The sequence below is a fragment of the Vibrio sp. 99-8-1 genome, assembly GCF_013114595.1.
In the GTDB taxonomy this organism is placed as follows: Bacteria; Pseudomonadota; Gammaproteobacteria; order Enterobacterales; family Vibrionaceae; genus Vibrio.
This window is the reverse complement of record NZ_VTXE01000040.1, coordinates 1-43374: the sequence shown is the minus strand read 5'-3', so window position 1 is coordinate 43374 and position 43374 is coordinate 1. Positions and strand designations below refer to the sequence as shown.

The window sequence follows — 43374 nt, the reverse complement described above, 5'->3', positions numbered from 1 at the left end:
TTAAGTCTACGTTCGCTGAATGTAGCATGCGACACTAGCTCAGTTGGTAGAGCGCAACCTTGCCAAGGTTGAGGTCACGAGTTCGAACCTCGTGTGTCGCTCCAAATTAATGAAGCCCGATCAGAAATGGTCGGGCTTTTTTACATTTGCTCCATCAAGCTTCATTTCTCTCGCTGAGAAAGTGTAGGAATCATATCTAGAACTCATCCAGTTGGTAGAGCGCAACCTTGCCAAGGTTGAGGTCACGCCTTATGTTCAAGAGAAGGGAACCTCGTGTGTCGCTCCAAATTTCTTTAAGTAGAAAGCCCGATCAGAAATGGTCGGGCTTTTTTGCATTTAAAAAAGGTGATTATGAGTGATGCGGTAGAAATGAACTCGATTACGCAAATCGCTCAAGACATCCCTGTTCGCTTGAAAATGGGCGTCCTGCCCATTTACATTTGCTCCATCAAGCTTCATTTCTCTTGTTGAAGAAGTGTAGGAATCATATCTAGAACTCATCCAGTTGATAGAGTGCAACCTTGCCAAGGTTGAGGTCACGCCTTATGTTCAAGAGAAGGGAACCTCGTGTGTCGCTCCGCTCTTTTCGAAGGGACTGCAAAGAAGCCCGATCAGAAATGGTCGGGCTTTTTTACCTTTTTCAAATGGTGATTATGAGTGATGCGGTAAAAATGAACTCGATTACGCAAACCGCTCAAGACATCCCTGTTCGCTTAAAAATGGGCGTCCTGCCCATTTACATTTGCTCCATCAAGCTTCATTTCTCTCGTTGAGAAAGTGTAGGAATCATATCTAGAACTCATCCAGTTGGTAGAGCGCAACCTTGCCCGGCTTTTCATCAACCTATAGGTAAAAGACTCTTTCTATTATCGAGTTTCTGTTATCTCTAAATACTGTGGAGCCAGAGTGTAATTTAGTGACTGCTAAAGCACTACCTCTCCCTATGAGTACTCAAAGGAAAAGAATTTTGCAGATGTAAAAAATGGGTAATTCTGCCAACTTTTTAAGCTTTAGTGCTCTTGTAATTGCGATTTTTTGTAAAAAACTCTAGAATTGGCCTATTCCGACTATATGAAGGCTGATTAATGTTATTACGTTACGGGTGTTCAAACTACCGTTCTATCAGTGAGTATCAAGAACTTGTATTTACCGCATCAGAAAATAAGCAAGAACAGAGCGAAGGGCTTATCACTACCGATGTAATACGGGAAAAAGTGTTGCCTGTTGCTCAAATCTACGGTGCCAATGCATCGGGTAAAACCAATCTGCTGTTGGCGCTACAGTTTTTAACCCATCAAATTATGTTCGGTGCTTCATCCGGAAAAATAGCTGTACCGACTTTCAAACTAGATCAAAAGTACCAAAGTGTAATATCAACATTTGATATCGATTTTATTTGTAACGGGAAACATTATTACTATGGCTTTGATGTTTTAGACGGAGAAGTTGTAGAAGAGTGGCTGCATCAGACGACATATGGTAAGCGCAAATCGACAATTACCTTATTTCACCGTAAGAACGGCGATGAGTATAGTTTTAGTAAAAATCTGAAAGGGCAAAATAAAACTGTTGCTGGTATTACAATGGGTGACAACCTGTTTTTGAGTGTTGGTGGTCAAAAGAAACACCCATTACTCGCGAAAATTTATCGCTACTTTGTTATGAACTACAATTATCGTTCATATGTGGATCGTTCAGAAAACTCATTGGGAGAAAGCATTATAGAAAATAATTTACAGGAAATTATTTCTGCTTTTCTCTCTCGTGTCGATATTGGTGCAACGGAAATTAAGGTAGAGAAAATTGAACATGATGAGCGTAGAAGAGAGATTGATAAAAGTCTTAAGAAAATGCTCAATGAATCAATGATAAAACTGTTTTCCGAGAAGTTACCATTTCCTGATGATCTTGATGTTCCCCGTTTTTCTTATGAAATTAAAGTACAAAGAACAACCATTGAAGGTACCGAAGAAGAATTCCTATTCTCAGAAGAGAGTCAGGGTACGCAAGCATTGATCTCGTTTCTTGTTCCAGCATTATATGTATTAAAAAATGGTGGCGTGCTTTATGTTGATGAAATCGAATCCAGCCTGCATACGGTTTTAACATTAAGACTTATAGAGTTGTTTGCGGAGCCTGCGTTAAACCAGAATGGTGCTCAGCTGATATTCTCTACCCACGATACTCAGTTGATGACATATAAGGGTGTGCGCCGGGAAAGTATCTGGTTAACCGAAAAAGCCAAAGACGGCAGTACCAAAGTGACGTCACTGATGGATTTTGCGGTCGATAAGCGATCCAACTGGCAGAAAGGCTATATAGAAGGGCGTTTTGGAGCGATTCCATTCCTTGGTTATTTGGACAAAATCAATTTTTCCGGAGAAGCTAATGCCACCGAGAAAGGGTAAAAGAGTTTCCTTAGCACGTAAAGGCAAGGTTCAAAACAAAGTTAAAATCAAATTAGTTGCGGTTTGTGAAGGCCAGAATACTGAACCCGACTTTATTGATGATTTTAGATTAGCAAAAGGCAATGGCTTGGTTGACGTAAGGGCTATTAGAGCAGCCGGCGTACCATTAACCATTGTCGATAAAGCGATAGCAGAGAAAAAAGCACTGGCAAAGGTAGCTCGCCGCAGCGCTGATCCTATCGATAGAAATTTTGAAGTATGGGCAGTGTTTGACCGAGATGAGCACCCGCATATTCCGGCTGCATTTGATAAAGCCTATGCCAACGGTATAAAGATTGCCTATTCAAACCCATGCTTTGAGCTCTGGCCTATGCTGCATATTCGTAACCAAGGTGCTGAAATACATCGCCACGATCTGCAAAGGGCGCTGGCAATTGAGTTACCTTGTTATGATGCTGACGGGGCAAAAGTGGTTAAGTTGGCTGATTTACCAAACAATTATGACGAGGCGAAACGCAGAGCAGAAGCGCTCGGCAGAAGGCACGAAGAAGTCGGTGCTCCAAAAGCTAATCCTTACACTGATGTTTACAACCTTTTCGATGCCATTATTGAGAACGGAAAGAAATAACTTCCAACCCCTTGTCAGTCAGGGATTTTTTAATTCTCCCTTAAAATTCAGTAACACTTTCATCTTCGCATTTAATTGACTCCTTAAAACGGCAAAGCTAACTTGAACGGATAACAGCAAAATCTGTTATCTGGTTTAGCATCTGGTCAAATATCCTGAGAGCCTAATAAGACGCGCTTGCGTCTTTTTTGTGGGCGATGTTCCTGCACATCTAGAAAAAATGTATTCTATGGTGGCTCGGACAGCGGCGATTTCGGTCGCACCAGGACTTGGGACTGGTAATGCTAACGCTGTTCGGGCTATCACCATGGGCGTAGCATTCTCGGAGTGGTAGCAGTCAATTTGTTTTCCCAAGGAGACATCACTATGTCCGTACAAATCTATTCAGAAAAAGATCCCTATACTTTGATTGTTGAAGCCCGTCAGATGTGCGGCGGAATCGCAGCACTGGCTAGCGAAGCCGAAGGCTGTTTAGAAAATCTTACCGGCGATCAGCTCTACTATCTGCTTTCCTCGCTAAACGACAAACTCGATGATGCACTGGAAGAGATTGAGCTGTCACAGCCTAAGTTGTTGCAAGCGTATAGTCACCGCACAATTGCTTGAGCGATGGTTAATTGGTAAAGGATAATCTTTCGCTCTTACATCGAAAATAATTCAGCCCGGTTAATAATAACCGGGCTGATTTGTTATGTACGTAGTACAAGTTGTTTTTAAATCGCTTGTAGTAAAAAAGGCCTGCACAGCATTTAAGGTAACTGTTGCAATGTTAAATATGGGATTGAGTCATACTGAATCTAATTCATGGTATGTCTAGCATGTTGTCGCTCAGCTTGGATTCTTGGAGCCAAGGCTGACTCGTTTTTGCCCCTTTATAAGCTAGACGACATTTTAGTGGTGATAAAGTCCACAAGTAACTTTGATAGGTGCGAGTGAAAATTTATTGCACGATAATGAATGAATATTGTCAGTGGCGATAAATCATAATTTAAAGAGACTTGTTGCAACTCACCCTGTTTTATTTCGTCTGAGCAGAAGCTAGTGGGCAGAGCTACAAACCCAAGACCACGTTGGGCAAAAGCTTTTGCTATAAATCCACCATCTACTTTAATTCTTGATTTTGGGGATAGTGTTATAAATTCATTTGATTCTGGAATAGTGAAAACCCAAGGTTCTCCTCCAAAAGATTTATAGCTTGATATACACGGCATTGACTCCAATTCAGTTAGATTTTGTGGTAAGCCATAGCGATTAATACACTCCTTAGAAGCCAAGATAGTAGTCTCCCATTGGCAAAGTGGCTTCGACACCCAATCCCGATCATCGAGAGTTCCTCGCTCAAAACTGATAATAATATCGGGGTCGTTTGAGATAGCATTTTTAATCGAGGTACTATGGTCACAGTACAATGTGATGTCTGTATACTTGGTTGAAAAGTCGGCTAAACCTTCCCCAATAATAGGTATGTCTGGAGAGCTAAGGTGGATGCTTCCTTTCAGCGAGGTCTGTGTCTCACTGAGTCGTTGCAGTGACAGATTGAGGTTGCACAATGGTTCCCGAATTTCTTGAAAAAGACGATCACCTAATAATGTTGGGGTCACTTTACGAGTTGTTCGATAGAATAGCTTTTCACCCAATACCGATTCGAGTTGTTGGATATGTCGACTGACGTTAGAGCTTGGAATTGCTAAGTGTTCTGAGGCTTTAGCAAAACTATGTTTTTCATAAACAGCACAGAATGAGTGTAGCCAAACGTTATCAATTCTATCTAACATGATTATCCCAATAGTTAGGTTATAGAATCCAATATTATCTCATTTATTTGTTCCAAACCATGTCTTAAGCTTGTGCCATTGCAACTATAGAGAGCGTATACATGAACGATAAAAACCGATTAACTGTCCATCGTGACAGCTATCAATTACAAGTTGAGCAGCATGGTATAGGCCCACACTTGTTAATTATTGGTAGTGTGAACTATTACAAGAAAGTAATCCCTAAATCTCTGCACGATTACTTTACTTGTGTGTATGTGGATCATCGAGGGTTCTCCAAATGTGATGATTCGAATCCCGTTGATTCAGTCAGCTTAGATACTATCACTTGTGATATCCAAGCAATATGCGACAGTATTAAGCTAACTAAAACTAGTATATTGGGGCATTCAGGCCATGCTTATATGGCAATGCACTTTGCGAGTAATACGCAAGTAGATATCGAAAAATTGATTTTAGTTGGTGCCGCACCAAGTCTGTCAGGAGATATGCAAGAAAAGCAGTTTGCTTATTGGTCAGAAAACGCTTCTGAAGAGCGGAAAAAATTGCTAGATACAGGTATGGCTAGACTAGAAAATGATATTTCCAAGCAGCCAGAACGTAAGTTTGCGCATGTCTGTCGAAGATTAGGCCCAATGAGATGGAAAGATGCATCATTTGATGAGTTATCTTTGTGGGATGACGTTGAAATGAATACACCGATATTAGATACCCTTTGGGGAGAAATATTCAGAGATATCGAACTTATGCAGTTTTCATCTAACTTGGATATCACTGTCATGAATGGAGAGCTAGATTTTAGCATTGCTCCGATTGAGGCGTGGGAGAGTGTTGAAAACGCATTTAAATCATTACAGTTAATTCAGTTAAAAGGTGTGTCGCATACGCCAATGCTAGAAGATCCAGAAGAATTTGTTGGTACGCTCCTGAGTATATTTAAGCGTTAATGTTCAAATAATACGGATTTATCCAAAATCTCCACAGTTGGCATTTCGTAACTCAGAACTGTCCAAAGACGAATTAGAAGGTAAGTTGTTCTATTGAAAATAGACTTGAAACAACTGGCACTTTGTAATTCAGAAATGCAATAAATAGGTTTTAGTTGTTACTAGGTGGAAGGTACTTTAAATAAACAAGCCAGCATTGCTGGCTTGTTTTTTAGTCGAGCTAATCTGATTCTGGATTAACCATTCTTAGGTGGCGTAAATGCAGTAAGCTCAAGCGCAGGGCCAGTGTATTTCTCGATTTTCACTAGTGCAGAGTTTGCAGCGCAACCATTTGCCAGTCGAGAAGAAGGGATATCTACGGTTAATACATTTGCCCCTCCATTTTTACATAAACCTGTTTCCTTATCTAAGTCAGGCCAGCCTCCTTCATGGATACAGACCGCGCCTTTTTTAATGCCATCGGTGACCAGTGCTCCAACGAGTACTTGCCCTCTGTCATTGTAGGCACGAACAAGATCACCGGTTTTAATTCCCCGAGACTTAGCATCTTCACTGTTAATGGTGATAGGTTCACGGTTTGCAATCGCATAGTCGTCACGAAGTTTTGCATAGTTGAACTGGCTATGTAGGCGATGAGCTGCGTGAGCGGTCATTAATTGAAGCTCATCTTTATTCGCATTGTTATAAAACTCTGTAGGCGCTAACCAAGTAGGGTGGGCAGGGCAATCTTCTAATCCGTACCCCTCTAAAGTTTTAGAGAAGATCTCGATTTTTCCGCTAGGTGTGCCTAGAGGGTTTAGAACAGGGTCTTTACGAAAATCGCCATGACGAACAAATTGCGCGGCTTTCTTATTGTATTTCATCTCAATAAACTGGTTTTCGTCCCAGAATTTGCCAAACTTCGGCATACGAATACGTGCGGATTTACCCGCTTTTTGTGCGGCATCATAAAAACCTTTCAACCACGCCATTTCATCTTTACCTTCGGTATAAACTTCGCGACCGCCCGCTTTAATCAGTTCAGCCATATCGGCGAACACATCAAAGTCGTTTCTCGCTTCACCCTCAGGCTCAACCACTTTCTTCATTGGTACTAAGTGTTGGTTACTGTAATCGCCGGTCATGGTCATATCATTTCGTTCAAATGATGTGGTGATAGGCAAAACAATATCGGCATGTTTAGCGGCAGCAGTCCAGTATATTTCTGAAATAACAACCATCTCTGGTTTTTGCCACGCCCTGATCAAACGGTTGGTGTCTTGGTGGTGCGTAAAGTTGCCACCCCCTGCCCACCAGATCATTTTAATATCAGGGAAGGTAAGCTCATGGCCATTGTGCATGTATTTTTTGCCCGGGTTTTCTAGTGCTTCGACAATACGTGCAACAGGGAAACTATTTTTGGCTCCCGATATCGCCCAATCATTGCCAGCAGAAGATCCGCCGCCAATGGCCGCAGAAATCGCAGGAAGTACGCCGGCATCGCGTGTTGGGTTGCCGCCATTGGAGTAGTGGTAAGAGAAACCAAAGCCACCGCCGGGAAGCCCTATTTGACCTAGCATTGCCGCTAATGTTGCGAGCATCCAGTGACGCTGTTCTCCATATTGCTGACGTTGAATACCCCAGCCAGCCATTAACATAGTGCGATTGGCGCTAAACATATCTGCCAACGTTTCCATCTGTTTAGCAGAAACGCCAGTAATCTCTTCTGCCCAAGCGGGTGTTTTTTCAACACCATCACTTTTTCCGAGCAAGTAAGCTTCAAACTTGTCGTATCCAGTGGTGTATTTATTTAAGAACGCTTTGTCGTGTTTACCTTTTTTAATGAGAGAATGAGCAATGCCCATCATCATTGCGACATCCGTGAGCGGACGAGGTGCAATCCATTCGACTGAGTCACCAAGAAACTCAATCGTCTCTGAACGCATTGGGTCAATAGCAATAACCGTTTTACCTGACTTTTTAAGCTGATGGAAAAACTCTAATCCACTGCAGTCGGTCGAGCTCCATGCAATTTTTAATGTGTTGAGCGGGTTCGCACCCCATAATACAACCACGTCTGAGTGTTCAAGCACGACAGGGTGGGTTGTTTGCTGTTCATAAACTTCGATGGATCCCATGACATGAGGAAGAATAACTTGAGCTGCGCCCGTGGAGTAATCGCCTAAATGGCCTGAATAGCCGCCGGCCATACTCATATAGCGTTGCAAAAGAGTCTGAGCTTTATGCAGAACACCACTTGATCGCCAACCATAAGAACCGGCAAATACAGAATCAGGACTGTTTTCTTCACGTATCCGCATATGCTGTTCATGTATCAGCTTGTATGCCTCGTCCCATGAAATGCGAACAAACTCATCATCACCACGAACGCCTTCAGGTTTACTTGGGCTCTGCAAAAAGCCTTTACGTACCATGGGATATTTAATACGAGCTTTGGTATAAACTTGGTCTGGTCCGGTGGTTTGTAAGCTATTGGGAACGGTCTGAGCTAAAGCGTTTGTGGTTGATATCAGCTTGCCATCCTTAGTGGTACACAGTATCGGTCCCATTCGTCCAGCGGTTAATATACCATTGCCACGTTTATTGGCCGCTAGCGCATTCATTGGTGTAATAGATGTGATGGCAAGTACTCCGCCTGCCATACTGGTTCCTTTCAGGAAACTTCTTCGGCTAATCTTGTTCATTTCTACATCCTTATGTTTAGTGATCACTTGCATCTTTAGCGTGGTGCTGAAAATAGTTCGTTAATAGTTGTAAATCCTCATCGGTAATATCGGTTCTTTCTCCCATTCCTTTTGCAACAGGCGCCCATGCATTCACGGTAAAGTGGTTTGCTGGGATGATCGCGTGGCAGGTTGAACAGTAGACGTTGTCAAGTTCTTGTGCGTATTGCCATATGGGTTGCTGGCTGTCGAGTACTGGGGCGTCGATCTCTGCCGTTAGCTCTGCGCTTCGCCACTCATTTCCGTACTCATCGGCAACATAATTATCTGTTTTTAGCGCCGCGATACCTTGTTCGGTTAACGTTGCAACAATGGCACGTTGTCCTCTTGCCAAATAGAGAACTTGTTCTGCCCCTTTCATTTGGTAGGCCTGAATGTTGACGACTCTTTTATTGCCGTCAGTACTTAAAACCTTCAGTTCTGTTGTGGGATTAATGGTGCCCAGTTCCCCCATGGAAATGGACTGTATCGGGTAGACCGTTTCTGCATCTTTAGGCGTACTCTCTGTTGCTGAGACTAAAAGTTCAAAGGCTTCGCTATCCATTTCTGGCTCTGGGGCAAAGTGCGCGACACCTTTGTGGCAATCGATACACGTCTGTCCGTTGTCCACGCCGTATTGGTGCATTTTTACCGCTTCTTTTGTTTGTTCGTAGTTATCCATCGCGTCATAGGTATGGCATGAGCGGCAAGTAGCGGAATCATTTTCTCTAAATTGCTGCCAAACCAGTTCCGCCATCGCCACCCGATGTTCTTCATACTTCTCTTCGGTGTCGATTTTTCCAGTAACGTACTGGTGATAAATATCTTTGGATGCGCGAATTTTAGTGACAAGGTAGTCGATGGGGTCGGATGGAATATGGCAATCTGCGCACTCCGCCCGAATGCCCTTGGCGTTAGAGTAGTGCACCGAACCTTGGTACTCTTCATATGGAATTGCCATGGTATGGCAGGAGAGACAAAACTCTGTACTTGATGTGTAGTGAAAGAGGCTTGCTGCACCTCCTAAGGTTAGCCATCCAGTTAATATACCCAGAATTGCCACTGACATTACGACATATTTTTTTAATGACATATTTCACCGCTTGTATATTTATTGTACACGGATACTCAATGCTACTACTTTATGGGTAGGAAAATGTGATTGACGTCTATAGACTAATTTTTAACCAAATTGAGTTATTGATTCTTGTTATAAGTCACAATTAACCGTGGATATAAACAAGGCGTTACATATAATAATGATAACTAACCCATTGATTAGTCACTATTAAGTTGTGCGGTGTGAAAACTAAAAAGAGCCAGACAAGCGGGCTCTTTTTATCGTTAACAATGACGGTGTGTTATGTATTGCAGCTAGATCTTATCGACTAATTCAGGTAATACCTCAAATAGATCACCTACTAAGCCGTAGTCCGCAACGTCAAAAATTGGCGCTTCAGGATCTTTATTAATTGCGACGATGACTTTTGACTCCTTCATACCCGCTAAATGTTGTATTGCTCCGGAGATCCCAACGGCAATATAAAGTTTAGGCGCAACAATTTTTCCTGTCTGACCTACTTGCAGGTCATTGGGTACAAATCCGGCGTCTACCGCCGCACGCGAGGCGCCAACGGCTGCACCAAGTTTGTCGGCAACTTGCTCTACCAAGGTGAAACTCTCTTTACTGCCGACACCCCGACCTCCTGAAATGACGATTTCTGCGGCTGATAACTCAGGTCGCTCCGACTTGGTTTGGCTAATGGAAACAAAATTAACGTTAGCGGCAGAAATATCAGCCTCCAGATGAGTAATGTCGACTTGGCTTTGACATTCAACAGCATCAAACGCGGATGAGCGAACAGTAATCACACGAAGTTGATCTGAGGTGGATACCCTCGCTAATGCGTTACCCGCGTAGATGGGGCGAACAAAGGTGTTTTGATCAATTACTTGTATAATTTCAGATAGTTGCCCAACGTCACACTTGGCGGCTACTCGCGGTGCTATATCCTTTCCTTTTGCTGAAGCATTACACCAAATACCTTGGTAATCTGTTGCCATGTCGGCGATAACCGGCGCGATAGTTTCGGCAAAATGATGTTGAAAACATTCATTATCAACACAGATAACTTTGCTAATATGGTCTACCTGACTTGCTTGCTGCGCGACCGCTTCACACTGATAACCAATCACCAATAATGTATTATTGTCACTGGTCTGTTTTGCTGCGTTGACCACTTTCAATGTGTCAGCATGTAGAGTGTGATTATCATGCTCTGCCAAAATTAAGTTGTTCATGCAATCACCTTCGCCTCGTTTTTTAGTTTATCGAGCAGCTCTGTTACGGAGTCCACTTTTATACCTGCTTGTCGTTGCGCTGGTGGCGCGACATTTTCAATGGTATGACGGAATGAGATTGCAACTTCTAATTCATCCGGTTCCATTGTGACTAAAGGCTTGCGCTTCGCTTTCATTATATTGGGCAAGGAAGCAAAGCGAGGTTCGTTAAGACGCAAATCGGTACTTACTACCGCGGGCAGTGGCATGGTGACGGTCATCAAACCACCATCAACCTCTCTGGTCACTTCCATCTGTTGATCTGCGATCTCGACATTGGAAGCAAAGGTGCCTTGTGGCCAATCGAGAAGTGACGCTAACATTTGTGCCACTTGATTGTTATCGCTATCAATGGACTGTTTTCCGGTAATGATCAACTGAGGCTGCTCTCGCTCCGCGACCGCACTAAGGAGTTTGGCGACGGTGAGAGGTTCTAACTTATCGTCAGTATTAATATGAATGGCTCTATCAGCGCCCAATGCTAGGGCAGTACGTAACTGCTCTTGGCTCTGAACGCCTCCTGCCGTTACAACAATAACCTCTTGGGCAATACCTGCTTCTTTAAGTCGAACCGCTTCTTCAACCGCTATCTCACAAAATGGGTTAATGGTCATCTTCACATTGTTGGTTTCTACATCACTACCATCAGCTTTTACTCGAACTTTTATATAGGGGTCGATTACCCGTTTGATTGGTACCAGTATTTTCACAATCAGTTCCTTCTCTGCGAACACATATAACGTAAGTTTTTTGTCACCAGATACAACGTTGTTGCAAACAAACAAATAATAACAAGATAAAATGATGTTAATTTACCTTTACGTTTACGTCAACTGCATTATAATGTTTATTTAACATTTGGGTAACATGTAAAAGGAAGCGAGGCCATGGAAAGGGATTGCATGGAATTTGATGTGTTGATTGTAGGGGGGGGACCAGCAGGTTTGTCGTCTGCTTGTCGCATTAAGCAGTTAGCAGATGAAAACAATCAGGAGATATCGGTCTGCGTAGTGGAGAAGGGGTCAGAAATCGGCGCCCATATTCTTTCGGGGGCGGTATTTGAACCTCGCAGTCTGGATGAGCTGTTCCCGAACTGGCAACAAGATGGTGCGCCAATAAGCTGCAAAGTAACACAAGACCAAACCTGCTTCTTTACCAATGAGAATAACGGCCATTTTTTACCAAAGTGGGCGGTGCCAAAAACGTTACATAATGAAGGTAACTATATCATTAGTTTAGGAAATTTATGTCGTTGGTTAGCGGAGCAGGCAGAGTCCTTGGGGGTTGAAGTGTATCCAGGTTTCAGTGCATCCGAAGCGATTATCGATGATAACAATAGAGTCTGTGGCGTGCTTACTGGCGACATGGGGTTGGATAAGCAAGGTCAACCTAAGCCGACCTATCAACCGGGGATCGAGTTGAGAGCCAAATATACGCTGTTTTCAGAAGGCGCAAGAGGACACATAGGAAAAAGTCTGCTGGATAGGTTCTCGTTAGCTACGTCATCGACACCACAGCATTACGCCATTGGTTTCAAAGAGTTGTGGGAAATACCGCCGGAGCAGCACCAGCAAGGGTTAGCGTTACACGGTTTAGGATGGCCATTAAAAGGAGAAGCAAACGGAGGCAGCTATTTATATCACTTAGATGGCAACCAAGTGGCGGTTGGGTTGATAGTTGACCTTAATTATTCCAACCCTTTCCTCAGTCCGTTTGAAGAGTTTCAACGAATGAAACTTCATCCTATGCTGGCAAAATATTTGCAAAATGGAACACGCATCAGTTACGGAGCAAGAGCCATCGCCAAGGGGGGACTTCACTCTCTACCCAGCCAACAATTTAGCGGTGGAGTACTCATTGGCTGTGATGCGGGGACGTTAAATCCTGCAAAAATTAAAGGGACACACACCGCAATGAAGTCAGGAATGATTGCGGCGGAAGCGGTGTTTGAAGCGCTAAATAATCAAGTGGATGTGCCTGATTATAAAAGTAAATTTAACTCATCTTGGTTGTACGAAGAGCTGTATAAAGCGAGAAACTTCTCTTCGTCGATCCATAAGTTTGGTAGCGTAATGGGGGGCGGATTAACACTGATAGAGCAGAACTTATTGCAGGGAAAGGCTAAATGGAATATCCGTTGCGATAAAGCGGATCATACGACTCTGGCTTTCGCTGACAGCAGTAAACAAGTCAATTATCACAAGCCCGATGGTAAGCTGAGTTTTGACCGTTTATCGTCGGTCTATCTATCCAACACCTTCCATGAAGAGCATCAGCCCTGTCACCTAATCTTGAGAGACAGCCGGATACCGATTAGTCAGAACTTAATTCAATACGCCGAGCCTGCACAGCGCTACTGTCCTGCTGGTGTATACGAAATTATTAACCAAGGTGATGAGGCTGAGCTGCAAATTAATGCTGCGAACTGTATCCACTGCAAAACGTGCGACATAAAAGATCCAAGTCAAAATATTCGTTGGGTGCCACCTGAAGGTGGTGGAGGACCTAACTATCCAAATATGTAACTGGTTACGTACAGCTTAAGTTGTTTTGTTAACATTTTATTTACTTAAACTTTGCGTGACTTCAAATTTTTTAACTAGTAATACGATTGAAACTTAATCAATGAGAGACTATTCTGAATCAAGCTTTACGTTTACGTAAACTGAATTTAACAATTTGATGCAAAGGTGTTCGAGCTGTGGCCAGTATCAAGCGTAAATGAGTTTTCAGAATGTGCTTAATGGATTGCACAGAAAATAATTAAAGGGAGATCAGCGATGGTATCGGAAACGCCTCTATTGCAGATAAACGATATTTCATTGGCTTTTGGTGGGGTCAAGGCTTTAACAGATGTGAGTTTTCACGTGAATGAAAAAGAAATTTTTTCAATCATCGGCCCAAATGGAGCGGGCAAAACTTCCATGCTTAACTGTATTTCTGGCCGATATACGCCGAATAAAGGATCGGTTGTTTTTTCCGGCCAAGAAGTGACCAAGCGAACGCCAAGCCAAAGAGCAGAACTGGGTTTTGGAAGAACGTTTCAAAACTTAGCTCTGTTTGCGCATATGTCAGTACTGGACAACATTATGGTTGGCCGACATCACATGCTTAAAAACAACTTTGTTACCGGACCGCTGTATTGGTTTTCTGGTGCACAGAGAGAAGAGATGGCGCATCGCAAGTATGTTGAAGAGGTGATCGACTTCTTAGAAATACAACACATCCGTAAAGCGACCGCCGGCACCTTATCTTATGGCTTACGTAAGCGAGTCGAGCTGGCTCGCGCAATCGCATTAAAGCCCAAACTGCTGTTGTTAGACGAACCAATGGCGGGTATGAACTTGGAAGAGAAAGAGGACATGGCGCGTTACATCATGGACCTCAATGAAGAGTTAGGTATCACAATCATAATGATTGAGCATGATATGGGGGTTGTTATGGACATTTCAAATCGTGTTCTGGTGCTGGATTTTGGTAAACATATTGCGATGGGTGAACCGGAACAAGTGATGGAAAACCCACATGTGAAGCGAGCCTATCTAGGCGAAGAGCTACCAATGTTGGAGGAGAGTGCCTGATGGTAAAGCAACAAAACGATTGGGCAGATGTAACGACCCTAGATACGTTCCCTAAAGTACTGCAATACAACGCTCAAAAATGGCCAGAACAGATCGCGATGCGCGAAAAAGAGTTTGGTATTTGGCGAGAGTATAGTTGGCTCGATTATAACAATAGAGTGAAGTGGTTATCGTTAGCTCTATTAGATCTCGGCATAGTAGAAAAAGATGTCATTGGTTTGCTCGGTGATAACCGTCCTGAATGGGTATGGGGAGAGTTAGCGGCTCATGCCATCAAAGGGTATTCACTTGGTATCTATCAAGACTCTATGCACGATGAAGTGGCTTATCTGATTAACTACGCCAAAGTGAAAGTGGTTATTGCGGAAGATGAAGAGCAGTGCGATAAGCTGATTGAGTTAGCAGATGAAATCCCGAGTGTAGAGTTTATCGTATATTGCGATCCTAGAGGGATGCGCAAATACGATGACCCAAGGCTGATTGATGTTGAGAAACTGTACAAGATAGGTCAGAGGTTAGATAAGCAGTCTCCGTCGCACTACCCAGATTTGGTTGAGGCGACTCAAGGTGACGATCTCTCTATTTTATGTACCACTTCCGGAACCACCTCTAAACCTAAATTGGCTCAGTTAAGAAGCGGACAGTTTTTAGAACATTGTGGTGCTTACCTACGTGCTGATCCACGAACACCGGGAAGGGATTACGTCTCGGTTTTACCTCTGCCATGGATTATGGAGCAGGTGTATGTAGTCGGGCAGGCACTGGTCGCTCGTCAAATCGTTAACTTTGTTGAAGAGCAAGAGACGATGATGTCTGACCTGCGAGAAATTGGCCCAAGTTTTGTCCTGTTAGCGCCAAGAGTTTGGGAAAACATCGTCGCAGACGTTTCTGCTCGGATGATGGACTCGACGCCATTTAAACAGAAAATGTACAAATTGGGCATGAAGCTAGCGAATAAAGCGCTCGATCAAGGTCAACGATCTAAATTAGCCGAGTGGATACTTCTTAGAGCCCTTCGAGACCGTTTAGGCTTTTCGAACTTAACGTCAGCCGCTACCGGTGGTGCTGCCATGGGACCGGATACTTTCCGTTACCTGCAAGCCATTGGTGTGCCCCTTAAACAGCTTTACGGGCAAACGGAAATGTGTGGCGCATATACCGTTCACCATGCAGACGATGTTGATTATGACTCAGTCGGCGTGCCTTTTGATAACTCAGAAGTGAAAGTGATCAATCCTGATAATAATGGTGTAGGGGAGATTATTGCCAAGAGCACCGGCATGTTTACCGGTTACCTTAATAACATGAAGGCGTTCCATGAAGATGTGCGTGAAGGCTGGATGCACACCGGTGATGCCGGATATTTCAAAGAGTCAGGCCATCTCGTGGTGATTGACCGTCTAAAAGATATGTCAGAAACCAGCTTAGGCGCTCGTTACTCACCTCAGTTTATTGAGAATAAACTGAAGTTCTCTCCTTTTATTGCTGAAGCGGTTGTGGTCGGCAAAGGAAGACCTTGGTTGTCGGCGATTATCTGTATTCGTTACTCCATTGTTGCGAAGTGGGCGGAGCAAAAAAACATTGCCTTTACCAACTACACCAATTTATCTGCTCAGCCAGAAGTGTATCAAGCGGTTAGAGAGGAAGTGCTGAAAGTGAACGAATCACTTCCAGATGCACAGAAAATCAGCAAATTTATCCTGCTTTATAAAGAGCTTGATGCAGATGATGGTGAACTGACAAGAACACGTAAAGTTCGTCGTAGCGTGGTTGCTGAGAAATATAGCGATATTATCGAAACACTCTACAGCGATAACTCACATGTGGATGTGGATACGGTCATTACCTATCAAGACGGCACCAAAACGCGCATTAAAACGTCACTGGTGGTGGAAACGCTTATTGAAAATGAGCAGCCACTAGCTCAGAGCGAACAACAGGCGCAAGGCGAAAAACAAGCGCAAAGCGAACAACGGAGGATCGCATAGTGAATACGGATTTATTATTGCAACTGGTCATTAATGGCGTCATTGTTGGCATGCTGTATGGCGTTGTGGCCATGTGCTTTGTACTGATTTACAAATCAACTCAGGTGGTTAACTTTTCACAAGGTGAGTTCCTGTTGATCGGTGCTTGGGTCTGCTGGGCCGCTCTGGTTCATCTCCAACTGCCTTTCGTTCTTGGCTTCTTGCTAACCCTAGCATTCATGACGGTGTTTGGCATTGCCGTGCAAACCATCGTACTCAGACCTTTAATTGGTGAGCCAATCATTTCGGTCATTATGGTCACCATAGGTTTGTCCATGTTCTTTCAGGCTTTGATGAAGTGGATATTCGGAGTGTCAGCGGTTTCCTATCCAAGAGTCTTTGAAACGGAAGTGGTGAATATTGGTGGCTTGAATGTGGAGTTTGCCTACATTCTTAGCTTGATCTTCTCGGTAATCATCATGGTGGCGTTTTACTGGTTCTTCAAATTCAGCAAGATGGGTTTGGCGATGCGAGCAACCGCATTTAACCAGCAAGTCGCCCAGAGTCTTGGTATTTCCATTAAAAAAGTGTTCGCAGTGAGTTGGGCAATCTCAGCATTAGTTTCTGCCACCGCAGGTATTGTGATCGGCATTGTTAATGGTGTCTCAGATGCCCTTTCAATTATAGGTATCAAAGTCTTCCCGGCGGTTATCTTGGGCGGGTTAGATTCGGTCATCGGAGCCATTGTAGGAGGCATTACTATTGGGGTGCTGGAAAACTTAGCGGAGTTTTTCGATAGCCAGTATCTGCATGTTGGTAACTTATACAACATCGCCCCTTTCTATGTACTGCTAATTATCCTCGCATTCAAGCCATACGGCCTGTTTGGCACCAAAGATATTGAACGAATTTAAGGAGATAGACCGATGGCTCAACTAAGCATGCGGCCTTGTGGGGACTTCCGCACAACGTATAAAGACGATACGCCGATTTTTGAAACAAAAACCATCCGTAATATTGCCTACGCAAGCGTGGTGTTAATGGCAGCAGCACCGCTGGTTATGGATATCTACCTGCTGAATCTGTTTATTCAGATTTCATATTTGGGTATCGCCGCACTAGGGTTGAATATTCTGGTGGGTTTCACAGGACAGATCTCGCTAGGCCATGGCGCCTTCTTTGGCTTTGGTGCCTTTGCCTCTGCGTGGCTTAATAACCAGTTCAACATTCCGGTGTTTTTGGCGATACCTTTGGCAGGCTACTTGACCATGATAGTCGGGATGTTATTTGGTTTGCCTGCTGCAAGAATTAAAGGCTTGTATCTGGCCATTGCAACACTGGCGGCTCAGTTTATTTTAGAAGACTTTTTTGCCCGGGCAGATTGGTTTAGTGGTGGCTCTTATGGCGCCAGTGCCAATCCAATCAGTCTGTTTGGCTATGAGTTCTCAACTGACGAAAGCTTTTACTATATCGCACTGTTTGCTCTGATTTTTATGTACATGTGGGCATCAAACTTAATACGTTCACGTGACGGACGAGCGTTTGTTTCGGTTCGTGATCACTATTTATCTGCTGAAATTATGGGTATTAACCTCTCAAAGTACCGTTTGCTTTCATTTGGCATTTGCGCCTTCTACGCCGGAATTGGCGGGGCGCTCTACGGTCACTATTTGGGGTTTGTATCCGCAGAAGGGTTTACCATCATGATGTCGATTCAGTTTCTAGCCATGATCATTATTGGCGGGCTGAGCTCGGTGAAAGGAACCCTAATGGGAACAGTATTTATCGTACTGCTTCCAGAAGTATTAGAACTTGGCGTTTCAGGATTATCAATGTTTGGAAATTCTATGGCATTCATTGATGGTCTTTCTTACCTCAAAGAGATGGCTGTCGGACTGGTGATAATGCTGTTCCTTATATTCGAACCTCAAGGGCTAGCGCACCGCTGGCAACAGATTCGAGCATATTGGAAACACTATCCGTTCTCATATTAATCGCTACCAAGGTCTCTCACCGTTAAGTGTGAGAGCCACCTCATTAACAAGGACATTATTGACATGAATAAAGGATATTTAGCGGCACCATTGATGTTGTCAGCTGCGCTATTGACTGCACCAACGCAAGCAAAAGACTCTGTGTTTGTTGGACATTTAGTGGATTTCTCTGGACCGACAGCTTATGTAAGTAAGCCTTATGGTTCAGGGGTGCGAGATGCTCTGTTTTGGATTAATAAGCATGGTGGCATTGATGGAACTGAGCTTGAGTTTGAAACGGTAGATATGGCTTATAAAGTGCCGGTAGCGATCTCCAACTATAAACGTTGGGTTGCTCGTAAAGATATGGTTGCCATGCAAGGTTGGGGCACCGCGGATACAGAAGCACTTATCTCGTTTGTTACCAAAGATAAGGTGCCGGTATTTTCTGCCTCTTATTCTGGTCACTTGACGGATCCAACGGGTAAAAACCCTAAGACCGCTAAGCCTGCACCGTACAACTTCTTCTATGGCGCATCATACTCTGATGCGTGTCGAGCGCTGGTTAAGTGGGCGAAAAGTGATTGGGATAAAAAAGGGGAGTCGGGCAAACCTAAGTTTACTCACATCGGTGATAACCACCCGTTCCCTAACGCACCAAAAGCTGCCTGTGCAGAGTACGCGACAGAGTTAGGTTTTGAAGTGATGCCACCTGTGGTTGTGTCGTTGAAACCGGGCGATTTTAAGGCGCAGTGTTTGTCTCTTAAAGAGTCGGGAACCAACTATGGTTATATCGCAAACCTAGGCGGTTCTGTTATCTCTCTAGTGAAATCCTGTAATACCGTTGGTACCAAGTTTCAGTACATGGCCAACATCTGGGGTGGAGACAAGCCGGTTATCGAAGCGGCGGGTGATGGCTTAAAAGACTATGTTTTTCCTGGTATGACGTCATTTTGGGGAGACAACAGCAAAGGAATGAAGTTGGTACAAGAAATATCACAACATTCTGCATCTGAACCTAATCAGTTCAGAACTCACCACTATATTCGTGGCGTCTGTTCAGCTTTCTATATGAAAGAAGCAATGGAATGGGCCAAAGCCAACGGCGGTATTACCGGCGAGAACATCAAGAAAGGTATGTATGCTCGTGAAAACTGGGTACCAAAAGGGTTAGATGGAGTCTGTATTCCTGCTAACTGGCAGCCAGATGATCACCGTGGAACCACAACAGTTAACGTCTTTATGGGCAACAATAATGACGGCAATGTCGCGGTTGATAAAGTGGCAGAAGTGACGTTGTCTCGTCGTGACGACTGGCTTGGTTACTAATTAGAAATGCAGAGCGAGGGGAAACCCTCGCTCACACAAGGAGTGGCTTGATGAGCGAACTAGCAAGGAACATAGAACCTGCAGAGATAATGCTTTCGGTAAACAATATCGAAGTGGTTTACGACGATGTCATTTTAGTGTTGCGAGGCGTGAGTTTAGAGATACCTAAAGGACAAATTGTCACTTTACTTGGCGCCAATGGCGCGGGTAAATCCACCACACTGAAAGCTATTTCGGGGTTATTAAAAACCGAAGATGGCGAAGTGACTCGCGGTGAAATTACCTTTATGGGTGAACGAATTGACAATAAGAGCCCAGAAGAGATTGTTCGATCTGGCATATTTCAGGTAATGGAAGGCCGTCGAATAGTTGAAGATATGACGGTTATTGAGAATTTACGCTTAGGCGCATATACCCGCAATGACAACGAAGTCGAGCAAGATATCGAAATGGTATTTGGCTATTTCCCTCGATTGAAAGAGCGTACCGGACTGGCAGGTTATCTTTCTGGAGGCGAACAACAGATGTTGGCGATCGGTAGGGCGTTAATGGCTCGACCGAAAATGATACTGCTTGATGAACCCTCTATGGGCTTATCGCCATTATTGGTAAAAGAGGTGTTTGCCATTATTGAAAAAATTAATCAAGAACATGGTATTACCATGCTTTTGGTGGAACAGAACGCCAACTTTGCTCTACAGGCGGCCGATTATGGTTACATCATGGAGTCGGGAAAAATTGTACTGGATGGTACTAAGCATGCGCTGTTAAACAACGAAGATGTGAAAGAGTTCTACCTTGGTGGTGGCGAAGGTGAACGCAAGAGTTTTAAAAATCTGAAATCGTATAAGCGACGTAAGCGCTGGATATAAGGAAATAAAATGAGTGAAACTCTAGATAGTAAAAGCTTTTTGTCTGCTGAAGATCGTGAGGCTGCACTTTTCGCCGACTTACCGGAAAAGATCGCCAATGCCAAACTCAACAGTGGTCACTATGCCAAATTATTTGCTGGAATTGATGAGCAACTCGCCGCAAACCGAGCGAATCTTTGCCGTTTTCCTATCACTCGTAAGTCCTCATTACCTGAGCAACAGAAAAAAATCGCCCCTTTTGGCGGAATAAACTGTATCGATGCCGGAGATATGGTGCGGGTGTTTCAATCTCCCGGGCCACTATATGAACCGCAAACAGCAGAGCAGGATTACTGGCGAATGGGACAAGCGTTTTATGCGGCGGGTTTTCGTGCCGGGGAGTTAGTACACAATACTCTCTCTTATCATTTCTCTCCCGGTGGATTCATTATGGACAGCGGTGCAAGAGCGTGTGGTTGTGCCGTGTTTCCGGCAGGTGTGGGCAACACGGATGCACAAATAGAAGCGATAAAACAGCTGAGACCGACAGGCTACAGCGGCACTCCTTCCTATCTGATTGAACTGTTATCCAGATATAAACAAGCAGACAGTCAGCCCTGTAGTATTAATAAAGCCATGGTGTCTGGAGAGCCAGTAACAGCAGAGATGCAGCAGGAGTTCCAACGCAATGGCATTAACGTGTATCAGGCTTATGCGACCGCGGAGCTCGGATTAATCGCCTATCAGGCAGAAGGGGAACAAGGGCTGATAGTGGCAGAAGACATTATCGTCGAAGTGGTTGATCCGGAGGGTTATCCGGTCCCTGAAGGGGATGTCGGAGAAGTGGTGGTGACCACTCTCAATAGCAAGTTTCCTTTAATTCGATTCGCGACGGGGGATTTGTCCGCCAAAATGCCGATCCCCAAAGAGTCGAGTAGAACGAATATTCGTTTAAAGGGCTGGCTAGGCAGAGCGGATTCCGCGGTTAAAGTGAAAGGGTTGTTTGTTTATCCTCATCAAGTAGAGGAAATTTGCCGACGTCATAATGTGAAAGGATCACTGAAGATTGAACGACAAGGACATAAAGACAGCATCACTTTTTTCTGCCAGCAAGGTGATAGCAGCGTGAACGATATCCAGTCGACACTTCAGTCGGTAACTAAACTGAAAGGCGAGGTGCTATTTGTGCCTGCTGGTATGCCAAATGAGTTGCCTTTGATAGACGATAAGCGACAACTTGTGACTTAACTGGTTTTAGCAACGGTTGATCGGGTTTTTAAGGGGTATCGATTTTAGGTCGATATCCCTTTTTATAACCGGTCAACAATGACGGTAAGCTAGCTAAACTTGGCTTTACAGCGGTAAACCTCGGTTATCTAGCTTTGCTATTAAAGGCTTTTCAATTAAGGGTGAGTTAATCAATGGAGACAGCGAAAAATGAAAAATGGCAGTGCGAAAATAGATGTTAGTTTCTGGGACAAGCTGTTTCAAAATGAGAATATGCCCTGGGATCAAAAAGGCTCGCCGGAGCAGTTAATTCGTTTCTTATCCAATAGTCCGTTACAAGCAAAAAAAGTGTTTATTCCCGGCTGTGGTGCCGCTTACGAAGTGAACAGCTTCACTGAAGCCGGGCATCACGTTAAAGCGATGGATTACAGTGACCTAGCTGTCTCACGGGCAAAGCAACAGCTCAAACAGAGAGGGAACTTAGTCTGTTGTGGCGATGTGTTCCAATATCGTCCAGAGAGTGCCTACGACATTGTTTATGAACGCGCCTTCTTAGCTGCCTTACCAAGAGAGCATTGGTCTGAGTATTTTACTATGTTGAATGAGCTGCTTGATGCTGGTGGTTTGGTCATTGGATTCTTTGTCATGTGCGACGAGTATCAGTCACGCTATCCTCCTTTTTGTCTCAGAAGCGGTGAACTGCAGCAGCAAATGGCAGAGAAGTTTGAACTGGTTGAACAGAAAAAAGTGGCAAACAGCGTAGAGGTGTTTGCCGACAAAGAGTATTGGATGGTTTGGCAGAAGCGCTAGCAGTGGTTTTATACGCTGCTTTCAGGTGCCCCTAACGCTAAAGCAACTTTGGATACCGGTTGCTTACCCAATGCTTGGCAGATATCCCACCCCGCTTTATTCACCTGATGAAGGTCAACACCGGTAGTTAACCCTAGGTTGTGACAAAGGTAGAGCACTTCCTCCGTTGCGACATTTCCACTGGCACCATTGGCATAAGGGCAGCCGCCAAGTCCCGCGACCGCACTATCAATGGTGTTTATCCCCATGGTCAATGCTTGATAAATATTCGCTAGTGCTTGCCCCCATGTATCGTGAAAGTGAACCGCTAAGGCATCTTGAGGAAGTTGTGCTAACAGACGCTCTATCACTGTCGCAACAAGGTTAGGTGTCGCTTTTCCTACTGTGTCTCCTAGGGAGATTTGGTAGCAGCCCATATCAAACAGATCCCGAGAAATATCGCTAACTATTTGTGGTGAGATAGCGCCTTCATACGGACAGACCATGGTGCAAGAGAGGTAGCCACGAACCGATATTTGATGTTGATGCGCTAGGGCAATAATCGGTTCAAAGCGCTTGATGCTCTCGCTGATGCTGCAGTTGATGTTCTTTTTACTGAATGACTCAGAAGCAGAAGCGAAGATGGCGACCTGCTTTACACCACTGGCCAGCGCTCGCTCGAACCCAGCGGTATTGGGGGTTAAAGCGCTATAAACCACCTCATCACTTTTGCTGATGGCGGCAAACACCTGCTCTGAATCTGCCATCTGTGGCACCCACTTTGGTGAAACAAAGGAGCCTGACTCAATATGTTTCAATCCACTCTGACTCAATTGATCAATCAAGCGAACCTTGGCCTGTAAAGGAACGGAAACTTCATTTTGCAAGCCATCTCGGGGGCCGACTTCAACGATATTTACGTGAGAAGGTAACATGATTAAGCCTCCGCATCGCTGGTTAGCGTCTGTTGGCATGGCGACAAGTTGAGCAAAATGGCGCCATGATGAACTTGGTCGCCAATTTGGAATAGGATGTCATCCACCGTGGCAGGTTGCAGTGCAGATATGGTGTACTCCATCTTCATCGCTTCAATAACCAGCAAGGGATCCCCTGTTTTCACCGTATCATTTTTGTTAACCAGTATTGCTGACACTAAGCCATTTAAAGGTGCGGTTGGGTGAAATTGATCCTCGCTATCACACTCAGGTTCAAAGCTCGCTATATGACTAAACTCCCGCTGCTGACCACGATAAAAAATGCAGCTGCTCTGTTGCTGTATCTCTGCTTGAATCTTGTGGCGAGTGCCATCCACATCGATGGTCAAACCATCATCACTGTTTATAATGGACAGTGAGTAATGTTGATCGCCAACCTGCACCGATAGTTCAGGTTGAAGCTGGTTGTGCTCAGCACGTATCAGCACTTCATGGTTTGTTTGCTGATAGGTAAAATTAAATCGCCAAATACGACTAGGAGAGAGCTGAAAACCTTGTCTGCTGGGTTCAGCAAGTAACGTCTGCTTCGTTGTGGTGATGCTTTGCCAACGAGCAGAGGCCGCGAGGACTAACCAAAGAGATAAATCTATGCTGTGCAACTGCTGAATATCGGCTTGATGGGTGACAAGAAAGTCGGTATCGAGTTCTGCCTGAGAAAAGGCATTTAGCGATATTAGCGTGTGCATATAGCCAATATTGGTAGTGACACCTTGAATAGAATAGTCACACAGCGCTTTTTTAAGTTTACTAATGGCGATGTTGCGATCTTCCCCCCAAACAATCAGCTTACTCAGCATAGGGTCATAAAATTCACTAACCCCATCACCTTGAACGATCCCACTGTCCAGTCGTACGTAGTTCGACGGCTTAGGCTGATAAAGAGTGTTAATTCCCCCTGTCGATGGCATAAAGTTATTGTCGGTGTCTTCCGCGTATATGCGAACTTCGATGGCGTGCCCATGGTGTTCAACCTGCGATTGTGACAGGGTCAACGGCTCACCACTTGCCACTCTGAACTGCCATTCGACTAGGTCGATGCCTGTTATCATTTCGGTGACAGGGTGTTCTACCTGTAAGCGAGTATTCATCTCCATAAAGTAAAAATGGCCGCTGTCATCCAGTAAAAACTCGACGGTTCCGGCGCCAACATAATCGATCGCTTTTGCCGCGAGTACCGCTGCTTCACCCATTTGACGGCGCAGTGAATCCGAGAGTCCGGGCGCTGGCGCTTCTTCAATCACTTTTTGATGTCGTCGTTGAATGGAGCAGTCACGGTCTGAAAGATAGAGACAGTGACCATGGCGGTCAGAGAATATCTGCACTTCAACGTGTCTGGGCTTGATAATGCATTTCTCAATCAGCATTTCGCTGTTGCCAAAACTCGACAGCGCTTCACGTTGGGCGGACTCAACGGCGTTGGGCATCTCCTGCTTGCTGCTCACCACGCGCATGCCTTTGCCGCCACCACCAAGGATGGCTTTAAGCATGACCGGATAGCCGATCTTATCCGCTTCAGCGATCAAGCTTTCAATACGGTTATCTGTTCCGTGATATCCCGGAACCAAGGGCACCTTGGCATTGGTCATGATGGATTTCGCTTGAGATTTTGAGCCCATTTTTTCAATGGCATCAATAGATGGGCCGACAAAAATGATGTCGTTCTCCTTGCACGCTTTGGCGAGCTGGGGATTTTCAGACAAAAAACCGTATCCGGGATGAATTGCGTCTGCTTGCCATTTTTTCGCCGCTGCGATAATTGCGTCGACAACAAGGTAGGATTCGGATGCAGGGGAAGGGCCAATATATTCGGCGAAATCAGCACGTTTACAGTGCAAACTATTGCGATCGGCATCAGAGTATACCGCGATGGTTTCTATTGCCATCCGCTGAGCAGTCTCAATAATGCGGCAGGCAATCTCGCCCCTGTTAGCGATTAATACACGTTTAATCATGCTTCCTCCAATTGGCAGTGCGTTTTTCAAAAAAGGCATTGAGTCCTTCTTGGCCTTCCGCTGAAACTCGGGTTTCAGCAATGGCTTGGCTGGTGTAGTCAATAAGGGCGTCATTGATGGGGTGATGATGGCCTCTTGAGCAGAGCTCTTTTGCTTTTTGCATCGCGATAGGGCCATTATTTTTCATCTGCTGTAAAAGTTTCTCTGCATCCTGTTTTGGATGCGCCGAAATCATATGTAAGATTTCCATTGATAGGGCCGTTTCTGCATCAATGGTTTCTGCGCTAATGAAATAGCGTCGACTCTGCCTCTGGCCAATGGTTCGAATAACGTATGGGCTGATTGTGGCAGGAATTAAGCCGAGCTTAACCTCACTCAGACAGAAACGGCTTTTGGCTGTTCCAATCGCAATATCGCAGCAGCAAATGAGACCCAGTGCACCGCCATATGCTGCGCCTTGCACCAAGGCGAGAGTAGGGTGCTTAAATGTGTCTAGTTTGTGCAGTAGCAGGGCCAGTTGATGAGCGTCTTGCTGATTTTCTAGTTGGTTCTTCTCCGCCATTGAGCGCATCCAGTTCAGGTCGGCTCCGGCAGAGAAATGGTCCCCATTTGCCATCAATACCAGCGCAGTTAAGCTATCGTCTTGTTGCAAATCTTCGAGGATTTGTAGCATTGAAGCTATTATTTGGTCGTTAAAGGCGTTGTGTTTTTCTGGTCGATTAAAGCTGAGCCACGCAACGCCATGACTATCTTTTTCAACGAGTAGTTCTGTCATATCACTTCCTGTGTTTATCCCGTTTTATCGTTGTGAATGATGAAATTACATTCTGAATATGCCAAATTTGCTCTCTTCAATTGGAGCATTTAGCGCTGCGGAAATGGCAATACCTAACACATCCCGTGTTTGGGCCGGGTCGATAATACCGTCGTCCCAAAGTCTTGCGCTGGCGTAATACGCGTGACTTTGTGTCTGATATTGATCGATGATGGGTTGTTTAAATTCCTGCTCTTGTTCTTCACTCCATGACTCACCTTTACGGTTCTTAATGTCTCGGGTCACTTGAGCCATCACTCCAGCCGCTTGATCGCCTCCCATTACTGAGATTCTGGCATTTGGCCACATCCACATCATCGTTGGATCGTAGGCTCGACCGCACATACCGTAATTTCCGGCACCGTATGAACCACCAATTACAATGGTAAATTTGGGTACATTGGCACAAGCGACCGCGGTAACCATCTTGGCACCATGCTTGGCGATTCCTTCCGACTCGTATTTCTTACCCACCATAAAGCCAGTAATGTTTTGCAAAAACAGCAGAGGGATTTTTCGTTGCGCACATAGTTCAATAAAATGGGCGCCTTTTTGGGCTGACTCAGAAAACAGAATGCCGTTGTTGGCAACAATGCCGATAGGAAAACCGTGAATATGAGCGAAGCCACACACCAGAGTGTCGCCAAACAGCGCTTTGAACTCGTCAAATTGAGAGTCATCCACTATCCGAGCGATGACCTCTTTAACGTCATAAGGTTTCTTCAAGTCTGTACCCACTACGCCATATAGCTCTTCAGCGTTAAATCGGGGAGGGAGCACCGGCTTGGTTTTCAGTTGTGAGGGTTTAACGTGATTGATTTGCGATAACGCTTGTCGAGCAAGTTCTAACGCATGATGATCGCTTTGTGCGTAATAGTCGGCGACACCCGATACGCGACAATGCACATCAGCACCACCGAGATCTTCTGCGGAAACTTCCTCTCCCGTAGCAGCCTTAACTAATGGTGGGCCAGCGAGAAAGATGCTTCCTTGATCTTTTACGATTATCGATACATCGCACATGGCTGGAACGTATGCGCCACCCGCCGTACAGAGCCCCATAACCACCGCTATTTGTGCGATACCTTTGGCGGACATACGAGCTTGATTGTAAAAAATGCGACCAAAGTGGTCTTTATCGGGAAATACTTCATCTTGTCTTGGGAGGTTTGCCCCACCAGAGTCCACCAGATATATACAAGGTAAGCGGCAGTTTTCCGCAATTTCTTGTGCTCTTAGGTGTTTTTTTACCGTAAGAGGGTAGTAGCTGCCCCCTTTTACTGTGACGTCATTGGCCACAATCATACACTCAATGCCATCGACGATACCGATACCGGCGACAACACCAGCGCAAGGGACGTAGTCAGGGTAGACATCCCAGCCGGCAAATTGACCGACTTCTAAAAAAGAAGAGCCGGGATCGAGTAAAGCGAGTATGCGTTCGCGAACGGGCAATTTGCCCTTTTTCTGTTGATGCTGTCGGGCGGCTTCACCACCACCGTCTTCAATTTTATGAGTAATGGTAAACAGTTGATCAACTAATGACGCCATAGAGCGGTAGTTGTTGTGGTACTGCTCAGATTGAGTGTTTATGTTGCTTGTTAGCAGAGCCATAATAAGTCGTCTCCATTTGACGTCGCTGACACTGAATTCACAGCTAGCGACGACGATATTCAAATTTATGCTCTATCCATTGTTAGCTCGAATACTTAGCTAAAAAAATCAATGAAATAAGGCCATTAATGTAAATTGGTCATTAGGGTCAATAGACCCCAGAGATAAATGGATAACGAGAATTAGGCGCTTTCGTTAAATAGTTCGCGGCCAATTAGCATTCTGCGGATTTCAGATGTACCGGCTCCGATTTCGTATAGCTTGGCGTCCCGTAACAGTCGGCCAGTATCGAACTCGTTGATGTAGCCATTGCCACCTAAAAGTTGAATAGCATCGAGGGCAAGTTTGGTGGCGAGTTCCGCACTGTACAGAATGGCACCAGCCGCGTCTTTACGGGTGGTTTCTCCTCTGTCGCAAGCGGCAGCAACGGCATATACATACGCTTTTGCGGCGTTCATTTGGGTATACATATCGGCGACTTTTCCCTGAACCAACTGAAACTGGCCAATGGATTGACCGAACTGTTTTCTGTCGTGAATATAGGGCACAACGATATCCATACACGCCTGCATAATACCAAGCGGGCCGCCAGCGAGAACGGCGCGTTCATAATCGAGGCCACTCATCAACACTTTGACGCCGCCGTTTTCTTCGCCGAGGATGTTCTCAGCAGGAACTTCGCAGTCTTGAAAAACCAACTCACAGGTGTTGGAACCACGCATACCCAATTTATCCAGCTTTTGTGCTTGAGAAAATCCAGCGAAGTTTCGTTCAACGATAAAGGCGGTGATCCCTTTGGCATTCAGCTCTGGCTCAGTTTTGGCGTAAACCACATAGGTTGAGGCATCTGGACCGTTGGTAATCCACATTTTGTTGCCGTTGAGCAAGAAAATATCACCTTTGCGTTGCGCTTTGAGTTGCATGGAGACCACATCAGAGCCCGCTCCAGGTTCGCTCATAGCAAGAGCGCCGATATGCTCACCGGAGATCAGTTTTGGTAGGTATTTCTCTTTTTGTTGCTGTGTGCCATTGCGAGAGATCTGATTTACACAGAGGTTAGAGTGGGCACCGTAACTAAGACCGACAGAGGCAGAAGCTCGACTGATCTCTTCCATGGCTACGACGTGGGCGAGGTAGCCCATTTCTGCCCCACCAAACTCTTCGTCAATGGTGACGCCTAATAGGCCCATATCGCCAAATTTTTTCCATAGATGGTTGGGGAACTCATTGGATTGATCGATAGACTGAGCAAGGGGAGCGATCTCCGTTGCAGCAAAATGGTTTATCTGCTCACGGAGCATTTCAATGGTTTCGTCGTAACCGAAGTTTAACGAAGAGTAGGTAGATTTCATTTTATGTCCTTATATATGGAACCACCTACATCTTGTTAAAGTTGTCAGGTGGCGATATCGTCGTCCAGATTTTTCAGTGTATTTTCACATCGCGACTTCGCCGCGTTGAGTTCCATCATTACCGCCTTGATGTCATCGCTCTGCTGCTGCAATGTGGCTTTTTTATCTTCAATCAACTGAATCATGTAGCGCAATTGACTTGTACTTTGATCAGTATCGTAGAGCTCAAATAGCTCTTTTATATCTGCGAGAGAGAAACCTAAGCGTTTACCTCTTAGAATCAGTTTTAGCCTAATTCGATCTCGACCATCGTAGATACGGGTGTTCCCTTTGCGCTTAGGCGCAATCAGCCCCAAATCCTCATAAAAGCGGATACTTCGGGTTGTAATGTCAAACTCTTTAGCAAGTTCGCTGATTTTGTATGTATTCATTACTTAACCTTTCGACTTTCGTATAACTTACATACGAATATATAACTCGTTAACGTTAAAGTAAATGAATTGTAATGCTTGTTTATCCTTGAATTCACATATGTTTCGTAAAAAACGCAGTAATTAACATAACAACAAATAGTCTTTAACTTGACGTTTACGTAAATGTTAGTATATTTATTACGCAAACGTCAACGAAAGGTTAATAAAATGAGTAATGAAATTTGGGTTGTTGCCGCTAAACGTACGCCAATAGGCGCTTTCCAAGGGGCGTTAGCAACTACAGAGGCAACCGCTTTAGGAGCAAAAGCGATAGAAGCAGCGCTAGAAGCAAGCCAACTCGACAAAAACAAAGTAGACGAAGTACTTATGGGGTGTGTGTTGACTGCAGCAGTAGGACAGGCACCAGCAAGACAAGCGGCACTTGGTGCGGGCTTACCTCAGTCTGTTGGCGCGACAACTCTTAATAAGGTGTGTGGCTCTGGAATGAAAACTGTGATGTTGGCGTGTGACCTTATTAAATCGGGTAGCGCAAAAGCTGTGGTGGCGGGTGGTATGGAAAATATGTCCGCATCGCCTTATCTGCTCAGTAAGGCGAGAGACGGTTATCGTCTCGGTCATCAACAGGTCTTTGACCATATGTTTTACGACGGTTTACAGGACGCTTATCAAGGAGAGTTGATGGGTGTCTACGCCGAACAGACGGCACAACGTTATGAATTTAGCCGTGAAAGCATGGATAAATGGGCACAACAGTCAGTCACAAGAGCGCAAAATGCAATTGGCGATAAATTATTTGCTGATGAAATCGTCCCAGTGACGGTTAAGTCAAGACGCGATGAACAGATAGTCTCAGATGATGAGCAGCCGAATAAACTCGACGTCAATAAAATCCCCACGTTGCGGGCGGCTTTTGCCAAAGATGGTGGCGTGACGGCAGCAAACTCAAGCTCGATATCTGATGGTGCTTCGGTTCTGCTATTACTGGATAGCGAGTTTGCGACAGAGGAAAAATTAACGCCTCTAGCAAAGGTCGTTGCACACGCAACTCATGCGAGAAAACCAGAAGAATTTACTATTGCTCCTGTCTATGCCATTGAGCAGTTGCTGCAAAAGACCGGTTGGAAAAAGTCGGATGTGGATCTATGGGAAATCAATGAAGCGTTTGCGGTGGTTACTCAACACGCCATTAAAGCGTTGGATTTAGATGAGAACAAAGTTAACCCTCGTGGTGGTGCATGCGCACTGGGTCATCCTATCGGTGCCAGCGGCAACCGTATTCTGGTTACGCTTATTCACGCACTAAGACAAACCGGTGGAAAACGAGGAGTTGCTTCACTCTGTATTGGTGGTGGTGAAGCAACAGCAATAGCAATAGAGATTGCTTAATGGCGACAACAGAAATGATTTATATATCTTGATTAATAACTGCACACAAGGAAGTCATCATGACACAGAGAGTTAAACAATATATTGGTGGAGAGTTTGCCGATTCAGATTCTAGCGAATGGTTAGATGTCACCAATCCAGCGACAAATGAGGTGATTGCACAGGTGCCATGTGCAACAGAGCTTGAAATGAACGCAGCAATTACCCATGCGGCAGAAACGTTTAAAAAATGGAAAGAGGTTTCTGCTCCTGAACGTGCAAGGTTAATGCTTCGTTATCAACATTTGCTAAAAGAACAACATGATGAGATTGCGACTCTGCTTTCTAGCGAAACGGGTAAAACATTTGCCGATGCGAAAGGGGATGTGTGGCGAGGCATAGAAGTGGTTGAACAGGCGGCAAACATCTCTAGCGCGATGATGGGTGAGACGGTGGAAAATGTCGCCACCAATATTGATGGCTACTCTTACACTCAGCCTCTTGGTGTGTGCGCAGGCATCACGCCGTTTAACTTTCCGGCCATGATCCCATTATGGATGTTTCCTATGGCGGTTGCGTGTGGCAATACCTATGTGCTTAAGCCTTCCGAACAAGTACCGCTAACTGCGATGAAACTGGCGGCGCTATTTGAGCAAGCAGGCGCGCCAAAGGGAGTGTTGCAAGTTGTCCATGGGCAAAAATCGCAAGTGGACCGTCTATTAAGTGATCCGGTAATTCGTGCCGTATCCTTTGTTGGTTCAGCACCGGTTGGTAAGTATATCTATAAAACGGGCACTGATAATCTCAAGCGTGTTCAATCCTTCACTGGTGCAAAGAACCATATGGTTGTTATGCCTGATGCTAACAAGCAGCAAGTCATCAATAACTTGGTTGGTGCTTCCGTAGGTGCAGCGGGTCAACGCTGTATGGCGATTTCGGTTGCGGTTTTTGTTGGCGACAGTAAAGAGTGGATCGGCGAACTAAAAGAGGAGTTAGCTAAGATTCACCCGGGGGCATGGGACGATGAACAAGCCGGCTATGGTCCTTTGATCAGTCCGTTAGCAAAACAGCGGGTGGTTAAACTGATTAATGAAGGTAAAGAGTCTGGCGCTGACTGTCTACTTGATGGCTCTGATTGCCAAGTGAAAGGTTATCCGGAAGGCAACTGGGTTGGACCTACTCTGTTTAGCAATGTCACTACAGAGATGTCTATCTATAAACAAGAGATTTTTGGTCCAGTGCTACTCACTATGGAAGTGGACTCTTTAGAAGAGGCTATCGAGCTGATTAATAGCAGCCCATTCGGTAACGGTACTTCTATCTTTACAGCTAGTGGTGCAGCGGCGAGAAAATATCAACATCATATTGAAGTGGGCAATGTGGGTATTAATGTACCAATTCCTGTTCCTCTGCCTTTCTTCTCTTTTACGGGTTGGAAAGGAAGCTTCCATGGTGATCTTCATGCATACGGTAAACAGGCAGTGAGATTCTTTACTGAAACTAAGACCGTTACCGCTCGTTGGTTTGAAGATGATATTCCTTCTGGTCCTAATATGACTATTCAGCTCAAGTAGCATTAAGTTAACCACAGGTAAGCTTGTGATAGTGATAGGCGAGGCAAAAGAGACGCCCAGTGATAGGGTGACTTTTGCCTAGTAACAATGATTGAAATGGTTGGGATGCAAAATGGATTTTGAATTGAATGAAGATCAGCAAGCTTTTGCTGATGCGGCGAAACAGTTTTCTGATCTGGCGCTGCTGCCTTACGCGGCTGAGTGGGATGAGAAAGCTATCTTTCCCAAAGAGGTGTTAAAGCAAGCGGGTGAGCTTGGATTTCTCAGTATCTATACACCGCCAGAACATGGTGGACTCGGTCTGTCGCGTCTTGATGCTGCCATTATATTTGAGCAGCTGTCGATGGGGTGTACCGCGACAACAGCGTTTATGACGATTCACAATATGGCCACTTGGATGATTGCCAGTTTTGCTAAGCCGGAAGTGGCTGAACAGTTCTGTCCTCAACTAGTTAGCGGTGAGACGTTAGCGTCATACTGCTTAACGGAACCGAATGCCGGCTCAGACGCCGCCTCATTAACAACAAGCGCTGTGTTAGAAGGGGAGCACTATCGGTTAAATGGTGCCAAGGTGTTTATTTCAGGTGCCGGTGATACCGATGTTCTTGTTGTTATGGCTCGCACTGGGGGAGAAGGCGCAACGGGGGTTTCTGCTTTTGTGGTGCCGGCAGACAGTGATGGCATTAGTTACGGTAAGAAAGAGTCAAAAATGGGTTGGAATGCTCAACCTACTCGTATGATCAATTTCGAAGATGTGCGCATTCCCGCTAAATACCTGCTTGGCGAGGAAGGTGAAGGATTTAAGTTCGCCATGTTAGGGCTTGATGGCGGCCGAATTAATATTGCTACCTGTTCAATCGGAACCGCTCAACAAGCATTAAATGAAGCTAAGCAGTACATGACTGAACGGAAGCAATTTGGCCGAACATTGTCTCATTTTCAGGCGTTGCAGTTTAAGTTAGCGGATATGGCCACAGAGTTAGTGGCGGCAAGACAGATGGTGCGCTTAGCTGCCAGCAAGCTGGACAATCAACACCCTGAAAAAAGCGCTTATTGTGCAATGGCGAAGCGATTTGCTACCGACGTCGGTTTCCAAATTTGCGATCAGGCAATACAAATACACGGTGGTTACGGCTACATCAAAGAGTACCCAGTGGAGCGTCATTTTCGAGATGTCCGCGTTCATCAAATTCTTGAAGGGACAAATGAGATAATGCGTCTGATCATATCGCGACGATTACTGAGTGAAGGTGTCGAGCTGCTTTAGCCTGACCTTGTAATGATTGATTAAGGAAAACACTATCATGACAGCACAAATTAAGTTAGAAAAACAAGGACATATTGCGCAGCTGGTTATGGATAACCCGCCGGCCAATACGTGGACATTAGAGTCGCTACGCCAGTTACAGCAGTTGATCATAAAGCTCAATAACGACAGTGATATTTATGCGCTTGTGCTTACCGGTGAGGGAAAAAAGTTCTTTTCTGCCGGCGCAGATTTGAACACCTTTTCTAGCGGCGACAGAGGGGAAGCGTTGGACATGGCTAATGCGTTTGGTCAGGCCTTTGAAGCATTATCCGCCTTTAAAGGGGTCTCCATTGCTGCCATTAATGGTTATGCCATGGGGGGAGGTTTAGAGGTGGCGCTGGCCTGTGATATCCGTATTGCTGAGCAGCAGGTGCAGATGGGATTACCCGAAGCATCGGTCGGGTTATTGCCTTGTGCCGGAGGCACGCAAAACTTAACCTCGTTAGTGGGAGAAGGTTGGGCAAAACGAATGATTTTGTGCAGCGAAAGAGTCACGGCAGATCAAGCAAAGCAAATAGGATTGGTTGAAGAAGTGGTGGCGACTGGAGAGGCGTTTCAATCCGCAATGACATTGGCCAGTAAAGTGTCGGGACAGTCACCGGATTCGGTTAGGGCTTGTAAGTCGCTAATACAGCATGGTCGTGGTAATAGCCAACTCTCTGGTCTCGTACTGGAACGTGAACTGTTTATGAAGCTAATCAACAGCGACAACCAGACGGAAGGTGTGGCTGCTTTTTTACAGAAACGTAAACCCAACTGGCACTCAAAGTAAGGGAATATGATGCAGGCTAGAGTTAATTTATCGGTTATCGAGTGTACTGATGGTTCACAAATCGGCGTGGCTGAATTAGACAATCCCAATGCGCTAAACGCTCTGACTTACACCATGATAGAGCAACTATATCAGCAACTTTTACAGTGGCAGGCGGACGACAGTATCGTCGCTGTTCTGTTGCACGCAAGGGGTGACAAAGCCTTCTGTGCCGGAGGAGATATACAGGCCATCTATCGTTTGCTGGAGAACAGAGAGCAGGATCCTGCAACCGCGACGGAGGCGATGGATAGCTTTTTTTCACTGGAATATCGCTGTGACTATTTGATCCATACCTATTCAAAGCCAGTTATCGCATGGGGACATGGTTATTTAATGGGGGGCGGCGTTGGGCTGTTTATGGGAGCGAGCCAGAGAGTGGCTGCGAATAACACTCGATTTGCGATGCCAGAAGTGAAAATTGGATTATATCCCGATGTGGGAGCGACCTATTTTCTTAACCGTATTGAAAAGCCTTATGCGCTATTTCTTTCTCTTACTTCCGCACAAATTAGTGCTGAAGATATGAAAGCCGTTGGCTTATGTCATTGGGTGGTAGATGCAAATGACAAAGCGATGTTCATTGAGCAGTTAGCTTGTGTACATTGGCATAAAGAGAGCGATAAGAATGCCAAGATAGGGCAATTACTGGCTAAACTTGATTGCCCTAATCCTCAAGGGGAAAAAATGATGGCTTTTGCAGAGCAAATTCGCCAGTTATGTGAGGCGGAAGATCTCTCTTCAATCATCGCCAATATTAGTGCTGCTGATATTGATAACAAGTGGTTCCGTAGTGCGCAAAGCGCGTTAGAGTACGGCAGCCCACTATCTATGCAAATTAGCTATCAACAGCTCACCCAGTATCAAAACTTACCGCTCGATGAGTGTTTTAGGCTAGAACACGGTTTGACACTGCGCTGTGGAATGGAAGGGGATTTTAGAGAAGGTGTACGTAGCTTGGTCATTGATAAAAGTCATGATCCTAAGTGGCTTCATAACGACGTGTCTAGCGTTTCGCCTCAACTATTAGCGCGTTTTTTCTCACCAATCTGCACTACGCAGCAGCTTCTTAGTGAAGAGTTAATGGAATACAACCTATCATAATGGAGATGATTAACATGAAAAATATTACTTTTATCGGGCTTGGAAATATGGGTGGCCCGATGGCAGAAAACTTAATAAACGCGCAGTTCAACGTTACCGTTTATGACCTTAATCCTTTGGCACTAGAGAAAGCGATATCTCTTGGCGCAAAAGGGGCCGACTCTATTCAACATGCGGTCGACAATGCTGATGTTGTGATTACCATGTTGCCTGCTAGTCAGCATGTGCAAACAGTTTATTTTAGTCCAGACGGCGTTTTGGCCAATGTTTCATCGGGTACTCTGCTTATTGACTCTTCAACCATTGATCCTGCCACCGCAAGAGATGTTGCCTCGAAAGCGGAACAACAAGGTTTTGACTTTGTTGATGCCCCTGTGTCTGGTGGTGTGTCTGGCGCATCGGCTGGGACACTAACCTTTATTGTTGGCGGTTCGCAGCACTGTTTTGAGCAAGCAAAGCAGATACTGGATCATATGGGAAAAAATGTTTTCCATGCTGGAGACGCAGGCGCAGGGCAGGTTGCTAAAATCTGTAACAACATGATGTTAGGTGTATTGATGAGCGGGACTTGCGAAGCATTAAATCTAGGCATAGAAAACGGACTGGATGCCAAAGTGCTATCAAACATTATGTTGCAAAGTTCAGGAAAAAACTGGGCGCTAGAGCTGTATAACCCTTGCCCTGGAGTAATGGAAAATGTGCCTTCCAGTAATGGTTACCAAGGTGGATTTATGAGCCAACTAATGGCGAAAGATCTGGGGCTTGCGATGGAAGCGGCTGTACAGAGTCAAGTCGCCACCCCAATGGGTAACTTAGCGCGAAATCTCTTTACGTTACATAGTGCTCAAGGCAATGGTCAGAAAGATTTTTCCAGTCTATTTGAGTTCTATCAAAATAAAGCTTAAGGGTAGGTGATGATATGGATCTTGCTAACAGTGTTATTGCCATTACCGGAGCGGGCCAAGGGTTAGGAAAAACCATGGCGCTTTCTCTGGCCGAGAGTGGTGTGAACTTGGCGCTTCTGGATGTTAATGAAGCCTCGTTATCCGAGACAAAACAGCAGTGTGAACAGCTAGGCGTAAAAGTGAACTACTACGTAACGGACGTAACCAATGAAGAGCAAGTTTGTCAGAGCTTTCTAGCCATTGCTCAAGATTTTTCGCAGCTAAATGGTGTAGTCAACAATGCTGGAATGATGCGCGATGGGATGTTTATTAAAGCGAGAGATGGTCAAATTCATACCATGTCTTTGCAGCAGTTTCAGTCGGTGATGGATGTGAATGTTACGGGGACATTTTTATGTGCCAGAGAAGCGGCGAAAGTGATGATGGAGACGGACAGTGAGGGTGTCATAATCAACATATCCAGCGTTGCTCGTGCAGGAAATGTGGGTCAAACCAATTATTCCGCGTCAAAAGCTGCCGTGGCAACCATGTCTAAGGTGTGGGCGAAAGAGTTAGGTCGATACAATATCCGTTCTGTCGCCATTGCGCCAGGCGTAATAAAAACCGCGATGACGGATCAGATAAAACCGGAAGCAATGCAGCGGCTGGTGAAAATGATCCCTGTTGGACGATTAGGTTATGCAGAAGAGATCGCTTCTACAGTGAAATTTGCTCTTGAGAATGATTTTGTTACTGGTCGGGTGATCGAAGTCGATGGTGGAATGAGAATGTAGCGTGTTTTGTGGTAGTGTACTACTTTTAGGAGGCGTGGAGCCTCCTTTTTTTATTAAAAATCAGTGGCTTGAGAGTGTTTGATGGCTGTCGAATTCGCTAACATCCACTAATATCCATTTAGCTTAGCCAGCATCTTAGCTCTGTAGCTGATCATCAAATCTGAGCTGTTAACTATTTCCAATAGCCGGATGCATAAATCTTCTCTTTTGCGGTATTGGGTTTGGTTAACACAAATTGTCGTATGGCCTTCATATGCTTTGAACCCGCAGCGATAAAAATGGCGGGTACGCCGTTCTGCCATGTCATCTCGGTGACTTTTTTGAGCAGTACATTATTTTGCAGATCACCGTTAATGACCCAATGAATATTAAGATGCTCAGGGCAGAGTATATCTTGTATATCTTGCGACGAAGGCACCTGAATGAAGGCGTGACCAGTGGCCTCCTTTGGTAACTTTTCTATGGTAGCGGCTGCCGCAGGTAGCGCAGTTAAGTCTGCGACAATTAGATGCCAGTCCGCGAAAAAATCGGTATGTTTGATCTCTCCGGGTCCCGCTATACCGATAAAGTCGCCCACTTTAGCTTGCGATGCCCATTGAGTAGCTAAACCAACATGGTCATTTACAGCAAAATCCATCGTTAATTGGCGAGTCTTGGCGTCAAAATACCTAATGGTATAAGAGCGCATTCTCTTTTTAAGACCGAGATCGAAACTCAATTTCGGTTTTGATTCTCCAGGGGTAGGAAAAATAACTTTTACATGAGCACTTTCTAGCCCGCTAGGAATATCCGCTAGATCGTCACCTGTAACTACTATTCGGCGCATGTGTTTTGAAAGGTCGATAACATCACATACTTGAGCCATTCGTCGTTTAAATTTCATCTATTTGCCCTTACATAATTGCATCAACTCTGGATGTAGTTGATAATAGCAACTATGTTAGATATTAAAGTTGATAATGTCAACTAAGTTGATGGAAATGAAATCTCAAAATTTATTGGATTCTCTTTTTAAGCTCTTTTTTAGCGTGAAAACGGAGATGAAAGATGCCTTGATAGAGCAGCAACTTCCGGTTGCTATGATGCATGTGAAGGTACTGCGTTTACTGGATAAAATAGGGCCTTGTACGGCTCAAACGTTGGGACAGGTTATTCAGCGTGATAAAGCCCAGATTGCGAGGTTGGTTAAAGATTTGCAGCACAATGGTTTGATTGCACGTATACCTAATCCAAGCGACAAAAGAAGCCAAATATTAGTACTAGAGCCAAACGCAGTGGATTTATTAAAACAGATGAAACAAGTGGATGGGCAATTGATCGAGAGAATGGTGCAAGGTTTATCTGAGGAGGAGCTTGAGCTATTTGTCGTGGTGACTGAAAAACTGGCCGCTAACTTGCGACAAAAGCCGGAACAGATATAACAGATATTGATACCTCATGTTGTTGTATGAATGCAGAGACCACTTAGCAGTTTTCAAAATTTAGCTTAATTATTATAAATCAAATTGATAATTAGTAATATGCATCACAGATTACATAATAAAACGTTATGGATATGCGTTTGAATTCGTGTCAAACTTGTTTAATGGATGGGATGAATGAGTCGCTCATTATCATTTAGTGAATGAACTTTTCGCTCAGGACCATGAAATACAATTTTACGAGGCTAGAATGAAAAAATTAGTTTTAATTGCAGCACTGTCTGTATTGGCTACTGGTTGTGCTCAGCAAACTTTTACAATGTCTGCTCCAGCAGAAGACAAAACTCTTGAGCAATCACAAAGCTTTTTTGTGTATGGTATTGGCCAGAAAAAAGTGATCGATGCAGCTGAAGTTTGTGGCGGCATGGAAAATGTAGCTAAAGTAGAAGTTCAACAAACTTTTGTTAACGGTCTACTAAGTGCAGTAACATTTGGTATCTACACACCACGTGACGCACGCGTTTACTGCAAAAACCAATAAGATTTTTGGGCGTGAGAAGTTTTCTTCTCACGCTTTTTCCACTTCTCATTCCTCTCTTTTCTACCTCTTTTTATTCACTCTTCATCTTTTCTTATACCGCAAAATAGTTAGCCTTAAATAGGTAAATGTCGCTTTTTTAACCGACAAACATATTCGGATCTGTTTATCATCACTCAATTGTGCCTCTTTTTCCTGTTACAACATTGTTATTATTGTTTTATTTAGCTAAATAGCCTTAAGATAAAGTCCTAGATCTAAAGGTGAGCTGGCAGAATAGAAGTAGTGAATGGTGGAGGTGAATAGAAAGCATGCACACATTGAATGACCAAATGGACGATAAGATACCTTTGCTTTTATCTGGCCCGATAATAAGAAAATCTACAGCCTCACAGTTAACTTTTTGGTTGGCGACTTCGCAACCTTTGCAGGGCTCAGTTTCTCTCTATTTTCCTGATCAAAAGAGTCCTTTTTTTGAAAAAACCATAACGGAGAGCGAACAGATACAGCTTGGTCACTCTGCTTGGATAATTTTGCTGCAACTGAGAGGAGAGTTTCCGACCGATCAGCCGCTACAGTATCAAATAACCACTCAGCAAGGAGATATCACTTCACTGAGTCCTTCGTTACTCTACTCACAAGAACAGCGCATCACCTTTGTCATTAACAGCAGAGCAGACCATGTTTTACATGGGTCGTGTAGAAATCCTCATCACTCTAGTCAAGACAGTCTGGTTGCCGCTGACAATAAAATAGCGAAGCAGCAACCGCTTGATCGCCCCGCATTACTTATGATGAGTGGTGATCAAATCTATGCGGATCATGTTGCGGGTCCGATGTTGGACGCAATTCACCAAGTTATTCCGTTACTTGGTTTACCTGATGAGACTTTTCCACAAGGGAGTGTTAAACACTCTCAACAACTCTATCAGCATGTTGAGACTCTATATGGGCGAGATAAATTACTCCCTAGTGTTAAAACCGGACGTGATTGGCTCTCTAATGGATTTATAGAGCGACTGCTACCGAGTTCTGAAAAGGCGATATTTAGCTCAAGAGAGTGCGAAAACCACCTATTTACATTTGCTGAGTTTATTGCCATGTACCTTTTGGTATGGTCGCCTACACTTTGGTCGTTTGTTGATGACCGAATAGAGGATAAAGACTTTGTTGTTAACGGAGTTAAGCTGACAGAGCATTGGCAAAAAGTGTGGCATGAAGAGAAGCAGTCTATTGGCGCCTTTGTTGCTGGTTTAGCAAAAGTTCAAAGGTTAATGGCGCATCTACCCACCTATATGATTTTTGATGATCATGATATTACCGATGACTGGAACCTTACCGTAGGTTGGGAAAAAGCAGCGTATGAAAATTCGTTATCTAAACGGATTATAGGTAATGGATTAATCAGTTACTGGCTGTGCCAAGGGTGGGGCAATGATCCTGAACGGTTTGATGGTGCATTTATTGATGAGTTTCGCCAGTACAGCAATGAGTGGGGGAGTGAAGAGCAAGATCGATTTATTGACCGCTTACTAAAGTTTGAACAGTGGCATTACACAATTGAAACAACGCCGAAGGTCTTGGTATTAGATACTCGAACTCGTCGGTGGCGCTCTGAGTCTAAGATGAACAAACCTTCAGGCTTAATGGATTGGGAAGCGTTAAGTGAATTGCAACAATCCATGTTAAATGAACCATCTGTAATTATCGTTTCACCAGCCCCAATGTTTGGTGTGAAATTTATAGAGACACTGCAACGTATGATGACTTGGTTAGGTGAGCCGTTATTAATTGATGCGGAAAATTGGATGGCTCATCCCGGATCAGCGAATACCTTATTGAGTATTTTTACCCACACCAAAACGCCAACCAACTTTATAATTCTTTCTGGCGACGTTCATTACTCTTTTGCCTATGACATAAAGCTTAGGTTTCATCGTAATAGCTTAAATATTTATCAAATTACCTCTAGTGGGATTAAAAACGAGTTTCCTAATGGTTTACTACGTTTTTGCGACTTTATGGATAGGATGTTATACGCCAGTCAATCACCACTGAACTGGTTTACTAAACGAAAACGGATGAAGATTAAAAAGAGAGATCCTGATATTGCAGGAAGACACCGTTTAGTCAATATTAGCGCCATTGGAGAGCTAAAACTTGATGATAACGGTAAGCCAAACAGTGTTAGAATTATTACTGCTAGTGGAAAAGAGATAGATTTTCCACCTACGGATGGATAGAAAAATCCCCCTCTAACCTTGCGATTAGAGGGGGATTTTAATTTTTGCTAACTTATAGAGGTTATTTCTTTAGTAGAAAGTTAACCAGATCAAAATATTCTTGATAGTTCTTAATTTTATCCGCTTTAACCACATATTTATTATTAACCACAATACCAGGAACACCCGTTAACGTGCTTGAGTTAAACTGCTGGTCAAAACGCTTCTGCATGGAATCTACCGCAAAACCATTATAAGCGGCGTCGAATTTTTTAGCGGTTACCCCGTTGTCTAAAAAGATCTGGCGTAACTCTGCCTCATCCCTTGGTGCTTTCTGGAAGTCGTGAATCTGCTTGAACATGACCGGAACCATGGTTTCTTCGTTTTTCAGCACCACCATAGTGGCATAGGCTTTTGCCATAGGTACTGCCATATTATTTCCCATAAAGGCGACATGAACTTTCTGGAACTTGGCCGTGTCTGGAATATTTTTCTTCAGTTCAGTAATCACTCCCTCAAATTTATAACAGTGTGGGCAGTAAAATGAGAAATACTCAGTAACGGTGGGGGTGGCTGAGGGTTCATTATCTAGGGTCGTGTAGTAATCGCCTTCGGTAAATGTGGCTGCTTGTAGCGAGAAACTCATTACTAGGGCGGTAAATACAGTCAATAGAGCTTTCATTATTTGTTCTCCTATGGTCTAGGTACACTTATGCTTAAAGTGGTACTTAGCCATATAGTTGTTGATGCTATTAATATAATGTTTAGTTTTTAAAAATTAATAAAATCAAGCAATTGGAGGCTTGTAGAGGGCACGTGTGAAACTGGATAAAGGTGCAGGAGGATCACTCAGAATTAAGGCCAAACTGTGTGCAGGGAGTAATTCTAGGTGAGAAAATGGTGAGAATGGAACGCTAATGTAACAACTGCTACTACAGCAGTTATTTGCTGTGTTGTTACGCTCCACGTTATGTTCTTGTTTGTCTTCACAATGGGAAGAAAGGTGAGTTGACTCATCGATTACGTGAGCTGGCTCAGTTTGATCAACAGGCAATAATAGCGGAGCAGAGTGCACGACACTGGTTAGCGATAATGCTAACAGCGTTAAACACGTTGTCCAAAATGAGCGTACTGCTTTCATGCTATTCATTGCTACCTTATGTGAAGGTCAATAATATCTGATAGCTGGATGTGTCTGTCAAGGTTATTGTTTTTGATTTAGGATTGATACCGGAAAGCATAGTGACTTCGTTTCTATGGCCTTTTATCCGTTAAGTAGGAGCGGTGAAAGGGGTGTACTGCTTGATTTTTGGCAATAACGGCAAAAAAAACATCATTTCGCTTGTTGAGTAACCACTTGATCAAAATAACGAAATTTTTTGTTGACTCAATATCTCAATCCGTTAAAGTACCTCTCGTTCTCAAGGGCAAGCCTTTGAAAACAATGGCGCGTTGGCAGAGTGGCTATGCAGCGGATTGCAAATCCGTGGACCTCGGTTCGACTCCGGGACGCGCCTCCACATTTTGTGATATTGATGATTATTCGGTATCAAGATGGTGTCATAACTTGTTCAGTTAACAGCATCGCAATAAAGAATTGCGTGCCCTGGTGGTGGAATTGGTAGACACAAGGGATTTAAAATCCCTCGGCGTTCGCGCTGTGCCGGTTCAAGT

37 protein-coding genes and 2 tRNA genes are annotated in these 43374 nt (G+C 44.5%); 25 read left to right on the top strand and 14 right to left on the bottom strand.

The features are described from left to right. Positions 1-28: 28 nt before the first annotated feature. The 4 genes from F0227_RS18700 to F0227_RS18685 all read left to right on the top strand — a co-directional run bounded on the left by F0227_RS18700 (position 29) and on the right by F0227_RS18685 (position 3642). Positions 29-104 (top strand) — tRNA-Gly (locus F0227_RS18700). Positions 105-1085: 981 nt separating this feature from the next. Beyond that, positions 1086-2408: an ATP-binding protein gene (locus tag F0227_RS18695; RefSeq protein WP_171754764.1), complete on the top strand. Its 1323-nt coding sequence runs from the start codon at positions 1086-1088 to the stop codon at positions 2406-2408. Next, entirely contained in the window at positions 2389-3036 is a 648-nt protein-coding gene (locus F0227_RS18690) for an RloB family protein (RefSeq protein ID WP_171754763.1), read from the top strand. Before F0227_RS18695 ends, F0227_RS18690 begins: the two co-directional genes overlap by 20 nt. Before the next feature lie 366 nt (positions 3037-3402). After that, positions 3403-3642, top strand: a complete 240-nt coding sequence (locus F0227_RS18685) for a hypothetical protein (protein WP_171754762.1) — start codon at positions 3403-3405, stop codon at positions 3640-3642. Between the two features lie 266 nt (positions 3643-3908). On the opposite strand, the gene F0227_RS18680 is transcribed toward F0227_RS18685, so the two are convergent. Then, positions 3909-4844 carry a LysR family transcriptional regulator gene (locus F0227_RS18680; RefSeq protein WP_171754767.1) on the bottom strand — a complete coding sequence of 312 codons (936 nt, stop codon included), beginning with the start codon at positions 4842-4844 and terminating at the stop codon, positions 3909-3911. Positions 4845-4912: 68 nt separating this feature from the next. Here F0227_RS18680 and F0227_RS18675 point away from each other — a divergent pair, with 68 nt between their 5' ends. Continuing rightward, positions 4913-5758 (top strand): alpha/beta hydrolase, encoded by an 846-nt coding sequence (locus F0227_RS18675; RefSeq protein WP_171754761.1) that lies wholly within the window; start codon positions 4913-4915, stop codon positions 5756-5758. Positions 5759-5994: 236 nt separating this feature from the next. Here the strand turns inward: F0227_RS18675 and F0227_RS18670 are convergent, their stop codons facing one another. The 4 genes from F0227_RS18670 to F0227_RS18655 all read right to left on the bottom strand — a co-directional run bounded on the left by F0227_RS18670 (position 5995) and on the right by F0227_RS18655 (position 11510). Continuing rightward, on the bottom strand, positions 5995-8442 hold the full coding sequence (locus tag F0227_RS18670) for a trimethylamine-N-oxide reductase 2 (protein WP_171754760.1): 2448 nt from the start codon (positions 8440-8442) through the stop codon (positions 5995-5997). A 16-nt stretch (positions 8443-8458) separates the two neighbouring features. Next, a complete protein-coding gene (locus tag F0227_RS18665; RefSeq protein ID WP_171754759.1) occupies positions 8459-9553 on the bottom strand; it encodes a NapC/NirT family cytochrome c in 1095 nt (364 codons plus the stop codon). Between the two features lie 281 nt (positions 9554-9834). Continuing rightward, positions 9835-10761, bottom strand: coding sequence for an FAD-binding protein (locus F0227_RS18660; RefSeq protein ID WP_171754758.1), 927 nt, complete (start codon positions 10759-10761; stop codon positions 9835-9837). Next, positions 10758-11510, bottom strand: coding sequence for an electron transfer flavoprotein subunit beta/FixA family protein (locus F0227_RS18655; RefSeq protein ID WP_171754757.1), 753 nt, complete (start codon positions 11508-11510; stop codon positions 10758-10760). Before F0227_RS18655 ends, F0227_RS18660 begins: the two co-directional genes overlap by 4 nt. A gap of 177 nt (positions 11511-11687) precedes the next feature. Here F0227_RS18655 and F0227_RS18650 point away from each other — a divergent pair, with 177 nt between their 5' ends. The 9 genes from F0227_RS18650 to F0227_RS18610 all read left to right on the top strand — a co-directional run bounded on the left by F0227_RS18650 (position 11688) and on the right by F0227_RS18610 (position 22538). Beyond that, positions 11688-13325 carry an electron transfer flavoprotein-ubiquinone oxidoreductase gene (locus F0227_RS18650; RefSeq protein WP_171754756.1) on the top strand — a complete coding sequence of 546 codons (1638 nt, stop codon included), beginning with the start codon at positions 11688-11690 and terminating at the stop codon, positions 13323-13325. 255 nt (positions 13326-13580) lie between these two features. Then, entirely contained in the window at positions 13581-14381 is an 801-nt protein-coding gene (locus F0227_RS18645) for an ABC transporter ATP-binding protein (protein WP_171754755.1), read from the top strand. Continuing rightward, positions 14381-16369: a long-chain fatty acid--CoA ligase gene (locus F0227_RS18640; protein WP_171754754.1), complete on the top strand. Its 1989-nt coding sequence runs from the start codon at positions 14381-14383 to the stop codon at positions 16367-16369. The genes F0227_RS18645 and F0227_RS18640 overlap by 1 nt, the downstream gene beginning before the upstream one ends. Beyond that, a complete protein-coding gene (locus tag F0227_RS18635) occupies positions 16369-17262 on the top strand; it encodes a branched-chain amino acid ABC transporter permease (protein ID WP_171754753.1) in 894 nt (297 codons plus the stop codon). The genes F0227_RS18640 and F0227_RS18635 overlap by 1 nt, the downstream gene beginning before the upstream one ends. Before the next feature lie 12 nt (positions 17263-17274). Continuing rightward, on the top strand, positions 17275-18342 hold the full coding sequence (locus F0227_RS18630) for a branched-chain amino acid ABC transporter permease (RefSeq protein WP_171754752.1): 1068 nt from the start codon (positions 17275-17277) through the stop codon (positions 18340-18342). 63 nt (positions 18343-18405) lie between these two features. Continuing rightward, the gene (locus tag F0227_RS18625) at positions 18406-19650 is read left to right on the top strand and encodes an ABC transporter substrate-binding protein (protein ID WP_171754751.1); all 1245 of its coding nucleotides are present in this window, start codon (positions 18406-18408) and stop codon (positions 19648-19650) included. 50 nt (positions 19651-19700) lie between these two features. Further along, the gene (locus tag F0227_RS18620) at positions 19701-20522 is read left to right on the top strand and encodes an ABC transporter ATP-binding protein (RefSeq protein WP_171754750.1); all 822 of its coding nucleotides are present in this window, start codon (positions 19701-19703) and stop codon (positions 20520-20522) included. 9 nt (positions 20523-20531) lie between these two features. Beyond that, a complete protein-coding gene (locus F0227_RS18615; protein ID WP_171754749.1) occupies positions 20532-21749 on the top strand; it encodes an AMP-binding protein in 1218 nt (405 codons plus the stop codon). Between the two features lie 189 nt (positions 21750-21938). After that, complete coding sequence (locus tag F0227_RS18610) at positions 21939-22538, top strand: methyltransferase domain-containing protein (RefSeq protein ID WP_171754748.1); 600 nt, start codon at positions 21939-21941, stop codon at positions 22536-22538. 8 nt (positions 22539-22546) lie between these two features. Here F0227_RS18610 and F0227_RS18605 read toward each other — a convergent pair whose 3' ends face one another. The 6 genes from F0227_RS18605 to F0227_RS18580 form a co-directional block, all read right to left on the bottom strand. Next, a complete protein-coding gene (locus F0227_RS18605; RefSeq protein ID WP_171754747.1) occupies positions 22547-23452 on the bottom strand; it encodes a hydroxymethylglutaryl-CoA lyase in 906 nt (301 codons plus the stop codon). 2 nt (positions 23453-23454) lie between these two features. Then, complete coding sequence (locus F0227_RS18600) at positions 23455-25464, bottom strand: acetyl-CoA carboxylase biotin carboxylase subunit (protein ID WP_171754746.1); 2010 nt, start codon at positions 25462-25464, stop codon at positions 23455-23457. Continuing rightward, a complete protein-coding gene (locus F0227_RS18595) occupies positions 25457-26239 on the bottom strand; it encodes an enoyl-CoA hydratase-related protein (RefSeq protein WP_171754745.1) in 783 nt (260 codons plus the stop codon). Before F0227_RS18595 ends, F0227_RS18600 begins: the two co-directional genes overlap by 8 nt. Before the next feature lie 45 nt (positions 26240-26284). Continuing rightward, positions 26285-27892, bottom strand: a complete 1608-nt coding sequence (locus F0227_RS18590) for a carboxyl transferase domain-containing protein (RefSeq protein ID WP_171754744.1) — start codon at positions 27890-27892, stop codon at positions 26285-26287. Between the two features lie 182 nt (positions 27893-28074). Further along, positions 28075-29244, bottom strand: coding sequence for an isovaleryl-CoA dehydrogenase (locus F0227_RS18585; protein WP_171754743.1), 1170 nt, complete (start codon positions 29242-29244; stop codon positions 28075-28077). Positions 29245-29288: 44 nt separating this feature from the next. After that, positions 29289-29675 carry a MerR family DNA-binding transcriptional regulator gene (locus tag F0227_RS18580; RefSeq protein WP_171754742.1) on the bottom strand — a complete coding sequence of 129 codons (387 nt, stop codon included), beginning with the start codon at positions 29673-29675 and terminating at the stop codon, positions 29289-29291. Between the two features lie 210 nt (positions 29676-29885). Here F0227_RS18580 and F0227_RS18575 point away from each other — a divergent pair, with 210 nt between their 5' ends. From F0227_RS18575 to F0227_RS18545, 7 genes are all read left to right on the top strand, one after another. Further along, complete coding sequence (locus tag F0227_RS18575; protein ID WP_171754741.1) at positions 29886-31064, top strand: thiolase family protein; 1179 nt, start codon at positions 29886-29888, stop codon at positions 31062-31064. A gap of 59 nt (positions 31065-31123) precedes the next feature. Then, the gene (locus tag F0227_RS18570; protein ID WP_171754740.1) at positions 31124-32617 is read left to right on the top strand and encodes a CoA-acylating methylmalonate-semialdehyde dehydrogenase; all 1494 of its coding nucleotides are present in this window, start codon (positions 31124-31126) and stop codon (positions 32615-32617) included. Between the two features lie 112 nt (positions 32618-32729). Continuing rightward, positions 32730-33884, top strand: coding sequence for an acyl-CoA dehydrogenase family protein (locus F0227_RS18565; RefSeq protein WP_171754739.1), 1155 nt, complete (start codon positions 32730-32732; stop codon positions 33882-33884). Positions 33885-33921: 37 nt separating this feature from the next. Further along, positions 33922-34698, top strand: a complete 777-nt coding sequence (locus F0227_RS18560) for an enoyl-CoA hydratase (protein WP_171754738.1) — start codon at positions 33922-33924, stop codon at positions 34696-34698. Between the two features lie 9 nt (positions 34699-34707). Beyond that, a complete protein-coding gene (locus tag F0227_RS18555) occupies positions 34708-35841 on the top strand; it encodes an enoyl-CoA hydratase/isomerase family protein (RefSeq protein ID WP_171754766.1) in 1134 nt (377 codons plus the stop codon). A 14-nt stretch (positions 35842-35855) separates the two neighbouring features. Continuing rightward, positions 35856-36746, top strand: coding sequence for a 3-hydroxyisobutyrate dehydrogenase (gene mmsB / locus F0227_RS18550; RefSeq protein WP_171754737.1), 891 nt, complete (start codon positions 35856-35858; stop codon positions 36744-36746). Positions 36747-36760: 14 nt separating this feature from the next. Next, a complete protein-coding gene (locus F0227_RS18545) occupies positions 36761-37519 on the top strand; it encodes an SDR family oxidoreductase (protein ID WP_171754736.1) in 759 nt (252 codons plus the stop codon). Positions 37520-37691: 172 nt separating this feature from the next. On the opposite strand, the gene F0227_RS18540 is transcribed toward F0227_RS18545, so the two are convergent. Then, entirely contained in the window at positions 37692-38402 is a 711-nt protein-coding gene (locus F0227_RS18540; protein ID WP_171754735.1) for a siderophore-interacting protein, read from the bottom strand. Between the two features lie 97 nt (positions 38403-38499). Between F0227_RS18540 and F0227_RS18535 the strand changes: the two genes are divergently transcribed. From F0227_RS18535 to F0227_RS18525, 3 genes are all read left to right on the top strand, one after another. Then, the gene (locus F0227_RS18535; protein WP_171754734.1) at positions 38500-38940 is read left to right on the top strand and encodes a MarR family transcriptional regulator; all 441 of its coding nucleotides are present in this window, start codon (positions 38500-38502) and stop codon (positions 38938-38940) included. A 250-nt stretch (positions 38941-39190) separates the two neighbouring features. Next, a complete protein-coding gene (locus tag F0227_RS18530; RefSeq protein ID WP_171754733.1) occupies positions 39191-39481 on the top strand; it encodes a Bor family protein in 291 nt (96 codons plus the stop codon). A 308-nt stretch (positions 39482-39789) separates the two neighbouring features. Continuing rightward, positions 39790-41721 carry an alkaline phosphatase D family protein gene (locus F0227_RS18525; RefSeq protein ID WP_253822133.1) on the top strand — a complete coding sequence of 644 codons (1932 nt, stop codon included), beginning with the start codon at positions 39790-39792 and terminating at the stop codon, positions 41719-41721. 61 nt (positions 41722-41782) lie between these two features. Here the strand turns inward: F0227_RS18525 and F0227_RS18520 are convergent, their stop codons facing one another. Next, positions 41783-42382, bottom strand: a complete 600-nt coding sequence (locus F0227_RS18520) for a thiol:disulfide interchange protein DsbA/DsbL (RefSeq protein ID WP_171754732.1) — start codon at positions 42380-42382, stop codon at positions 41783-41785. A 105-nt stretch (positions 42383-42487) separates the two neighbouring features. Beyond that, positions 42488-42841 carry a hypothetical protein gene (locus F0227_RS18515; protein ID WP_171754731.1) on the bottom strand — a complete coding sequence of 118 codons (354 nt, stop codon included), beginning with the start codon at positions 42839-42841 and terminating at the stop codon, positions 42488-42490. A 305-nt stretch (positions 42842-43146) separates the two neighbouring features. Here F0227_RS18515 and F0227_RS18510 point away from each other — a divergent pair. Further along, positions 43147-43220, top strand: a tRNA-Cys gene (locus F0227_RS18510). Positions 43221-43374 lie beyond the last annotated feature (154 nt).

Bases quoted from the DNA above. Each gene is read 5' to 3' on its own strand.
- F0227_RS18695 (WP_171754764.1), top strand. From the start codon at position 1,086: ATGTTATTACGTTACGGGTGTTCAAACTACCGTTCTATCAGTGAGTAT.
- F0227_RS18690 (WP_171754763.1), top strand. From the start codon at position 2,389: ATGCCACCGAGAAAGGGTAAAAGAGTTTCCTTAGCACGTAAAGGCAAG.
- F0227_RS18685 (WP_171754762.1), top strand. From the start codon at position 3,403: ATGTCCGTACAAATCTATTCAGAAAAAGATCCCTATACTTTGATTGTT.
- F0227_RS18675 (WP_171754761.1), top strand. From the start codon at position 4,913: ATGAACGATAAAAACCGATTAACTGTCCATCGTGACAGCTATCAATTA.
- F0227_RS18670 (WP_171754760.1), bottom strand. From the start codon at position 8,442: ATGAACAAGATTAGCCGAAGAAGTTTCCTGAAAGGAACCAGTATGGCA.
- F0227_RS18665 (WP_171754759.1), bottom strand. From the start codon at position 9,553: ATGTCATTAAAAAAATATGTCGTAATGTCAGTGGCAATTCTGGGTATA.
- F0227_RS18660 (WP_171754758.1), bottom strand. From the start codon at position 10,761: ATGAACAACTTAATTTTGGCAGAGCATGATAATCACACTCTACATGCT.
- F0227_RS18650 (WP_171754756.1), top strand. From the start codon at position 11,688: ATGGAAAGGGATTGCATGGAATTTGATGTGTTGATTGTAGGGGGGGGA.
- F0227_RS18645 (WP_171754755.1), top strand. From the start codon at position 13,581: ATGGTATCGGAAACGCCTCTATTGCAGATAAACGATATTTCATTGGCT.
- F0227_RS18640 (WP_171754754.1), top strand. From the start codon at position 14,381: ATGGTAAAGCAACAAAACGATTGGGCAGATGTAACGACCCTAGATACG.
- F0227_RS18630 (WP_171754752.1), top strand. From the start codon at position 17,275: ATGGCTCAACTAAGCATGCGGCCTTGTGGGGACTTCCGCACAACGTAT.
- F0227_RS18625 (WP_171754751.1), top strand. From the start codon at position 18,406: ATGAATAAAGGATATTTAGCGGCACCATTGATGTTGTCAGCTGCGCTA.
- F0227_RS18620 (WP_171754750.1), top strand. From the start codon at position 19,701: ATGAGCGAACTAGCAAGGAACATAGAACCTGCAGAGATAATGCTTTCG.
- F0227_RS18615 (WP_171754749.1), top strand. From the start codon at position 20,532: ATGAGTGAAACTCTAGATAGTAAAAGCTTTTTGTCTGCTGAAGATCGT.
- F0227_RS18610 (WP_171754748.1), top strand. From the start codon at position 21,939: ATGAAAAATGGCAGTGCGAAAATAGATGTTAGTTTCTGGGACAAGCTG.
- F0227_RS18605 (WP_171754747.1), bottom strand. From the start codon at position 23,452: ATGTTACCTTCTCACGTAAATATCGTTGAAGTCGGCCCCCGAGATGGC.
- F0227_RS18600 (WP_171754746.1), bottom strand. From the start codon at position 25,464: ATGATTAAACGTGTATTAATCGCTAACAGGGGCGAGATTGCCTGCCGC.
- F0227_RS18595 (WP_171754745.1), bottom strand. From the start codon at position 26,239: ATGACAGAACTACTCGTTGAAAAAGATAGTCATGGCGTTGCGTGGCTC.
- F0227_RS18590 (WP_171754744.1), bottom strand. From the start codon at position 27,892: ATGGCTCTGCTAACAAGCAACATAAACACTCAATCTGAGCAGTACCAC.
- F0227_RS18585 (WP_171754743.1), bottom strand. From the start codon at position 29,244: ATGAAATCTACCTACTCTTCGTTAAACTTCGGTTACGACGAAACCATT.
- F0227_RS18580 (WP_171754742.1), bottom strand. From the start codon at position 29,675: ATGAATACATACAAAATCAGCGAACTTGCTAAAGAGTTTGACATTACA.
- F0227_RS18575 (WP_171754741.1), top strand. From the start codon at position 29,886: ATGAGTAATGAAATTTGGGTTGTTGCCGCTAAACGTACGCCAATAGGC.
- F0227_RS18570 (WP_171754740.1), top strand. From the start codon at position 31,124: ATGACACAGAGAGTTAAACAATATATTGGTGGAGAGTTTGCCGATTCA.
- F0227_RS18565 (WP_171754739.1), top strand. From the start codon at position 32,730: ATGGATTTTGAATTGAATGAAGATCAGCAAGCTTTTGCTGATGCGGCG.
- F0227_RS18560 (WP_171754738.1), top strand. From the start codon at position 33,922: ATGACAGCACAAATTAAGTTAGAAAAACAAGGACATATTGCGCAGCTG.
- F0227_RS18555 (WP_171754766.1), top strand. From the start codon at position 34,708: ATGCAGGCTAGAGTTAATTTATCGGTTATCGAGTGTACTGATGGTTCA.
- mmsB (WP_171754737.1), top strand. From the start codon at position 35,856: ATGAAAAATATTACTTTTATCGGGCTTGGAAATATGGGTGGCCCGATG.
- F0227_RS18545 (WP_171754736.1), top strand. From the start codon at position 36,761: ATGGATCTTGCTAACAGTGTTATTGCCATTACCGGAGCGGGCCAAGGG.
- F0227_RS18540 (WP_171754735.1), bottom strand. From the start codon at position 38,402: ATGAAATTTAAACGACGAATGGCTCAAGTATGTGATGTTATCGACCTT.
- F0227_RS18535 (WP_171754734.1), top strand. From the start codon at position 38,500: ATGAAATCTCAAAATTTATTGGATTCTCTTTTTAAGCTCTTTTTTAGC.
- F0227_RS18530 (WP_171754733.1), top strand. From the start codon at position 39,191: ATGAAAAAATTAGTTTTAATTGCAGCACTGTCTGTATTGGCTACTGGT.
- F0227_RS18525 (WP_253822133.1), top strand. From the start codon at position 39,790: ATGCACACATTGAATGACCAAATGGACGATAAGATACCTTTGCTTTTA.
- F0227_RS18520 (WP_171754732.1), bottom strand. From the start codon at position 42,382: ATGAAAGCTCTATTGACTGTATTTACCGCCCTAGTAATGAGTTTCTCG.
- F0227_RS18515 (WP_171754731.1), bottom strand. From the start codon at position 42,841: ATGAAAGCAGTACGCTCATTTTGGACAACGTGTTTAACGCTGTTAGCA.